Origin of the sequence: Marinococcus halophilus, assembly GCF_002265875.1 — a bacterium.
GTDB classification, from domain to species: Bacteria; Bacillota; Bacilli; order Bacillales; family Marinococcaceae; genus Marinococcus; species Marinococcus halophilus.
Genome location: NZ_NPFA01000007.1, coordinates 110,734 through 165,822, shown reverse-complemented (window position 1 = coordinate 165,822; position 55,089 = coordinate 110,734). Strand labels below are relative to the sequence as shown.

Annotated in this window: 62 protein-coding genes and 2 riboswitches (1 of these 64 only partly in view); of the genes, 22 read left to right on the top strand and 40 right to left on the bottom strand. The window is 50.1% G+C overall.

Features of this window, described 5'->3' with window-relative positions; translation table 11 throughout:
- Positions 1-17: 17 nt before the first annotated feature.
- Together CHL76_RS09245 and CHL76_RS09240 are read right to left on the bottom strand one after the other, a co-directional pair.
- Positions 18-341, bottom strand: a complete 324-nt coding sequence (locus CHL76_RS09245; protein WP_079476433.1) for a hypothetical protein — start codon at positions 339-341, stop codon at positions 18-20.
- A 63-nt stretch (positions 342-404) separates the two neighbouring features.
- Complete coding sequence (locus CHL76_RS09240; protein ID WP_079476432.1) at positions 405-851, bottom strand: hypothetical protein; 447 nt, start codon at positions 849-851, stop codon at positions 405-407.
- 183 nt (positions 852-1,034) lie between these two features.
- Here CHL76_RS09240 and CHL76_RS09235 point away from each other — a divergent pair, with 183 nt between their 5' ends.
- Complete coding sequence (locus CHL76_RS09235; RefSeq protein ID WP_079476431.1) at positions 1,035-1,928, top strand: universal stress protein; 894 nt, start codon at positions 1,035-1,037, stop codon at positions 1,926-1,928.
- Positions 1,929-2,192: 264 nt separating this feature from the next.
- A complete protein-coding gene (locus CHL76_RS17190; protein ID WP_079476430.1) occupies positions 2,193-3,218 on the top strand; it encodes a thermonuclease family protein in 1,026 nt (341 codons plus the stop codon).
- A gap of 69 nt (positions 3,219-3,287) precedes the next feature.
- Here the strand turns inward: CHL76_RS17190 and CHL76_RS09225 are convergent, their stop codons facing one another.
- The 3 genes from CHL76_RS09225 to CHL76_RS09215 all read right to left on the bottom strand — a co-directional run bounded on the left by CHL76_RS09225 (position 3,288) and on the right by CHL76_RS09215 (position 4,585).
- A complete protein-coding gene (locus CHL76_RS09225; RefSeq protein ID WP_079476429.1) occupies positions 3,288-3,932 on the bottom strand; it encodes a C40 family peptidase in 645 nt (214 codons plus the stop codon).
- 147 nt (positions 3,933-4,079) lie between these two features.
- The gene (locus CHL76_RS09220; protein ID WP_079476428.1) at positions 4,080-4,286 is read right to left on the bottom strand and encodes a hypothetical protein; all 207 of its coding nucleotides are present in this window, start codon (positions 4,284-4,286) and stop codon (positions 4,080-4,082) included.
- Between the two features lie 92 nt (positions 4,287-4,378).
- A complete protein-coding gene (locus tag CHL76_RS09215) occupies positions 4,379-4,585 on the bottom strand; it encodes a hypothetical protein (RefSeq protein WP_079476427.1) in 207 nt (68 codons plus the stop codon).
- 287 nt (positions 4,586-4,872) lie between these two features.
- Between CHL76_RS09215 and CHL76_RS09210 the strand changes: the two genes are divergently transcribed.
- Together CHL76_RS09210 and CHL76_RS09205 are read left to right on the top strand one after the other, a co-directional pair.
- Entirely contained in the window at positions 4,873-5,184 is a 312-nt protein-coding gene (locus tag CHL76_RS09210; RefSeq protein ID WP_079476426.1) for a hypothetical protein, read from the top strand.
- A 38-nt stretch (positions 5,185-5,222) separates the two neighbouring features.
- Entirely contained in the window at positions 5,223-6,143 is a 921-nt protein-coding gene (locus CHL76_RS09205) for a hypothetical protein (RefSeq protein WP_094908409.1), read from the top strand.
- Between the two features lie 386 nt (positions 6,144-6,529).
- On the opposite strand, the gene CHL76_RS09200 is transcribed toward CHL76_RS09205, so the two are convergent.
- The 4 genes from CHL76_RS09200 to CHL76_RS17050 all read right to left on the bottom strand — a co-directional run bounded on the left by CHL76_RS09200 (position 6,530) and on the right by CHL76_RS17050 (position 7,719).
- Positions 6,530-6,946 (bottom strand): hypothetical protein, encoded by a 417-nt coding sequence (locus tag CHL76_RS09200; RefSeq protein ID WP_094908408.1) that lies wholly within the window; start codon positions 6,944-6,946, stop codon positions 6,530-6,532.
- A 64-nt stretch (positions 6,947-7,010) separates the two neighbouring features.
- Positions 7,011-7,199 (bottom strand): hypothetical protein, encoded by a 189-nt coding sequence (locus CHL76_RS09195; RefSeq protein WP_094908407.1) that lies wholly within the window; start codon positions 7,197-7,199, stop codon positions 7,011-7,013.
- A 142-nt stretch (positions 7,200-7,341) separates the two neighbouring features.
- On the bottom strand, positions 7,342-7,533 hold the full coding sequence (locus CHL76_RS17055; protein WP_147041503.1) for a hypothetical protein: 192 nt from the start codon (positions 7,531-7,533) through the stop codon (positions 7,342-7,344).
- Between the two features lie 48 nt (positions 7,534-7,581).
- Positions 7,582-7,719, bottom strand: a complete 138-nt coding sequence (locus CHL76_RS17050; protein WP_158219138.1) for a hypothetical protein — start codon at positions 7,717-7,719, stop codon at positions 7,582-7,584.
- 393 nt (positions 7,720-8,112) lie between these two features.
- On the opposite strand from CHL76_RS17050, the gene CHL76_RS09190 reads away from it, so the two are divergent.
- Together CHL76_RS09190 and CHL76_RS09185 are read left to right on the top strand one after the other, a co-directional pair.
- Positions 8,113-8,664: a hypothetical protein gene (locus CHL76_RS09190; RefSeq protein WP_094908406.1), complete on the top strand. Its 552-nt coding sequence runs from the start codon at positions 8,113-8,115 to the stop codon at positions 8,662-8,664.
- Between the two features lie 119 nt (positions 8,665-8,783).
- The gene (locus CHL76_RS09185; protein WP_158219137.1) at positions 8,784-9,353 is read left to right on the top strand and encodes a DUF4352 domain-containing protein; all 570 of its coding nucleotides are present in this window, start codon (positions 8,784-8,786) and stop codon (positions 9,351-9,353) included.
- 126 nt (positions 9,354-9,479) lie between these two features.
- On the opposite strand, the gene CHL76_RS17045 is transcribed toward CHL76_RS09185, so the two are convergent.
- The 10 genes from CHL76_RS17045 to hflX all read right to left on the bottom strand — a co-directional run bounded on the left by CHL76_RS17045 (position 9,480) and on the right by hflX (position 17,195).
- Entirely contained in the window at positions 9,480-9,629 is a 150-nt protein-coding gene (locus CHL76_RS17045; RefSeq protein WP_158219136.1) for a hypothetical protein, read from the bottom strand.
- A 1-nt stretch (position 9,630) separates the two neighbouring features.
- Complete coding sequence (locus CHL76_RS09180; protein ID WP_233133308.1) at positions 9,631-10,503, bottom strand: DnaA ATPase domain-containing protein; 873 nt, start codon at positions 10,501-10,503, stop codon at positions 9,631-9,633.
- Positions 10,391-11,236 carry a DnaD domain-containing protein gene (locus CHL76_RS09175; protein WP_094908403.1) on the bottom strand — a complete coding sequence of 282 codons (846 nt, stop codon included), beginning with the start codon at positions 11,234-11,236 and terminating at the stop codon, positions 10,391-10,393. Before CHL76_RS09175 ends, CHL76_RS09180 begins: the two co-directional genes overlap by 113 nt.
- Before the next feature lie 167 nt (positions 11,237-11,403).
- On the bottom strand, positions 11,404-11,643 hold the full coding sequence (locus tag CHL76_RS09170; RefSeq protein ID WP_094908402.1) for a hypothetical protein: 240 nt from the start codon (positions 11,641-11,643) through the stop codon (positions 11,404-11,406).
- A gap of 55 nt (positions 11,644-11,698) precedes the next feature.
- Positions 11,699-11,836, bottom strand: coding sequence for a hypothetical protein (locus tag CHL76_RS17040; RefSeq protein WP_158219135.1), 138 nt, complete (start codon positions 11,834-11,836; stop codon positions 11,699-11,701).
- 206 nt (positions 11,837-12,042) lie between these two features.
- Positions 12,043-12,216 (bottom strand): hypothetical protein, encoded by a 174-nt coding sequence (locus tag CHL76_RS17035; RefSeq protein WP_158219134.1) that lies wholly within the window; start codon positions 12,214-12,216, stop codon positions 12,043-12,045.
- A gap of 444 nt (positions 12,217-12,660) precedes the next feature.
- Positions 12,661-14,007, bottom strand: a complete 1,347-nt coding sequence (gene glnA / locus CHL76_RS09165; protein ID WP_094908401.1) for a type I glutamate--ammonia ligase — start codon at positions 14,005-14,007, stop codon at positions 12,661-12,663.
- Positions 14,008-14,093: 86 nt separating this feature from the next.
- Positions 14,094-14,489 carry a MerR family transcriptional regulator gene (locus CHL76_RS09160; protein ID WP_094908400.1) on the bottom strand — a complete coding sequence of 132 codons (396 nt, stop codon included), beginning with the start codon at positions 14,487-14,489 and terminating at the stop codon, positions 14,094-14,096.
- Positions 14,490-14,676: 187 nt separating this feature from the next.
- A complete protein-coding gene (locus CHL76_RS09155) occupies positions 14,677-15,894 on the bottom strand; it encodes a methionine gamma-lyase family protein (protein WP_233133305.1) in 1,218 nt (405 codons plus the stop codon).
- Positions 15,895-15,905: 11 nt separating this feature from the next.
- Entirely contained in the window at positions 15,906-17,195 is a 1,290-nt protein-coding gene (gene hflX / locus CHL76_RS09150; RefSeq protein WP_094908398.1) for a GTPase HflX, read from the bottom strand.
- A 109-nt stretch (positions 17,196-17,304) separates the two neighbouring features.
- On the opposite strand from hflX, the gene CHL76_RS09145 reads away from it, so the two are divergent.
- The 8 genes from CHL76_RS09145 to CHL76_RS09110 all read left to right on the top strand — a co-directional run bounded on the left by CHL76_RS09145 (position 17,305) and on the right by CHL76_RS09110 (position 25,074).
- Positions 17,305-18,264, top strand: coding sequence for a tyrosine-type recombinase/integrase (locus tag CHL76_RS09145; protein WP_158219133.1), 960 nt, complete (start codon positions 17,305-17,307; stop codon positions 18,262-18,264).
- Positions 18,265-18,942: 678 nt separating this feature from the next.
- A complete protein-coding gene (locus CHL76_RS09140) occupies positions 18,943-19,266 on the top strand; it encodes a hypothetical protein (protein WP_094908396.1) in 324 nt (107 codons plus the stop codon).
- Positions 19,267-19,345: 79 nt separating this feature from the next.
- Complete coding sequence (locus CHL76_RS09135; RefSeq protein ID WP_094908395.1) at positions 19,346-19,582, top strand: hypothetical protein; 237 nt, start codon at positions 19,346-19,348, stop codon at positions 19,580-19,582.
- Positions 19,582-20,487 carry a universal stress protein gene (locus tag CHL76_RS09130; protein WP_094908394.1) on the top strand — a complete coding sequence of 302 codons (906 nt, stop codon included), beginning with the start codon at positions 19,582-19,584 and terminating at the stop codon, positions 20,485-20,487. The genes CHL76_RS09135 and CHL76_RS09130 overlap by 1 nt, the downstream gene beginning before the upstream one ends.
- A 198-nt stretch (positions 20,488-20,685) precedes the next feature.
- On the top strand, positions 20,686-21,912 hold the full coding sequence (locus CHL76_RS09125) for a GTP-binding protein (RefSeq protein ID WP_094908393.1): 1,227 nt from the start codon (positions 20,686-20,688) through the stop codon (positions 21,910-21,912).
- The gene (locus CHL76_RS09120; protein ID WP_079476405.1) at positions 21,893-23,077 is read left to right on the top strand and encodes an NAD(P)/FAD-dependent oxidoreductase; all 1,185 of its coding nucleotides are present in this window, start codon (positions 21,893-21,895) and stop codon (positions 23,075-23,077) included. The genes CHL76_RS09125 and CHL76_RS09120 overlap by 20 nt, the downstream gene beginning before the upstream one ends.
- 77 nt (positions 23,078-23,154) lie before the next feature.
- Positions 23,155-23,982: a metal-binding protein ZinT gene (locus tag CHL76_RS09115; protein ID WP_079476404.1), complete on the top strand. Its 828-nt coding sequence runs from the start codon at positions 23,155-23,157 to the stop codon at positions 23,980-23,982.
- A gap of 45 nt (positions 23,983-24,027) precedes the next feature.
- A complete protein-coding gene (locus CHL76_RS09110; RefSeq protein WP_094908392.1) occupies positions 24,028-25,074 on the top strand; it encodes a metal ABC transporter solute-binding protein, Zn/Mn family in 1,047 nt (348 codons plus the stop codon).
- 56 nt (positions 25,075-25,130) lie between these two features.
- On the opposite strand, the gene CHL76_RS09105 is transcribed toward CHL76_RS09110, so the two are convergent.
- Positions 25,131-27,686, bottom strand: a complete 2,556-nt coding sequence (locus CHL76_RS09105) for a heavy metal translocating P-type ATPase (protein WP_233133304.1) — start codon at positions 27,684-27,686, stop codon at positions 25,131-25,133.
- On the bottom strand, positions 27,676-28,047 hold the full coding sequence (locus CHL76_RS09100) for an ArsR/SmtB family transcription factor (protein ID WP_079476402.1): 372 nt from the start codon (positions 28,045-28,047) through the stop codon (positions 27,676-27,678). Before CHL76_RS09100 ends, CHL76_RS09105 begins: the two co-directional genes overlap by 11 nt.
- A 250-nt stretch (positions 28,048-28,297) precedes the next feature.
- Between CHL76_RS09100 and CHL76_RS09095 the strand changes: the two genes are divergently transcribed.
- Entirely contained in the window at positions 28,298-29,638 is a 1,341-nt protein-coding gene (locus CHL76_RS09095; RefSeq protein ID WP_094908391.1) for an alkaline phosphatase, read from the top strand.
- Positions 29,639-29,755: 117 nt separating this feature from the next.
- On the opposite strand, the gene CHL76_RS09090 is transcribed toward CHL76_RS09095, so the two are convergent.
- The 9 genes from CHL76_RS09090 to CHL76_RS09050 form a co-directional block, all read right to left on the bottom strand.
- On the bottom strand, positions 29,756-30,043 hold the full coding sequence (locus CHL76_RS09090; protein ID WP_079476400.1) for a hypothetical protein: 288 nt from the start codon (positions 30,041-30,043) through the stop codon (positions 29,756-29,758).
- 473 nt (positions 30,044-30,516) lie between these two features.
- On the bottom strand, positions 30,517-30,735 hold the full coding sequence (locus CHL76_RS16835; RefSeq protein WP_143745440.1) for a hypothetical protein: 219 nt from the start codon (positions 30,733-30,735) through the stop codon (positions 30,517-30,519).
- A gap of 196 nt (positions 30,736-30,931) precedes the next feature.
- The gene (locus tag CHL76_RS09080) at positions 30,932-31,966 is read right to left on the bottom strand and encodes a zinc-binding dehydrogenase (RefSeq protein WP_079476398.1); all 1,035 of its coding nucleotides are present in this window, start codon (positions 31,964-31,966) and stop codon (positions 30,932-30,934) included.
- Between the two features lie 196 nt (positions 31,967-32,162).
- On the bottom strand, positions 32,163-33,893 hold the full coding sequence (locus CHL76_RS09075; RefSeq protein WP_079476397.1) for a sigma-54-dependent Fis family transcriptional regulator: 1,731 nt from the start codon (positions 33,891-33,893) through the stop codon (positions 32,163-32,165).
- A gap of 68 nt (positions 33,894-33,961) precedes the next feature.
- Positions 33,962-34,957: a 4-hydroxythreonine-4-phosphate dehydrogenase PdxA gene (pdxA, locus tag CHL76_RS09070; protein ID WP_094908389.1), complete on the bottom strand. Its 996-nt coding sequence runs from the start codon at positions 34,955-34,957 to the stop codon at positions 33,962-33,964.
- Positions 34,954-36,243 (bottom strand): four-carbon acid sugar kinase family protein, encoded by a 1,290-nt coding sequence (locus tag CHL76_RS09065; protein WP_094908388.1) that lies wholly within the window; start codon positions 36,241-36,243, stop codon positions 34,954-34,956. Before CHL76_RS09065 ends, pdxA begins: the two co-directional genes overlap by 4 nt.
- Positions 36,244-36,314: 71 nt before the next feature.
- On the bottom strand, positions 36,315-37,289 hold the full coding sequence (locus tag CHL76_RS09060) for a 2-keto-3-deoxygluconate permease (RefSeq protein WP_079476394.1): 975 nt from the start codon (positions 37,287-37,289) through the stop codon (positions 36,315-36,317).
- A gap of 256 nt (positions 37,290-37,545) precedes the next feature.
- A complete protein-coding gene (locus CHL76_RS09055) occupies positions 37,546-38,691 on the bottom strand; it encodes a glycerate kinase family protein (protein WP_158219132.1) in 1,146 nt (381 codons plus the stop codon).
- 29 nt (positions 38,692-38,720) lie between these two features.
- A complete protein-coding gene (locus tag CHL76_RS09050; RefSeq protein ID WP_094908386.1) occupies positions 38,721-40,367 on the bottom strand; it encodes an SLC13 family permease in 1,647 nt (548 codons plus the stop codon).
- Positions 40,368-40,531: 164 nt separating this feature from the next.
- Here CHL76_RS09050 and CHL76_RS09045 point away from each other — a divergent pair, with 164 nt between their 5' ends.
- Both CHL76_RS09045 and CHL76_RS09040 read left to right on the top strand, forming a co-directional pair.
- Positions 40,532-41,629: a tartrate dehydrogenase gene (locus CHL76_RS09045; protein WP_079476391.1), complete on the top strand. Its 1,098-nt coding sequence runs from the start codon at positions 40,532-40,534 to the stop codon at positions 41,627-41,629.
- A gap of 109 nt (positions 41,630-41,738) precedes the next feature.
- Complete coding sequence (locus CHL76_RS09040) at positions 41,739-42,455, top strand: GntR family transcriptional regulator (protein ID WP_094908385.1); 717 nt, start codon at positions 41,739-41,741, stop codon at positions 42,453-42,455.
- Between the two features lie 51 nt (positions 42,456-42,506).
- Here CHL76_RS09040 and CHL76_RS17525 read toward each other — a convergent pair whose 3' ends face one another.
- From CHL76_RS17525 to CHL76_RS09025, 4 genes are all read right to left on the bottom strand, one after another.
- Entirely contained in the window at positions 42,507-42,719 is a 213-nt protein-coding gene (locus tag CHL76_RS17525; RefSeq protein WP_443093763.1) for a hypothetical protein, read from the bottom strand.
- Position 42,720: 1 nt separating this feature from the next.
- Positions 42,721-43,104: a hypothetical protein gene (locus CHL76_RS09035; RefSeq protein ID WP_094908384.1), complete on the bottom strand. Its 384-nt coding sequence runs from the start codon at positions 43,102-43,104 to the stop codon at positions 42,721-42,723.
- Positions 43,105-43,135: 31 nt separating this feature from the next.
- A complete protein-coding gene (locus CHL76_RS09030; RefSeq protein ID WP_094908383.1) occupies positions 43,136-43,885 on the bottom strand; it encodes a helix-turn-helix domain-containing protein in 750 nt (249 codons plus the stop codon).
- A gap of 196 nt (positions 43,886-44,081) precedes the next feature.
- Positions 44,082-45,152, bottom strand: coding sequence for an aldo/keto reductase (locus tag CHL76_RS09025; protein ID WP_094908382.1), 1,071 nt, complete (start codon positions 45,150-45,152; stop codon positions 44,082-44,084).
- A 409-nt stretch (positions 45,153-45,561) separates the two neighbouring features.
- Here CHL76_RS09025 and CHL76_RS09020 point away from each other — a divergent pair, with 409 nt between their 5' ends.
- The gene (locus CHL76_RS09020) at positions 45,562-45,825 is read left to right on the top strand and encodes a hypothetical protein (RefSeq protein WP_094908381.1); all 264 of its coding nucleotides are present in this window, start codon (positions 45,562-45,564) and stop codon (positions 45,823-45,825) included.
- Between the two features lie 69 nt (positions 45,826-45,894).
- A complete protein-coding gene (locus CHL76_RS09015) occupies positions 45,895-46,254 on the top strand; it encodes a hypothetical protein (RefSeq protein ID WP_094908380.1) in 360 nt (119 codons plus the stop codon).
- 75 nt (positions 46,255-46,329) lie between these two features.
- Here the strand turns inward: CHL76_RS09015 and CHL76_RS09010 are convergent, their stop codons facing one another.
- Together CHL76_RS09010 and CHL76_RS09005 are read right to left on the bottom strand one after the other, a co-directional pair.
- Positions 46,330-47,967: a catalase gene (locus tag CHL76_RS09010; protein ID WP_094908379.1), complete on the bottom strand. Its 1,638-nt coding sequence runs from the start codon at positions 47,965-47,967 to the stop codon at positions 46,330-46,332.
- 204 nt (positions 47,968-48,171) lie between these two features.
- On the bottom strand, positions 48,172-49,905 hold the full coding sequence (locus CHL76_RS09005) for a SulP family inorganic anion transporter (protein ID WP_094908378.1): 1,734 nt from the start codon (positions 49,903-49,905) through the stop codon (positions 48,172-48,174).
- Positions 49,906-50,167: 262 nt separating this feature from the next.
- A riboswitch (glycine riboswitch) is annotated at positions 50,168-50,275 on the top strand.
- Between the two features lie 3 nt (positions 50,276-50,278).
- Positions 50,279-50,356: riboswitch (glycine riboswitch) on the top strand.
- 78 nt (positions 50,357-50,434) lie between these two features.
- Here CHL76_RS09005 and CHL76_RS09000 point away from each other — a divergent pair.
- Positions 50,435-50,932: a serine dehydratase beta chain gene (locus tag CHL76_RS09000; RefSeq protein ID WP_079476385.1), complete on the top strand. Its 498-nt coding sequence runs from the start codon at positions 50,435-50,437 to the stop codon at positions 50,930-50,932.
- Entirely contained in the window at positions 50,929-51,813 is an 885-nt protein-coding gene (sdaAA, locus tag CHL76_RS08995; RefSeq protein ID WP_079476384.1) for an L-serine ammonia-lyase, iron-sulfur-dependent, subunit alpha, read from the top strand. Before CHL76_RS09000 ends, sdaAA begins: the two co-directional genes overlap by 4 nt.
- A gap of 582 nt (positions 51,814-52,395) precedes the next feature.
- Here sdaAA and CHL76_RS08985 read toward each other — a convergent pair.
- Positions 52,396-52,878 (bottom strand): universal stress protein, encoded by a 483-nt coding sequence (locus CHL76_RS08985; protein WP_079476382.1) that lies wholly within the window; start codon positions 52,876-52,878, stop codon positions 52,396-52,398.
- 262 nt (positions 52,879-53,140) lie between these two features.
- On the opposite strand from CHL76_RS08985, the gene CHL76_RS17030 reads away from it, so the two are divergent.
- A complete protein-coding gene (locus tag CHL76_RS17030) occupies positions 53,141-53,278 on the top strand; it encodes a hypothetical protein (protein WP_158219131.1) in 138 nt (45 codons plus the stop codon).
- Positions 53,279-53,328: 50 nt separating this feature from the next.
- On the opposite strand, the gene CHL76_RS08980 is transcribed toward CHL76_RS17030, so the two are convergent.
- The 3 genes from CHL76_RS08980 to CHL76_RS08970 form a co-directional block, all read right to left on the bottom strand.
- On the bottom strand, positions 53,329-53,904 hold the full coding sequence (locus CHL76_RS08980; protein WP_079476381.1) for a nitroreductase family protein: 576 nt from the start codon (positions 53,902-53,904) through the stop codon (positions 53,329-53,331).
- Positions 53,905-53,945: 41 nt separating this feature from the next.
- Positions 53,946-54,812, bottom strand: a complete 867-nt coding sequence (locus CHL76_RS08975; protein ID WP_079476380.1) for a pirin family protein — start codon at positions 54,810-54,812, stop codon at positions 53,946-53,948.
- A gap of 133 nt (positions 54,813-54,945) precedes the next feature.
- A protein-coding gene (locus tag CHL76_RS08970) for a MarR family winged helix-turn-helix transcriptional regulator (RefSeq protein ID WP_079476379.1) crosses the window boundary here: on the bottom strand, positions 54,946-55,089 show its final stretch. It continues 294 nt past the right edge of the window; the window shows 144 of its 438 coding nt (coding positions 295-438); its start codon lies beyond the right edge, outside the window; it ends in the stop codon at positions 54,946-54,948.

The following is a 55,089-nucleotide window of genomic DNA, read 5'->3' as shown; positions in this document are numbered from 1 at the left end:
TATTATGTTTTCAGCCTTCAGGATAACGGCAGCTCCGCTTCCGAAAAATAATACGTCACCATGCCGCCCCGGTACGTCCGTTGCACCGTCTCAAAAGGCGCCACCCGCTCAATCCCGACAATTTTAAACGTCCGGTTCCCTACCGTGACAGCGTCCGCAAGCTCCAGGTCGATATTTAAAAGGCCCACCCGGGCATGCTTTCGAACATGTTCTTTCGTACCAATGTAGAGCACTTCCTCCCGGCGGCCAGGCTCGCTGAAAATGTACACAAACCGTATATACTCCTCTTCCCCTGCTGCTGTTGTACTTTCCCCGACATTTTCGTAGTGGTGCTTTTGCATGTGCAACCAGTCCTCCTTTATGTTCCCTCATTCCGCAAACGCTCTCATATTTACCACCAGTGTCTACATGACCCGGAAAATCCGCATCCCCGTCCGCCTCGGCTTCGCGTTCCCGGACGGGAGCGCTGCCTTCGTCGTTAAAGAGTAGTATTTCCGGAAGACGTGCAGCGTCCACTCCTCGAGGGTAAACACCGTCTTCCTGTCTTCGGGGAGCCTGCTGATGAAAGACAGCCCGTAAAAGTACCGCTTCATCTGCGCCGATGCCTGCAGCGACGGGGTATCAAGTGCGATAAAGACGGCGTGGTTCAACGTCCCGGGAAGCGCATGCTCTGTCATTAACGAGTATTCCTGCCACTCATACGTATGAAAGTAGTACACGTAAAAGGGCAGCAGGCAGGCGATTTCCGAATTGCCCTCCGCTTCTTTCGTTAATTCCGGCAGCGTACGCGGCACATCTCCACATTCATTCACCATTTCCTTCCGGGTAATATGCTTTAATCCATCCGTCATACCGAAACTCCTTTGTGCTTTATTTTCACAGCCGCTTCAGGCTGTAATAGTTTTTACTTATAACTGCTTATGAAACCAGTATAAATTGAAAAGTCCCGGTTGGATGTGAGGATCCTCACACGCAGGAAAGAAAAAATGAGCTAAACTATAGGTATACTAAAAAGCCAGAAGGGATTGATTGCAATGACGCTGCATTATGAACGCATCCTCGTGGCCCTCGACGGATCGGAGGAATCGGAATACGCCCTTCAAAAAGGGGTTGAAACCGCCCTCACCTGCGACAGCGCGCTCGCGTTCTGCTACATCATCGATTACCACAATATCCGCGAGCTCCGCCGGGGGTCGCCGGATCTGTTAAGCGCGTCGGAACGTATCGGCACCGATATTTTAAACCGGGCCAAACAAAGCGCTGAAGACCAGGGCGTGAAAAACGTGCTGACGTTTATGAAGGAAGGCCCTCCCAAAGCATTGATTTCCGGCGAAATTGCCCACGAATTCGGAGCTGACCTGATCCTGTCCGGGGGCTCCGGAGCCGGCACGTTTGAAAAGAGGATTTTTGGAAGCGTTGCCGCGAGCATCGTCCGCCATGCCTCCTGCGACGTCTGGATTGTTAAAAACGAAAAGCCGCCGGCGCCGTACCGCTCCGTGCTGATTGCCGTAGACGGCTCCGAGGTGTCTACCAGCGCCCTCTATGCCGGCCTCGACATTGCGAAACGGGAGAAAAGCCGGGTTCAGGTCGTATATGTGCTGAATACGCCGTTTATCTCCTCGGCCGAATACCATACTGAAGATATTATCCAAATGTACCAAGAACGCGGAAAGGACCTGCTTGAGGAATACCGCAGCCTGAGCGTCGGAGCCGGCATTTCCGCCATTGACTTCTCCGTCGAATACGGCGCACCGAAGGTAGTCATTCCAACCGAGGCCGCCAACAAATTCGAAGCGGACCTGATCGTCGCCGGTTCCTCCGGAATGGGACGCGCTGAACGCCTCTTTCTTGGCAGCGTTTCGGAGAGTCTCGTGCGGCGGGCTGCCTGTGACGTGCTGATTGTGCGAAACGACTATCTGCCGAAATAGTATTGGTTCTAGCCCCTGCGCTGCAAAGACGCAGAGGGCTTTTTCACTGTCATTTTATGACATAGGAATTTTCACGCGTGTATTTTTTTTGCAGTTATATTCTGTTGCGCACAGACAACTAAATACACTGTCAGGTTAGTTATTTTCTTTTACTCTGCTTTCTTGTACACTATTACTAATACTAACAACCGCTACTTTTTTCATACATTACGTCCATCTATTTCCTGTTTATATGCTAACCAATTATGCAGCGGGGTGATTCTATTGAAAAAACCATTAACGCTTTTATCCTCCACCCTGGCGCTCACGCTCTTTCTCACAGCATGCAGTGAAGAGCCCGGCCAGGAAAGCGGCAACGAGGCCGCAGAAGAACAAGCGAGCGAGCAACCGGCGGAGAATGAACATACTACAGACCCAAAAGAACAGGCAGAAGAAAATAACGGAAATGCTGATGGACAGGAATCCTCCGGCCGTAAAAATGACGACACGACAGAAGACAATCAGCAACAGGAAGACGCTTCGAACGAGGAAGATGCCAGCAGCACTGAAGAAGCCACCACCGAAAGTACATCGTCCGACAGCAGTGCTGCAACAAAGGAAGACAGCGAAAGTACCGAAGAAGAAGCATCGGCAGACACATCTTCCGCCTCTGATGTTGAAGACACCAACGCGACAGTAACCAACGTCGTCGATGGAGATACAATCGATGTAGAATACGAAGGCGGCGAGGAACGCATCCGCCTCATTCTCGTCGACACTCCGGAAACCAAACACCCGCAGATGGGCGTGCAGCCGTTCGGACCGGAGGCTGCGGAATTTACGACTAGTGAGCTGGACGGCAAAGACGTGCGGCTCGAGCTCGGCGTCGAGGAGCGCGACTATTACGGCCGGCTGCTTGCCTACGTGTTTGTGGACGGGGAAAACTTCAACCAGCAGCTGATTGAGGAAGGACTCGCCCGGGTAGCCGTCTACCCACCAAACACGGAGTACCTCGACGAATTTGAAGCTGCGGAGGCGGACGCACGGTCGGCCGGCATCGGCATCTGGTCGATCGATGATTATGTAACCGACGACGGCTACGAGGAGCAGGACGGTGACGAAGAAACTTCCGAAGATCCCAGTGACTCGGAAGACTCCGGCTCTTCCGGCAGCGAAGAATCCTCTGAAGACGTGTATTATGACAACTGCGGTGCGGCCCGCAATGCAGGGGCCGCCCCGGTCCGCGAAGGTGACCCGGGCTACGGCAGCCATCTCGACCGTGACGGAGACGGCGTCGGCTGCGAAACGTAAATAAAACGAAAAAAGCAGGCCCCGGCAGCGCATGCCGGGCCTGCTTTCTATTGCTGCTGCCGTATTAACTTACCCCTGCGGCAGCACCTCCACGTAGTTTTCATGCGTCGTAATATACGTACCGGAGATGAGCTCAAACAGATCCGAGCGTTCCTTCATTGGCACGCGGCGTTCGATCGTAAACACCTCGCCCTCCGTGACTTTTCCCGCTACGGCACCGCTGTCCCAGGACGGTTCGCTGCGGTAATTCACCTGGCTGGCGACCACCCGCAGCAGGTCTCCTTTTCCGCCTACATTGGTGAGCGGGGCTGCGGTACTGTCGACGACACGCCGTGCCCCGACGTAACGGGACTGCCAGTAGTCGCGTGTCGAATCGGCAAACGCCACGCCGGTGGACCCCTGCGCCCCTAAAAACGTCTGTCCGTCCACGTAAAAGCCGACATGGGTCACTTCATTATGGTTCAGATCCTCTGAGCGGGTGTCCTTCCAGAACAAGAGATCGCCGGTCCGCAGATCCTCCTCCGCAATAGGCGTCCCTGTTTCCGACTGGCTGGCTGCGGTCCGAGGAATAATTTCCCCGGTTACATACTCGATCACGTAGCGGACAAAGCCGCTGCAGTCAAACGTATCCGTGCCGTCGCCGCCGAATTCATACGGCGTGCCGAGATGATCCTCCCCGTACGTAATCAGCTGATGCCCCAATGCTTGTGCCAATGCTCATCATCCTTTCCTGAAGCGAATAGGTGCCGGCTTTTTGCCGCCCTGTACAGTAAAGGAACCCGGGCCTCCTTTTTTACAACCATCCACCGAAAATTTTTTAATCGATGAAAAAAGCACCCGCCCGCAGGCAGATGCTCGCTGTTAAATAAAGTTGACGCTGACGCTGGTTACTTTTTTGCACTCCACTTCGGTGTTGAACCATTCGCTGAAGGCCTCGGACATTTTCAGGTCCTGCTTTTTGCCTTTTTTCAGCTTTTCAATAATTTCATCCACGCTCGGGGTCTCGTTGGACTTCGGCACAATCAGCCGGTCCCCGTCTTCGATGAAAAAGATAATAGATGTATACATAACGATCCCTCCCAAATTTATAACACCGCCACCTATTTTACATTTAATCCGGGGAAACGACCACCGGGGAGAATAAAATTACGCCGGCGCGGTCATATTTGTCCCGCCCGGTGACGGTCCCAGCTGCACACGAACAGCTCCTCCGCATCCCACAGGTCGCTTTCATGATGCCACCCCGACCGGACCGGGGTGAATTTCGCGTAGTACCACTGCGGCCCTTTATGGCGGTTTTGAAGTATCACTTCGCCCCACTGCTGCCTCGCCTCGCTGAATACGCGCGTTCCCGGTTCATAATACATCGCCATCGCCCCTTTACGCTTTATTTTTCCACTGCATGCCCAAAAGGCAGCTTCCGGACACCTTTGACAACCCCCTCCTCGAATTCCCTGTGGTACAATAGGCTTAACAAATCACGGGAGGCAGGACACGATGGCTTCGATAATTGCTGCTTTCATTGTCATTTACATCGGCTGGGTGACTTATGCCAGACAGAAAAAGGAAAAGCAGGACTGACCCCGGAGCTTTGCCGTTTCACGTTGAACATGAACGAAGATACCGTCCCAACAGGTCCAGGAGGGGATGCTCGATGGGAGTCTTTCTGATTAGTGTCGATTTAATCAACAATACGAAAACCAGCAATTATGACAACCTGTTTGATTTGATTACCCAATTGGCCAATCACGATAAAGCAAGACTGGTTACCCGGAACGTCATCGTGTTTGAAAGCCTTCGGGAGGCTGCGGAAATCCGTCAGGCGGTGGATGCGTTATTAAAAGGGTTAAAAATCAGCAACGAAATTTCCAGGTATCATTTCATTATAAGTAAAATCGATGAGCTGGAATTCAAATCGAAGGAAGCATATTTTCTAAAAAAGATAAAACAGGACAATCACCTGTAATTGCAGAGGGGTATGCCGAGTATCCAGGGGGGAATTTCATGCAGAAAAAACATAAATGGCGCCGGCTGCCCGGGTTCCGGTCCGGTGCAAGATGGAAGGCTGTTACGGCTTTCATGGTTTACCTGGGTCTTTTGATTGGTATCGCCGCAGCGTTATTTGCGGGCACCCCAATAAATGACCCCGGCGAGGAGGAAGCTGCCCCTGCAGAAACAGAAGCGGCCAAAGATAATACGGCGCTAAAAAGCTGCAGCGACTTCGAGGACGATCAGCAGCTGTATGCCTACTGGACGGAGCACAAGTTCAGCTCTGAGAATGACCCGGGCGGCCTTGATTCGAATCATGATGGCGTGCCGTGCGCCGTTTTATCCGAAAAGATGGAGGATGAGTTCACGGCATACGAAAAAGAACAAACCGGGGGAGCCTCCGAACTGGACATTCCTTCCTATACGCTGCACAAGGGCGAAAATACTAATTACAATGACACTGTTTATGTAAATTATTATGTGATTCCGGACGCAGCGCCCCCTTCCATTGATGAAACTGTTATCGACACCATCAGTGACGAAGTGATCATGGACATAAAGAAAAAAGAAGAGTTCCATCTGCTGACGATCAACTTTGTCGACGCCAAAGAAGCGATCGATTACGGCGGGTATGTTTACGGGAAAACAGATTACTTTCCTCACGGAGACATTGAGGCGGTCGAAAACGATGAGCCCGGAGACTACAGCAACCACGAAATCGACACAGTGTATGGCTCCATTAATAACGAAGGACTGCCGAAGCAGGAGGAAAACTACCCGACAGACAAAGAACTGGACATGTATTTTTACTGGGCCGGGCCGGCGTACGGGCAAAGTACTGATTCGGGCAACAGCCCGGTGGAAGCCACCGCAGACAAATTCAACGTTTCCAAAGAAACGGTCGAGCAGGCTGTTCAAAAAGCCAGCAATCGTTAACAGCGCCGTCTGCAGCAGACAGAAACTTCTTTTAATATTTTTTATATTATTTCTATCCAAGGACTCATTAATGAATACTGTTCATCCGATAAAGTGCTTGTGGGATGAATATTTCATCCCGCTCCTGAGCCTGGCCCCGTATTCCCCGCGGGGCCCTTTTTTATAACAGGATAGGCTCAATTTGTAAAAAAGGACTATTGCCTCGTGATTTTATGATGAAAGCGCTTTATTATAGAGCATGTACCACTTTTCTCATATCCTCTTCTTGGTGGAAGATGATAGTACATGGCGAAAGCATATCCCCTCAGCTAGCTCTGTGTGCGCACAGAGCCTTTTTTAATTCTACACAAAAAGGCAGCCCGAACAGGACTGCCGGCTTGTACTCACTATTCCAATAGATAGCTTTGAAAGGTATACGCCAGGATTTTGTCCAGATCATTCTGTTCCAGCTCTTTGCCGCCCGGGGCATCAATCCTCCACGTGCTTCCTTCTGTATTCGATAAATACAATGCTTCAAACGGCTTTTCCCCGCCTGCAATTTCCGTGTTATGCCGATTGGTCTGGAAAACGGCTTTTGCAGTGCATTCGCCGGTGGGACTTCTGTCAAATTCCACCCGAAGATTCGTCGGCTCCTCCGCAGTATTGGTGTGATCCTCGCCGCCATATTTATATATGACAGCCGCTCCGTCAGCCGCCTTTGTTTTATTCACAGACACATTATGATCATTTTCGAGCGTATCACTGGAACGGTTCAGTCCTTGTTCGAGCTCCTCTATCTTTGCATTTATTTCTTCCTCGTTCATTTAAATCCCTCCTGCTGCTAGTAGTGGCCACTATAGCCTTTAACCGCCAGGGGGAAACCTCCTTTTAAATGACAAAAATATCCCGATACTCAATAACACCTTGAGGATTGTTATCAATTTTTTTGGCTTTTACGAAACCCTCGGTAATTAATTCGTCGAATGCTGCTTCCTCATTTTTTTCATACAGGCTGAAAGAAACTCCCGGCCCCATCGATTTAACCTTCAGATATAGATCTTTTTTCGTGTTTTCCATCGAACGTCTCCTCTTATTGCGATTTGCGTGCGGATTTTTTCATTGAACTACTCCAATATATATTAGCTTTTCCCCTGATTTTTGTATGGTCTAACTCGATTTTAATGAAAGGCAATCATTTACTGAGCTATCATTTATTCTTTCACCATCGATGCTCACTTCTTAATATGCCGCTTCGCCTTTCTAAAATCACTCTGGCCGGCTTCCAATTAGACATAAAAACCCGCTGCTCGGTTTCGCAGCGGGCATTTCCCGTCTTCTCCCAAATCACGTTGATGATGGGTAATTCGCCCAGGCGGGTGATGATATATTCTTTTTGCCAGTACGTTTTCATGCTTTGAAATTTGACGATAGATACTATTCTAATTTTTTATCATTGCATTTATTTTATAAAGTTCGGCTGCTCCAGTTGCTGCTGCAGCTCCTCCACGCGTTCGGTATATTCATCGTGCGGAACTTCGCCTTTTTCGTACTCTTCCTCCAGCGCCAGTTTCTCTGTAATCAAATGTGCTTTATTCATTTTTATCATCCCTTATTTTATTATGTATTCTTCTGTTCCTTTTTCTAAAGCAAAAACAAACCTCCCCGGCTAATTTAGGTACTAAAGTAGTACAAACGTGCGGGCGTTAGCATATTGTCTCGTAGTGAGTTTTATTAACTTTTCACCGCACATGCTGCATTTCCCGCAGCCATTAAAACATTGCTTGCAAATAATGACCCTCATAGTTTAAAAGAGGCAGTGAATGATGCCTAACTATGTGAAATTACAAGTCCTAATAGATTTCTCAGAGCTTTTTTGCCCTGCAAGAGCGCCTGCCCTAAATAAAGGAATCTATACAAAAAGCATAAAAATATAAATAGTAGTATTATAAAAAATGTATGTTTTATATTTAGGACAACCTGGAGGAATTCGATGCAAAAGAAAATGATGCTGCTCGTAATGGGTGTTTCAATGGGTATTTTTTCCGCGGGCTGTAGTTTGGGAGAGAATGCTTCCCCGGAGGAGGAGAACAACGAGCAGGAAACCTCTGAAGAACCATACAGTAATAATACAGAGGAAAGCTCTGCCCCGGAGGAATCAGTGGCCCAGCCTCCTGAAGAAAGCGATTTCGACGAGAATTTAAAGAACGCAGCTGAGCCGTATTACGAGGGGATGCAAGAAAACACCCCTATCGTGGTAGAGGGAAAGATCACTCATGAATATTCGCCCGGCGAGAATTTTAACCCTTACGACGAACGCGTTTATAGAATGTATGCACCTTCAGGGGAGAAAAATACTTTTTTAGTCACAGCCCCAGAGGACAGCTACCTGAAGGTGGGGTTAACCATAGCGGTGTACGGCGGCTTCGATGGTTTTGCTCCTAATACGGAAGTCCCGCTGGTTTTGGGAGACGTTGCGGAGGATAGTGATATTGAGGTTGAAAACGAGCCGGCGCAGGACAGCCAGCTTGAAACGTCAGAATAAAGAATATTGAGTAAAAAGTATTATAACGTGTGAAAAAAGTATGAAAAAATAATTGCCAATTGATAGTGCCAATGGTAAAATTAACCTCGTTTCATTACATATGTAGGAGGTTCAATTTTATGGGAAAAATGTTTAAAGGCTGTTTGACAGGCATCGGCGCCCTCGTCTTGGTGGTCATTATTATTATGATCATTGTGATGGCTACTGGCGGAGACGGAGAGGAATCGTCTGGCGACAGCAGTAACAATGAAGGTTCTTCAGAAGAAAGTAACGCGTCGGAAGACGGAGATTCTGAGGAAGAAACGTATGGCACCGGTGAGGAAGTTCAGGTTGGAGAAGTGACTTATGTCATTAATGGCATGGAAACTGCATCATCTGCAGGTATCGAAGGCTTAGAAGAAGAAGCTAGTGGCATTTATATTGTTCTCGACGTTGAAGTAACAAACAATGGAAATGAAGCTATTACCATGGGGTCTTCATACATTAAGTTACTTAATGGTGATAACACATATGAGGCTGATGACTTTAACTCAGAACTTTTTGTTGAAGAAATTAACCCGGATTCTACTGCTACTGGTGATGTTGTCTTTGATGTGAATGAAGATGTAGCGGAGGCCGAAGGTTTGCAGGCGCAGGTCCAAGAAGGAGCATTTGGAAGCAACTCTGCCAAGGTTAACTTAAACGAATAAAAATTGCGTTGTTTTATAGACGCAAAATAACCCGACTTATGAGTGCTGAAGAAAAGCCGCTTATAATTCGGGTTTTTATTTTCAAAAATAAATTTCTATGTATACCAAATTTCTATGGTCATGATTTCATCCTTCCGCCACCAACTTCTGCCTTTTAAATTTCCGTTCCGCTTCTTTAAAGCGCTCCAAGTTCCTTTGCACTCGCTCCATTCGCAGCTGTTCTTCCGCTTCGTTCAATCTTCTTCCCTGCATTACTACCCCGCACGCTGGCACCATTTTAATACACTCCTTTGAGTCGGTAGTTTAAGTCGTTTTTCGGCCCGGTGATCGTCACCAGGAAGGATTTACACATCTGCACGATTCGGGACGCGAGCGCGTCATCCACCTCCACGAGCTCTTCCATGATCAGCTCGGTGGAAACGAGAATCGGCAGGTGATTTAGATACCGGTGATTAATCACGGCGTACATCTGCTCAATCTGCCAGGCCGTCGCCCGCGGCACCCGCTCGTGCCCGTCTTTCGTCCACTGCTTCACCGGCTTGAACAAATCATCGATAAACAGCACATCCGCCTTTTTCATGCGCTCCATTTTCCGCTCCAAAAGATTAAAGTCGTCCCGCAGGTCGTTGAACCCTTCCACGTAAGGAAAATACTGGACGGAAACACCCTGCTGCTGTCCGACCTCGTCCTCGAGCTTTTTACGCTGCATCAGGTTGTTGCTGAGCGCCGTCAAAATATGCGTTTTACCACAGCCCGGAACCCCCATGATCAGCATGCTGTTCTCCCGATGCTTCCGGAGCTCCTGGTAAGTGCTGTAGTAGGCGAGCGCGGCTTCTTTCATACTCGCTACCTGCGGATCCACGTTATCGGTCTGAAACTGCCCGAAGGTGACGTTCCGGAAGCTTTCGGTAATCTCACTGAATTGAAGCAGCCGCTGCGTCCGGCGCTCGCGAATGCACGGGCAGATGACCCATTTTTCGACTCCCTCCACCTTTTCCAGCCAGCCGGTCTGGTCTTTACATACCGGACACTGGTAATCAGCTTCCCGGCCGGTACCATCCGTTACCGAGAGTGGATTGCTTTTCATTTCCGCTGATTTCTTTTCGAGACTGGCGAGTACCTCTTGCATGCCTTTGGCTGCTTCTTCCATGTCGGCGTGCCTCCTTCTGCTGTTTTTTCGTTTTTTCGTAGTTCTCTACATCATCAAGTGTGCGACATCCGAACCGCTGCCAATCATTCAGGATCTGCTCAGCGTATTTCAGGCTGCGTCCGCCCTGAAGAATGGTGATCTCTAAGGCCCGAAGCACAATCTCCGGGGAAAGCGCCTCACACCAATCATCCAGCCGCTCCCGGTGATAGGCTGTCATTATTCCGCTAAAATTCTCTTCGTAAAACGGAACAACGCTGACGAAGGCCTGTCGACTACTGTTTAATTCATTTGTGGAATTCAACTGCAAATCATCTGTTATGGAATCCGACACTTTGTCCGAATCCGGGTTAGTGACAGACTGTTCGGATGGATTTGCACATTTTGCCGTAATGGAAGCAAGCATTTTGTCGTAATCCAGCGCATAGTGCAGCGTTGGTGCCCCGTTCGCCTTTTTCAGCTTGGTGGTGACCAGCTCTTTGTTGACCAGCTTATCGATCGACCCTTTGATTTTGCGCCGGGTTAATCCAGTTTCTTCTTCCCATTCCCCGTAGCTTTTATAAAAGAAGCCGTCGGTACGCTTCGTTTTGTCAGCGTAGAACACAAGCTGATTTAAAACGAGCGCCGTATTCAGATCGCCCTCCAAATATTCGATAAAGATACGCGGCACCGTGATGATGCTGTCCTGCCCGCTCATTTTCTTCATGATGGCCCGCAGTTCCTGATGCTTGCTCACGCTTTTCACCTCTTTATAAATTTCAGAGAAAACGTTTATTTTTCGTCTTCCCCATGTTGTATATTGTCTGGAAGGTTCATTTCGGGGGATGAAAAATTATTATGTAAGGTGAACTTTTTTATAGCTGCTTCATAAAACCTTCCTGCAATTGAACATAAAAAAACCCACTACTCGGTTTCGCAGCGGGCGTCTCCTGCCTTTTTCCACATCGCGTCGATGATGGGTAATTCGCTCAGGCGGGTGATGATATATTCTTTTTGACGGTACGTTTGAATGCTGTGAAATAATTCCTCTTCGGTATCAAACGAGTAAATATCTTCTCCGTAACACGCATTGACGATTTCCTTGTACGCTCCAATGAGAATTTCATTGGTTTTTCCGCGTTTAATGTAAGCAAAGTTGCTCATTTTATCACCTTCTGCTTACACACTACCATAGTATTCTAACTTTTCATAATTACATTTATTTTACAAAGTTCGGCTTCTCCAGCTGTTGCTGCAGCTCCTCCACACGCTCGGTGTATTCATCGTGCGGAACCTCACCTTTATCGTACTCTTCCTCCAGCGCCAGTTTCTCCGTAATCAAATGTGCTTTATTCATTTTTTATCATCCCTTATTTTTTTATGTATCCTTCTCTACCTCTTTATACAGGGGAAGCAAACGTCTAAATGCGTATTTGGGATGAAAGTCATGTAAAAAACAATGGGCACACTAAGACTTATAAATTCTTTGCTAATTTTATGTTTTATGGAGAATTTCCTCAACGCATAAAAAGTTCTCCAAAGCGTTACAATTATAATAGTGACTTATATCTTTACAAAGCCTGGTAAATGAACTCCTTCTTCCATGATTGGGATCACAGCTAATGACGTTTCTTCTTTTGTGAGCACTACAGAGTTGCCGTTAAACCTCGTTACCTCATATACTTTTCCACTGTCCCTATCGCGGTACGTATCTCCTACTTGAATTTTTTCTGTCATTTTAATCCCCCCTAAGGTAATAGTCTTGCCATTCTATAAGTTTAACTTTCGTTAATTCTAGAAGATTTCCTTCTATTTTTTTACATTAATTTATAAAAAAGGATGACCATAAAAGCGTAAGGTTACCAATAAGCAGCTGCATCCCCCTTCAATCAACTGAGGCACGTTTAATTTCTCCCTCCGTCAGTTGCTGCTTCTTCTCCTGCCGTTTCTTTTTCATAAATACCTCTTAACAAAAAAGGAAGACATCAAATCACAGCGTTGTGTCGTCGTTCAATGTCCTCCAGTGGGCTGGTAGAATTTCACCTTATAGTTTTTCAATTTCTTGAGTTATATTTTGTTCAAGTTCTTTACGTCTTGTAATTAGGGACGTTTTATAAAATGAAAATATAATATAAAACACAAAAACCCTCCAACCATTGTGGCTGAAGGGTTTTCTCGATTTTAGTACGTGGACAGGAACTGTTCGCGTTCCCAAGGGTGTACCTGGCTGCGGAACATGTCCCACTCGATTTCTTTTGCTTCGGCGAAGTGCTCGATGGCGTGCGGGCCAATCGCGTTAACAAGAACTTCGTCGTTCAGCAGGTGCTGAAGCGCTTCGTTCAAGTCTGCCGGAAGGTCCTCGATGCCGAGTTCTTCGCGTTCTGCTTTTTCCATCACATAGATGTTGCGGTCTGTCGGCTCTGGAGCCTCGAGCTTCCGCTTGACGCCGTCCAGGCCGGCTGCGAGCATTGCTGCAATCGCAAGGTACGGGTTCGCTGCCGGGTCCGGGCTGCGCGTTTCGATACGCGTGCTCATGCCGCGGGAGGACGGGATACGTACGAGCGGGCTGCGGTTACGCAGGGACCACGCCACGTATACTGGTGCTTCGTAGCCTGGCACAAGACGCTTGTAGGAGTTGACGATCGGGTTCGTCAGCGCCGTGAACGCCTTCGCGTGCTCAAGAGTACCTGCTAAGAACTGCATAGCCGTTGTGCTCAGCTGGGAATCGGTCTTCTTGTCGTAGAACGCGTTCTCTTTGCCTTTGAACAGGGACATGTTGCAGTGCATGCCGGAGCCGTTTACGCCGAACAATGGCTTTGGCATAAAGGTGGCGTGCAGGCCGTGCTTCCGCGCGATCGTTTTAACAACGAGCTTAAACGTCTGGATGTTGTCGCAAGCCGTGATAGCGTCTGCGTATTTGAAGTCGATTTCATGCTGTCCCGGCGCCACTTCGTGGTGGGAAGCTTCGATTTCAAATCCCATGTCTTCAAGCTCAAGCACGATATCGCGGCGGCAGTTTTCGCCGAGGTCAGTCGGCGCAAGGTCAAAGTAACCGCCTTTGTCATTCAGGGTGGTAGTCGGCTCGCCTTTTTCATCGTTTTTGAAAAGGAAGAATTCAGGCTCCGGTCCAATATTGAAGTCGGTGAAGCCTAATTTCTCTGCTTCTTTAAGTACACGCTTCAAAATACCGCGAGGGTCGCCCTCAAATGGTGTTGGGTCCTGGCCAGGCTTGCCCGGCTCATATATGTCACAAATTAAACGTGCGACTTTGCCTTTTTCCGGCGTCCATGGGAAAACGATCCAGGTATCAAGATCCGGGAAGAGGTACATATCGGATTCTTCAATACGCACAAAGCCTTCAATGGAAGAACCGTCGAACATCATCAGGTTGTCCAGTGCTTTATCCAGCTGATCCACCGGAATTTCTACGTTTTTAATAATTCCTTGCAAGTCAGTAAACTGAAGACGGATAAACTTAACGTTTTCCTCTTCTGCAAACTTTAAAATGTCTTTTCTCGTGTTTGCCATGTTAATTGTGACTCCTCTCTAAAACTGGAATAGTGAATTATTAGATCTTTCCCCCGGCCGCAGCCGGGAAAAAGTTAATCCCGCTGTTAGTCGAAAAACCGCGACAGCTGCCCCTGAATCATGGACGGACGCGAGTATTTGCCTGCCATCATTACTTCCTTGCGGAGGTGCTTGCGCAGTTCGCGGTCGGTCATATCGTGACTTCTTGGTGCTTTTGGCTGCTTTGGTTCCTCGGAATACGTTTTTAACTCATAGATTTCCTTGATGCCTGAAAGGTTCACGCCCCGCTCCATCATCGCTTTGATTTCAAGCAGACGGTCCACGTCGCGAAAGGAAAACAACCGCTGGTTGCCTTCGGTCCGTGTCGGAAACACCAGGCCGTGTTCTTCGTAGTAGCGAATCTGCCTTGGGGTGAGTTCCGTCAGCTTCTGGACGATCCCAATCGGAAATAAAGGGGTATTCCGGCGTACATGATCATTCATGCGTTACGCCCCCTTTCATTGAAACTAAGTATATCGTACATGATGTAAGCTTTCCCGTCAAGTTCATGTAAGCTATTTTTACATCAAAATTTTCAGAACTTATTGTATCTTTACCTATTCTCGCCTATTCCCCGTCAAATGTACAGAAAAAGCAGTCCCTCTTTCGGAGGACCTGCCCGTCTGTCGCTTATTGGATCGTTTTTAACGCTTCGCTAACGGCAATTTTCACGTGCGCATACGTTAATCCGCCCTGCACGAAGGCCGTATACGGCGGGCGGATCGGCCCATCGGCGGAAAGCTCGATGCTTGAGCCCTGGATGAACGCGCCGGCGGCCATGATCACCTCATCGCTGTAGCCGGGCATCGCGCTCGGCTGCGGCGTGACGCCGGAGTCGACCGGGGAGTACTGCTGCACCGCCTGGCAGAACCGGATCATTTTGTCCCGGTCGCCAAACTGCACGGACTGGATCAAATCGGTCCGCTCCTCCACGGAGGCCGGTGAGGCCTGCAGGCCGGCGTCCTCCATCAGCGCCGCGGTCAGCACCGCTCCCTTGTGGGCTTCCGCCACGACGTGCGGCGCGAGAAACAGCCCCTGAAACATCTCCTGGAGCATGCCGAGCGTCGCACCGCCTTCGAGGCCGATACCGGGCGCGGCAAAGCTTGCCCCCGCCCTTTCAATCAGGTCGCTCCGGCCGGCAATGTAGCCCCCGGTGCGGGTAATGCCGCCGCCCGGGTTTTTAATGAGCGAGCCCGCCATCAAATCCGCGCCGATGTGGCCTGGCTCCGAGGTTTCCACAAACTCCCCGTAGCAGTTGTCCACAAACAGCACGATCTCCGGGTACGCCTGTTTCAGCTCCGCCATGTACTCCTTCATTTCCTCCAGGCCGATCGAGGGACGGTCATCGTACCCGCGCGAGCGCTGGAACGCAATCACCTGTGTGTCCGGCGTGACCGCCTCGTGCACGGCACCCATATCTACAGAGCCGCCGGCAAGCGGCACCACGTCGCAGCCGATGCCCCATTCGTTCATCGTCCCTGCTTCACTTCCGTCGAGGCCGATGACCGTCTTCAGCGTGTCGTACGGCGTGCCGGTGGCATACAAAAGCCGTCCGCCGGGACGCAGCGCCGCAAACAGCGCCGTGCTGATCGCGTGTGTTCCGGAAATAAACTGCTGGCGCACGATGGCCGCCCCGGTGCCGAACACATCGGCATACACCCGGTCGAGCACCTCGCGCCCGGTGTCGTCGTAGCCGTAGCCGGTAGAGTGCTGGAAATGAAACGCCGACACGTTGTGCTTCCGGAAAATGTCGAGCACCCGCTGCTGGTTCACAAGCTCCCGTTCCGCAATTGCTTCAAGCTGCGGCGCAATCCGGCGTTCGGCCTGCTGCAGCTGCTTTTGTTCCATCATCTCACGTGTCATCGGGCCCCGGCATCTCCTTTAGCATACTGCTTGATTTCCCGGTGGATGGCCTGGTCGCTCTGCACATAACCGGAAAGGATCCAGCTTTCATTTTCTTCATCGAGCGTTTCCTCGCGCACGATCGTTTCGTGCTTGAACCGCTGCATTACGTGCCCATCGGCGAGCGGAATTTCCACCTGGTACGGCTGAAGCTGCTCAAGCAGCAAGCTTTCCATCGATTCCCGCAAACGCTCCACGTCTTCGTTCTTCCGGGCCGAGATGGAAATCGAGGGCTTGTCCGCCGCTACGACCGGCTCGTCTTCAACGGCGTCGCGCTTGTTTACGACCGTGAGCGCCGGAATATGGCTTGCTTCAAGCTCCTTTAACAGTCCGCGTACTGTAGCCGCCTGCTCGGCCGCCCGCGGGTGCGAGCCGTCCATCACATGGATCAGCACTTCTGCTTCCTTCACTTCTTCAAGCGTCGCCTGAAACGCCGCAATCAGCGCGGTCGGCAGGTCCTGAATGAACCCGACCGTGTCGGTCACAAGCACCTCGAGGCCTGACGGCAGCTCCACCCGGCGCGTGAGCGGATCGAGTGTCGCAAACAGCGCGTTTTCCTCGAGCGTATCCGCTTCGGTGAGCGCGTTTAAAATCGTGGATTTGCCGGCGTTCGTGTAGCCGACAAGTGCAAACTGCAGCACGTTCTTTTCCTTGCGCCGTTCGCGGTATTGGTCGCGCCGGTTTTTGACCTGCTTGAGCTTTCTGCGGATATCGTCCATCCGCTTCTGGATATGGCGCCGGTCGGTTTCAAGCTTCGTTTCCCCGGGGCCGCGTGTGCCGATTCCGCCGCCGAGCCGGGACAGCGATTCGCCCTGCCCGCGGAGGCGCGGCAGCATGTAGTTCAGCTGCGCAAGCTCCACCTGCATTTTCCCTTCATTTGATGCCGCCCGGCCGGCGAAAATATCAAGTATCAGCTGGGTGCGGTCAATGATGTACAAACCGGTCTGGTTCGTAATTGTGGAAATCTGACCGGGCGAGAGCTCATCGTTAAAGATCAAAAGATCTGCCCCCTGCTCTTCGGCGGTCGCCACCGCTTCCTCGAGCTTTCCTTTCCCGACGTACGTTTTCGAATCAAGCGAACGCCTGCTCTGCGTCAGCACAGCCGTAACCGTGCCGCCCGCCGTCTCCACCAGCTGTTCAAGCTCGGTGAGGGACGCTTCAAACGTCGCCTCATCGGTATCATCCTTGTGCACCGCAATTAGTACAACCCGTTCTTTATCTACCTGTTGGTTCTCAAAATCCTGCAATAGTTTAGATCCTCCTGTTTTTCCTGTCCTCTACATACTATAATATGGGTTAAGTGCCAAACAAACAAGCCGCGATGCTTAAACGACATACGAAGCAGGAGGAATGATGATGAATTTGCAACCCGAGCTGCTTCCGGACGGCATGCAGGCCTTTCTTTCCTTCCTGCAGTCCCGGGGGCGCAAACCGAGTACGCTGAAACGCTACGAATACGACCTGGCCGACTTTCACCGGTTCATCGATGTGGTGCTCGACGGTGAAGAAGCGGCTGTCACCCCTGGCGATATTACCACCTATTTCCATATTCTCGTCGAGGAGCGCCACTACCAGCTCCGGACGCTCAAACGCATCCAGACCGTGCTCGTCCGCTACTTCCGCTTTCTGCGCGACACGCAGCGGATTGCCTCCAACCCGATGGCGGAGCTGCCGGTCGACGACAGCGTCTGGAACGTGCTACAAGAGGAGGAGCTGATTACCCCGAAGGAAATGAAGCAGCTCATGGATACGCTCGAGTCCGACTCCGGGCTGTCCGACAAGCAGCAGGCCGTGCGCCCGATGCTCGCTCCGCGAAACATTGTGATTTTAAAGCTGTTTTACGACTACGGGCTCCGCATGCACGAGCTCGCCTCCATCCGGATCGAACACCTGCATTTGACCCGCGGCGAGCTTAACATTACCGAGGGCAACCCGCGGACGCTCCAGCTGACGAAGGAGCTGCAGAAGCAGCTGTACTATTACCTCGACGTGATCCCGCAGGCCGTGCGCCCGTCCTTTGACGGCGAGCCGCTGTTTGTCGCATTTGATTTTCAGCGCCAGACGTACCGCTGGAGCTATGAAAACGACCAGCCGAAAAATTTAACCGAGGTGGCGATCCAGAAAATGATCCGCGAGGAGCGCAAGCGCGCCGGGATTGAACGGGCGATTTCCGCCACCCATTTCCGCAACAGCTACATCGTGCGAGAGCTCGAAAGCGGCGTGTCTCCGGAAGCACTGATGGACCGGCTCGGCCTGCAGTCGATGCTCACGCTCACTAAATACATCCGCTACGTGAACGAAGAAGCTGCCGGCTGAGCTGGCAGCTTCTTCTTCATTTAACGTTCCCGGTTTTGTTCCTGCTTTCTTTCTTCTTCTGCAAACGGTCTCACTTCCTCCATTGGCAGCCGATGAATTGGCTCTGTCCCGTATGAAGTGCCACTTCGCCCCGGAAAAACGGGCCTTGTTCTGGTTCGGGAAACGTATTTTATTTTAACGATAATAACGGAAACAAGCGCTCAAGCTTCATTAAAAAGCGCTCCGGCTAAGCCGGCAGGCGCTCGTTAATGTTTCATAAAAGCATCATGCCTTCCATTACTTGAAACGCCTCCTCTGCGACATCGTCCTTTTTACTGTTCATTGGCTGCTGTATTCATAAAACATGTCATCGTTTTTATACAGGCCGCAGCTTTTCTTGGTAAACCATTTCCTCTTTCACTGCTGCTTTTGCCTTTCACGCCAGGCATTTACGGGGAAATTACATATCTGCACGAAAGCTTCGCCTTGCAGTCATTATTATTTTTTGTATGCATTTAGTCGTGAGTAAATACTGAAGGACTTTGTAATGATGCAATTACCTATTTTACGTGTATACTGGTAATTGTAGAGGTACTAAGACCCTGGTATTTTTTACTTTATTAATGTATCCATAATTCATTTATTTTACTGTTTCCGCTTGCCGGCAATTTTGAATAATTACTGAAAGGAGCACGTTATATGGGCGTATCGGCACGTACCCGCCCGGTTGAACCTTTTCAGGCAGGACAATACTCTCTCGTCCGTTTCGTGTATCTTGCTGCAAATACGGAGGAGCCGAACAAGCTGTGGTTTATCGGCAGCGCCATGGAGCTTCAGGAGGAGCTTTTTCTGGAGCATTATACCGAGGTCAGCTTTGAATTAGGAGATGAAATCCGTTTCCGGCAGCGGGTGATGAACGTGGTAGCCATTGAATCTGTCCCCCTCGCTGCGCCTGCTGCCTATGGGGAAAAAGAGAGATTGATTACGTACTATGTTGCCTCAGAACACTTTCCTCTCATGTAGTCCCTTCCTAAGCTTTTTTGTACCGCCCTGCTGTGTTGTTCCTGTCATGAAGCCTGTATTCTATAAATGGAGGTGCATGATGAAACAGTTAATTAGGCGTATACACAAAGCCGCCCGCTCGTATTCTGTGGTTGATTTTGGTGTGCTGAAATTCTGCTTATTTACCATCGGTCTCTGGACAGGCATTTTGTATGCACGGCGCCTGCATGCAAAGCTTCGGTGGATACAGGCTGCCTCCCTCACTTCCTTAGCTTATGTTCTCTATACTACGTTCCGTAAATTGTGCAGCGGGGAAAAAGAAAGGAATGAATCCTAATGCCTCTTCCCTACCGCCGGATACTCGTCGCCCTCGATGGTTCACAAGAATCAAAAGCCGCCCTGGCTAAAGGCATTGAGACGGCTCTTGCCCACGGCAGCACGCTCGCCCTTTGCCATATTGTTGATTACCACAGCATCAAAGAACTCAGGAAACAGTACCCGGATTTAATGCTTCACGCCCTAAACAAGCAGGGAAGCGCGATCATCACCCAGGGAAGAGAAACAGCCGAAAGCGCCGGCATCCACCATGTCCGCATTTTCATTAAAGAGGGTCTCCCCAAAACCGTTATTGCCGGAGACATTGCAGCATCGTTTCAGCCCGATCTGATCATTGCCGGCGGCTCCGGGGCCGGCACCTCCGGGAAAAAGCGCTTCGGGAGTGTGTCTGCTGGCATTGTCCGCCGCGCTTCCTGCGACGTCTGGATTGTTAAAAACAGTGACACCACAGCCGTTTACCGCTCGCTGTTAATTGCCGTCGACGGCTCGGACGCCTCAAAAAGTGCCTTTCATGCCGGAATGAGCATGGCAGCCAGGCTCCAGAGCCGCACGCAGGTCGTTTATGTGCTGAACACCCAGTCATTATCATCGCTTGAACCCTATACAGAAGACATCATCAGCGTGTACCAGGAGCGAGCCGGCGAATTACTCCAGGAATACCGCGCATTAAACAAACTGGAAAACTATGATCTTACCTCCGTGCACTACTCGGTGGAATACGGGACGCCGAAATCGATGATCCCCGAAGTAGCAGCCGGCAAATATCAGGCGGATCTGATTGTTGCCGGGGCCTCCGGCATGGGTCGGACCGAGCGGTTTTTGCTCGGCAGCGTTTCTGAAAATACCGTCCGCCGCGCTTCCTGTGACGTGCTCATCGTGCGAAATAATTACCGTCCAGGACCGTGAGCCCTCCTCCCTAGGTTCCTACTTTAATTTTTTTAAGCCGATCCCCTTTCCGAGGGGATTTTTTGTTTTTCATGGAAATAAGCTTCATTTAAAAATTACAGACAGGCGTTGACAGACATAAAAATATTTTATAAAGTAATAAAAGTATACAAATCGTAACAATTACGATTTATGTTTATGTATGAGGAGGAGTCCAGTATGTCTTCACCGATACCGGTAACGGTGCTAAGCGGCTATTTAGGTTCCGGAAAAACGACCCTGCTGAACCATCTGCTGCACGAGCAGACGGAGTGGATAGTAGCCGTCATTGTCAACGATATGAGTGAAATCAATATCGATGCCGGCCTGATTGAGCGGGGCAGTATGCTTTCTCGCACGGAGGAAAATCTGGTGGAAATGTCCAACGGCTGCATCTGCTGCACGCTGCGGGACGACCTGCTTCAGGAAGTTCAGCGGATCGCTGGGCAGGGCGGCGTGGATTACATTTTAATCGAATCCACCGGCATCAGCGAGCCCATCCCGGTCGCCCAGACGTTTACATACGAGGATGAGGAGTCAGGGATCGACCTCAGCGGAAGCTGCCGCCTGGACACTATGGTCACCATGGTAGACGCCGCACGCTTCTGGTCGGATTACACATCAGGCGAAACGCTCTTGGAGCGCAGCCAGGGCGCGGCAGATGACGACGAGCGGGAAATTGCCGATCTCTTGATTGAGCAGATTGAGTTTTGTGATGTATTGGTAGTAAACAAAACGGACCTTTTGGAGCCGGAGCAGGTGCATCGTTTAACAAGCATGCTGAGAGCTCTTCAGCCAAACGCCGAAATCATTGAAACGGCTTTTGGCCGTGTGGCCCCTTCCAGCGTGCTCGGCACCGGGAAATTTTCGTTTGACGAAGCTCTGCAGGCGCCCGGCTGGCTGCAGGAGCTCGAGCAGGAACATGAGCCGGAAACGGAGGAATATCATATCTCTTCGTTCGTTTTTCGAAGCCGGATACCATTTCATTCTGAGCGACTTCTTGAGTACCTCGAGGCCTTCCCCAGGCAGGTAATCCGGGCGAAGGGCATCATCTGGTGCATCACCCGAAATGATACGGCGCTGTTACTTTCCCAGGCTGGCATGTCGATTCAGCTTGAGCCGGTGTCGTACTGGGTCGCCTCCCTCCCTGACGGTCAACAGCAGCGTACGCTCGAGGAGCAGCCGGAATTGAAGGCCAGCTGGGACCCGGTAACCGGCGACAAGTGCACCGAGCTGGTGATTATCGGCCAGCATCTGGACCAGCAGCAGGTGATCCGGGAACTGACGGCGTGCCTGTTGACCGAGGAGGAACAGCAGTCGGGCGAAAGCGACTTTCACGACCCTTTCCCCTGGCTCGTTTCGCCGCATCATCATGTAAATTCCGGAGATGAACATCCGCATGCTTGACTGGATCATTATCGGTGCCGGCATCCACGGATGCACGACGGCCGCCCACCTGGCATACGCCGATCCTTCGTTAACACGGGACAAACGACTGCTTCTGATTGATTCGGGCCCCGGGCCGTTGTCAGCCTGGAATACGATGACCGAACGGGTAGGCATGAAATACTTGCGTTCCCCTGGCGTCCATCACCTTCACCCTCGTGTGCGGGATTTATTCAGCTTCGCAAAACGTAATCATTACTATTCAAGTCATTTTTCCGGTTCCAGCAAGAAACCCTCGGTCTCCCTGTTCCGCCATCATTGCGCTAAGGTAATCGAAGAAATGGACCTTACGTCCTGTTTCGAACAGGCTCACGCTTTTAACATCGACCGCTGCGGTGCTTATTGGATGGTGGACACGGAGCGGGGAACGTTGTTTACGAAGCGTGTCGTCCTCGCTACGGGCACTAAGGAGCATTGCTCTCTTCCTTCATGGCTCCCAGCTGCAGATCAGGGTGGCGCCTGTCATATTCATCAAAAGCAGGAACCGGAACCTGTTCGTCCGCCAGCCACTGTCATTGGCGGCGGCATGAGCGGTGTTCAGAAGGCTCTGGATCTCAGCCGCCGCTTTCCGGGCCAAGTTACCCTCGCCCTCCGCCACCCGCTTCGCGTGTGGGAATATGATGCTGCTCCTGAGTGGATGGGCGGCAAATATCGACAGGTTTGCAGAAACACTTCGACATTTTCCGAACGCCGGCACGCCATCACCCGCGCCCGCCGGTCCGGATCGATTACGAAAAATCTTTACCGCCAGGTGCAGCGACAGCAGGGCCTTGGTCGCCTTGAAGTCAGGCAGGATCCTATCCGCCGGGTCACTTCTCGCCAGTCTCACTGGCTTCTGCACGGAAGCGCTGCGACATGGGAGGCCCGGGCCATTCTTTGTGCCACCGGCGACCAGTACCACCCAGCCCAGAATCCTCTTCTCTTCCGGCTAATCAACTCGTGCCAGCTGCCGCTTGCCCCCTGCGGCTACCCGGCACTTGCCCCGTATTCCCCTGTTTGGGCCAGGGGATTGTATGTCAGCGGACCGCTGGCCGATTTAGCGATCGGGCCCACCGCCCGAAATATTGCCGGAGCCCGCACCGCGGCTGCATGCATTCAACAGGAAGCCCAGCATGCCTGCACGTAGTACATGCATCTAGTAAGCTATTATATTTTTATTTATTAAATCGTAATGAATACGATTAACTACAAGGAGTGGTAATGATGAAGAAATTTCCAGTAAAAGGGTTAAGTGCCCTGACCGTCAGCGCGATGCTTATCACCGGCTGCGGCAATTCCACGGAGGAAAGCTCGGGGAGCGGTGACTCTTCAGAATCACAGGAACAGAGCCAGGAAAGCTCCGGAGAAGAAAACCAAAGCAATGAGCAGGAAGAAAGTAACGATCAGAACGAAAGCAGCAATGGTAATGAAGAAGAAAGCCATGACCATAGCCATGACGAAGAAAGCCATGATCACAGTCATGACCACAGCCACTCCCAGGACGCCGAATCCCAGCGCATTTACAACGGCTTTTTCTACAATGATGAAGTAGAAGACCGCCCTCTTTCCGACTGGGCCGGCGAATGGCAGTCTGTTTATCCTTATTTGGAAGACGGCACGCTCGATGAAGTATTCGCCCACAAAGCGGAAGAAGATGGTGAAATGACGCAGGAAGAATACAAAGAATATTACGAGGAAGGCTACCAGACCGACGTGGATGAAATTACTATTGAAGAGGATGGCACCGTTTCCTTCATGAAGGACGGAGAAGAAATGACCGGGCGATACGCTTCCGGCGGCCATGAGATTCTGGAATACGAAGCCGGCAACCGCGGCGTTCGATTTGTCTTCGAATTAGAAGAAGGCGACGAAGGAATGCCTGAATACATCCAGTTCAGCGATCACAGCATTGCTCCGACCGACGCCGGGCATTACCACCTTTATTGGGGGGACGATAACGGTGAGTTGCTGGAGGAAGTCGAAAACTGGCCGACCTACTACCCGTCAGATATGAATGGCGAAGAAATTACTCATGAAATGATCGCCCACTAATTATCTCTCAATCAGCAAGCTGTTTACAGAAAGGATCGAGTATAAATGAAAAAACAAACTGCACTAGGTGCTTCTATACTTGCCGGCGCTGTCCTGCTTCAGGCCTGCAGCACGGGAAACGAAAACCAGCAAAACGCTTCCGGGGATAATAACGAAGACCAGCAGGCGCAAAACGAAAAGCTGGACGTTTACACCACCCTGTTTGCCTGGGAGGACTTTGCCAGACAAATCGGCGGCGACTATGTGAATGTTGAAAACGTCGTTCCACCCGGCTCCAATGCCCATTCCTTTGACCCTACTCCCCAGACGCTGACTAACATAGCCGAGGGCGACCTGTTTGTTATGACCGGAAGCGGCATGGAAGGATTTGCGGAAGAAGCGAAGAGCACGGTCGAAGGCCAGGACGTTTCCGTGCTCGAAGTGACCAATAACATGGATATGCTGGAAGTCTCTGAAGGACATTCGCACAGCCACGGCGGAGATGACCATAGCCACGGTGAAGAAGGACACAGCCACGGCGAGGAAGGCCACAACCATGGTGAAGAAGGCCACTCGCACAGCCACGGCGGCGTAGACCCTCACGTATGGCTGGACCCAGTCCGTGCCCAGCAGGCTGCTGAGAGCATCAAGAACGAATTAGTGGAACAAATGCCGGAGCAGGAAGAAACGTTTGAAGAAAACTACCAGGCCCTGGCGTCCGATCTTGAAGACGTTGACCAGGGATTCCAGGACGTAGCTGACAATAGTGACAGCAATCAGTTTATCGTCTCCCATGCGGCTTATGGCTATTGGGAAGAGCGGTACGGCTTCGAACAAATTCCTGTCAGCGGCATCAATGCCCAAGACGAGCCTTCCGTAAAGGAAATCAACGAGATTGTTGCTACAGCAGAAGAAAATAACATTAATACCATCCTTTTGGAACAGAATATTCCTTCTCAAACAGCAGAAACGGTACAGGAGGAAATCGGCGCGGATGTCGCCTACCTGCATAACCTGTCCAGCGTCATGGAAGAAGATATTGAAAATGATGCCACCTATGTTTCTTTAATGAAAGATAATATTGAAAGCCTCGACCAGGCACTGAATAACTAAACAGCAAAAAGCCAGACGGGTCGCCCGTCTGGCTTTTACATTTATATCGCGGCGAGCTATCCCCGCAGCCGGAACAACCTCAGGCTGTTCGCCACCACGATAAGGGCGGCTCCGGTATCGCTCAGCACCGCCATCCAAAGCGTCAGCAGGTCCGGCACGATCAGCGCCAGTGCAGCCACTTTAATCAGCACCGCAAACCAGATATTCTGCTTAATAATGCGCAGCGCTTTCCGGCTGAGGCGGATCGTATACGGAAGCTTTTCAAGGTTGTCCGCCATCAGGACAATGTCTGCCGCTTCCATCGAGGTGTCAGCCCCGGCACCGCCCATGGCAATGCCGATATCGGCGGTGGCAAGCGCCGGAGCGTCATTGATGCCGTCTCCGATCATGCCGACCCGCCGGCCTTCCTGCTGCAGGGTGCGTACGGCTTTTGCCTTATCCTCCGGCAGCAGCCCGGCCATATACCGATCAATGTTTGCCTGGCCCGCAATTTTCGCGGCAGTCCCTTCATTGTCGCCGGTAAGAACGGTCAACTCGCGAATACCGTTTTTATGAAGCGACTGTACTGCTCCCGAGGACATCGGGCGGATTTTATCGGCTACGCCTACATAGCCCAGCACACTCTCCCCGTCGCCGACCAGCACAACAGTCATGCCTTCATTTTGAAGCTGTTGGATTTCTTCTTCGTATTTTTCTATCTGGACGCCCTTCTCTTTCAGCCACTCCGGCTTTCCGGCAGCATACGATTTGCCTTCAATCGTACCGGCCACCCCTTTCCCGGGCTCTGCATAAAAGTTTGTTCCTTCCCGGGAGGCCACTTTCTGTTCTCCGGCGTACGCTGTAATGGCACGCCCGATGGGATGGTTCGAATACGCCTCCAGGGTCGACGCCACCGACAGCAGCCGGTCCGCGTCGCCATCTGCCGCATACACTTTTTCCACGACCGGTTTTCCTTCCGTGAGCGTCCCAGTCTTGTCAAAGGCCAGAGCATTCAGTGTACCGGCGGCTTCAAGAAAGGCCCCGCCTTTAATCAGCACGCCCTGCTTAGCCGCATTGCCGATGGCTGAAACGATGGCGACAGGCGTTGAAATGACAAGCGCACACGGGCAGGCTACGACAAGCAGCGCCAGGCCCCGGTACACCCAGTCGGACCAGCCTCCAAAACCAATGGCCGGCGGCACCACAATCACCGCAATAGCAGCAGCAAACACGATCGGCGTATAAATCGCCGCAAACCGGTCCACAAAGCTCTGGGTCGGCGCCTGCTGCTCCTGCGCCTCTTCCACCAGATGAATGATTCTGGCAAGCGTCGTATTTTCCGGTCGTGCCGTCACTTCTACCTCCAGGCTTCCATAGTCATTCAGCGTACCGGCGTATACCGTATCTCCGGAGGCTTTATCGATCGGAAGCGACTCCCCGGTAATCGGGGACTGGTCAATCATGGAGGTGCCTGCGCGGATAGTGCCGTCCAGCGGAATTTTTTCTCCCGGCTTAATCAGCATCGTCTGTCCTATCCGGACTTCCTCTACCGGACGCCGGACCCACGTGTCTCCTGTTTTCACCCAGGCTTCCGCCGGGGCCAGATCCATCAGATGGCTGATCGATTTGCGCGTTTTCGCGACGGAATACTGCTGCAGCGCATTCCCCAGCGCAAACAGCCAGACGACCAGGGCCCCTTCAAAATATTCTCCGATGAGCGGAGCGCCGATGGCGGCGCCCATCATGAGGACATTCATATCAAGCGACCGGCTTTTGATAGCATAATAGGCACTTTTCGCCGGCTTGTAGCCTCCGACCACAATAACGGAAAGATACAAAAGAATCGAAATGAGCGCCGGAGCCGGCGTCAGTGAACTGGCAATACCGGCGAGCAGAAGCGCCCCGGAAACAATTGTGTTCGTCATTCCGCGGAGCGGGGAAGCCTCCGGCTGCCTGGAAGAAGAGTCTTCTTCTGTGACAGGAGCCGCTTCAAACCCAAGCCGCTCGACCTCACGTTTCACGGTATCCCGGGAAAGCTGGTGGTCGATGACCATTTTTCCTGTCGTAAAATGCACCTGCACATCCCGCACGCCGTCGAGCTGCGCAAAATGTTTATTCACCGTGGCCGCGCAGGAGCCGCAGTCCATGCCGTAAATATTATAGGTCTCGCCTGTATCCGCTGCCGGCACCTGCGTACTGTACCCGAGCCGCTGCACAGTGTGCTGAATCGCTGCCGGAGCCACGGTCCCATCCGTGGATACCTGCATACTGCCGGTAGTGTACTGTACTTTTGCCTCCTGGACACCTGCCAGGCGCGAAACGCCCTTCTGCAGCGTCGCTGCACAGGAGGGGCAGTCCATCCCCTCTACCTGGAAGGTATACGCATTTTCACCGGCATCAAAAGCTTCCGTTTCCTCTTCTTCTTCCGTCGTTGAGGCCGGTGTGCAGCAGCTGTCCTTCTCGGCTTCCTCGTTTGAACTGCAGCAGGACGTTTCTTCGACCGGCGTCAGCTGGATGGAAAAAGAACGCGAAGCAGACGGCCGGCTGGATTCTTCTTCGCTGCAGCAGGAGCATCCTTCCTTTTTTTCTTCTTCGGTGGTTTTTCGTTCAAGGGTCTCGTCTTTAAACGCCAACTGACGTCTCCTCCCTTCCCGGTTCCATGCCCCCGAGCAGGTGAGAGATCTGGCTGCCGGAAAGAGTATAGAAAACCAGCTTCCCTTCGCGGCGGTAGGTGACAGCACCTGCCTGCTTCAGAATCCGTAAATGATGCGACACGGTGGCGGTCGAGGTTCCCAAAATATTTGCCAGGTCACAGCCGCACAGCTCCCCTTCCACGCTGAGGGCGTAAGCTACTTTGTAACGGGTTTCGTCGGCAAGCACTTTAAACCACTGGGAGGCACTCCGCGCATCCACCTGCCCGACCTGTGTCTGGACACGGGACACCTTTTCCGGGTCGTAGCAATATATATCACACTGTTCCGTTGTTTTAGCCATTAAGATCTTCCTTTCAATTTAACAATTAAATGGTTGTTTAATTGAATCCTATACCTATTTAAGCAAACAGTCAAACAATTGTTTAATTGACAGCGCAAACTGTATTCAATTTAATTATGAAGCTTTTGGCTCCGGTTCCATTATTTCCTTTACACGATGTTTAAATGACTCTAACATTCACTTCATAAATTCTATTTATAGTAAGGGGCGTGGAGTTATCCACGGTTACAAACATATAGGGGGTCATTGAATGAAGAAGTGGAAGCGTTCAACGAAAGCGGCTGTACTACTCGGGGCCAGCAGCCTTATTGCTGGTACTGCCGCGGCGTCGGAAAACGATGATGCAGACACTGCAGCCAAGGAAAATTCGAAGCAGGCATCGGAAGAAACGGAAGCGGAAAACGTCATCCTCATGGTTCCAGACGGGTTTTCGGACAGCGTGTCGAAAAACTACAGTCTTTATAAAGACGGAGAGCCGGTATGGGAAGAACGCGACATGACGACCGGCAAAGTGGACACTTCCTCTGCCGATTCTATTATTACGGACTCTGCCGCTGCGGGGACCGCATATGCTACTGGTGAACGTACTAACAACGGCATGATCAGCACAACGCCGGATGGCGAAACAATGCCTTCCATTCTGGATAACGCCGCTGACATGGGCAAATCTACTGGACTTGTCGCAACATCGACGATCACTCACGCGACCCCGGCCGTTTTTGCTTCTAACGTAGAAGACCGGAACAATTATACAGAAATCGCGAAACAGATGGCAGAAAACGAAAATTTGGACCTGATGTACGGCGGCGGACGTGAACACTTCCTGCCGGAATCTGAAGGCGGCATCCGGGAAGACGGAGAAAACTATGTGGATAAAGCCATTGATGCCGGCTTTGAATATGTAGAAACCGAGCGTGCGATGGAAGAAGCTGAAGGCGACCGGATCATGGGATTGTTTGCGGATGACGCTATGAACACTTCCATGGAGCAGAGCCCGGTGCAGCCGTCCCTTTCCGAAATGACCTCCTCGGCCATTGACCATTTATCGCAGAACGAAGACGGCTTTTTCCTGATGGTGGAAGGCAGCCAGATTGACTGGGCCGGCCACGCCAACGACCCTGCATGGATGATGTCTGATACCGAAGCTTTCGAAAAGGCCGTGGAAGAAGCGACAGCTTACTCGGAGGAGCATGAAGATACGCTCGTCGTTGTAGCGAGTGACCACGACACGGGTGGAAGCGCCAGCGAAGCCACCGAAGAAAATCATCCTTCCGTCCTGAAAAACGTAAAGGCGACGGGAGCGGCGATGCAGGAGCAGGTGCTTCTCGGCGACGAGGAGCCTGCCGAAGTATTTGAAGAGCATACCGGCATGACGATGACGGGCGAAGAAGAAACCATGGTGGAAGAAGCAGAATCGCTTGAGCTTGGCTTTAACCACGTGTTAAGTGAACGTTCCGGCATTGACTGGACAAGCACGGATCACACCGCTGTAGACATTACCGTTTATGCAGAAGGCCCGGGAGAAGAAGCATTCTCCGGAAACTTGAAGAACACGGAAGTCTTTGACGCAATGCAGCAGGCGATGAAATAACGAAAATTACCACGAAGCGGTCTCCGGCATGGGGACCGCTTTTTGATAATAAAAAAGCAGAGGCCCCCTCATCCGGAGTCTCTGCATATAACTCAGCTCATATAAGCATGAGCGCCATTAATTATCAAAAGCCCATTTCCACTTTTTCAGCCGCAGCTTCACTCGTTCGAGGAGGGTGCCTCCTTTATGGGAAGCGGTTTGAGGCTTTTCCACCACATCGAGGAAATTCCATCCGCCCCTTCCGTTCTCTGCATAAATCCACTGGGTTTTCTTATCGTAGTAATAGCGGAAGCCGTCATTGTCTTTCAAATGAAGCGACCGCTCCCCTTCCATTATAATGTGTAAGTATCCGTCACACGTTAACATAATGTCGTCCAGCGTAATATTTTCGCATTGGTCCTGCATAAAAAAATACCCCTTTCCATAGCACAAGCTTCTCCAGTGAAACCATGCGTTTGATAGTACTCAGTGACGCCATGGCTCTTGTGCTTGTCCTGCCCCCATACTTGTATTTTTGCGGCGAATGCCTGCTTTCATTTCCCCCATCTGCCAACTCCGCTGCCTGTTCTCTAATATCTTTATATATAACCCCGGAAGACGATAAGTAAACGTAATAATGATTGCAATGTATTTGTCCGGGGCCGGGCAGGGAATTTGCCAGTACGAATCAACGCTTGGACCTGCGGGCATGAAAGTATTTTCCAGCCGGCTGTGGAACTTACTGCTCAGTATTTTTATATACTCTCACAGGTCCATATGTAATTTCAACAATGCACACTTGAAAATTATCTGCAAATGATAAAGCTTCTTTTCTTTCCTACTGCCGCAACGATTAGAGAAAGCACGGCTAGCTGCTGCGGCTGCTTTACATACAGGTTTTAGCGCTTCCCGCCGGCTCTATTTACTGTCCAGTAAACAGCCCCGAGCGACAGCAGCGGCGCAAGCGGCAGCAGCAGTCCGCCTCCGGCGACATACAGCAGCGGAGCTGCCACGCCCAGGCTTCCGGTAAACACCGCCATTCGCGCACGCTTCCTATGCCCGTACATCCATAGGCCAATGCCTGAAAGCGCTATACAAAGCAATAAAAAGGTAACCATACATACTCTCCTTTGCTGGTAAATATTACTGCAAAACGTTTGCAATTAATGCCCTTATTTTTATGGGGAACATTGGTGTATCTTTTCTTTCTGTGCTGTCGGTTTGAAACGTTATCCGGGCACACTTATCGTATTATATAAAAAGCAAAGGGAAAACACAATTTGATGTGTTTTCCCTTTGCTTTTTATATATATTTTACGGTTTGACCAGTACTTTAAGTGCTTCGCGGTCATTCATCGCCCGGTAGCCTTCCGGAACGTCGTCAATTCCCATCGTGACGTCAAACACGCGGCCCGGATTGAGGGAGCCGTCCAGAATGTCCGGCAGCAGTTCGTCCATATAGGCACGTGTCGGAGCGGGCCCTCCCGTGAGCGTAATATTGTGCCTGAAGAGACTCGCAAAGCCTACCCCTGCCTCTTCGTACTGCGGCGCGCCCACACGGCTGATCACGCCGCCGGGACGGACAACGCCCACGCTCATGTCATAGGCCGGCATCAGCCCGACACACTCCAGCACGACGTGGGTGCCTTCCCCATTCGTCAACTCGTGGACTTTGGCAATGCCTTCGTCTCCACGCTCGGAAACAACGTCGGTGGCACCGAATTCCACTCCGAGGTCGGTACGCTCCTTGTGGCGCCCCATTAATATGATTTTTCGGGCTCCGAGCTTTTTCGCCGACAGCACCGCAAGCAGTCCAACGGCTCCGTCGCCTACTACGGTGACGGTGGTGTTTTCGTTTACGCCGCCCATGACTGCGGCATGGTAGCCGGTGCCGTAAACATCCGAAATCGTCAGCAGGGACGGAAGCAGCGGCGAATCATCACCGATCTCGTCCGGAAGCTTAAACATGCTTCCCTGCGCCTGAGGTATGCGTACGTATTCGGCCTGGCAGCCGCTCATAAATCCGCCGTTCACACAGGATGTCTGCAGGCCTTCCTGGCAGTACGGGCACGTGTTGTCTCCATATGCAAATGGCACCACGACGAGATCCCCCTTCTTGAAGTCCGTCACGCCAGAGCCCATTTCTTCGATTCGGCCGATCACTTCGTGGCCCATCGGTTCGCCTCCGCCTTGTTCATCGGCATGCATATGGCGGTACGGATGCAGGTCGCTTCCACAGATACAGGCAGCGACGACTTTCAACACGCTGTCTGTCGATTCCTCGAGCTGCGGCTTCGGTACGTCTTCTACGCGGACGTCGCCCGCTTCGTACATGATATTTGCTTTCATAGCTGAGTCCCACCTTGTCATTAATATGTTTGTTCTTATCTTCACTTCTCTGCAATCCCTGGAGAAGTGATGCATTCAGTGTAACCCGTACAGTCCGCTTTAAAGCAAGGAAAAGGCTTTACGCTTTTTCCCATAAGAAAAAACACCCCCATTGGTGGAGGTGCTTGTCTATTTCTCATTATATGAATTTTATTTTTCAGCCTTTAAGCTTGCGCCATAACGTGGACCGGTTAATATCCAGCCTTTGGGCCGCCCGGGTCTGGTTCATGTTTTCTTCCTGCAGCACCAGGTTGATCACTTGCTTCTCGATGTTATCCAGTGACTGATTCAGGTCCAGCAGTTCCCTGGCGCCATATGCGGATGCTGGATTAGTTTGAACGGCTTCCCTGGAAATGTACGGGCCTTCGGAATTTTTCACTCCCATTTCAACCATTTCCTGCAGTTCGTGCAAGTTCCCAGGCCAGCGAGAGGATTTCCATTCCAGCAAAAGCCCGCTTTCCACTCCCACCACCTGTTTTCCGTATTTTGAATTGTTTCTGGCAATGAAGGTGCGTATATACTCAGGCAAATGCTCAATTCTCTCCCGTAAAGGCGGAAGCGAAAGCACGATGCTTTTCTTTTGAAACTTTTCCTGAAGCAGAGGTTGGTTGGTGTCTGCAGCAGCAAAAATAATTACCGCCACAGAATCAAAGGCAGCCTCAAAAAGCTGTTCCAGCCGTTCAGCTGAAAGTGCCTCCCAGTTTTTCATGTAAAACGTTCCGTTCCCCGATAAAATCATCGCTTCGAGCCGCTTCATCGCCATTTCATCGAAATCTTTGTCCAGTATTACTTCCCATTGATTTTCAATATAGTTATTACGATAATGATGCAGGGCAGCAGCAATGGAACGCTTCCCTGTACCATTTTCACCCTGGAGAAAGTATACGGATTCCGTAAACTTCTTCGCCCGTTCCACAATGGAACGTACCCGCTCATCAGCTGTCGAAATTTGGCCAAAGGAGACAATGTCTGACTGAAGCGGCTGAATAACTAAACCGTTTTGTTCCACCCTGTATCTGTTTTCATCACTGATTTTCAGAAAATAAAGCCTTTCTTTTCCTTCAACTAAAAATTCCCCTTCTGCAATTACACTGCGTCCATTAATGCTAAAGTTTTCCTGAAGGAAGGCGTAATTCAGCATTTTTTGATGTAAGCTCTGTAAAATATCGTTTTTATCAGCATAATTACTTGCATGTGATGTTAATTGAAACAGGTTTAAAAAAGGCTGGTTGGCAAACATTAATTCTCCTGTTTCTTTAACAAGGGCAATACTTTCCGGTAGATGCTCCAGCAGATGGTGATAGCTTGTGTTCATGGCTTCCTGGTAAAGCAGCACGCTCCCGACTTCCTTAGCCTGAACCACAGCCTGTTCCACCGACTCCGGCCCGGAGGTGATCATGATTCCCTCCAGTCCAAAACGGCGGGCGGTTGTTAAAGTTACCGTGTCTCCAATGATAACTTGAATATTCCGGCTGATGGCATTTTCTACTGCCTGCTGCACTTCTTGAGAGCTGTGAATAACCTGATAGGAAATGGATATGCCAAGCAGCTCCGCCACCTGATTCACCCCATGGCAGACATTGGGGAATCCAATCAGCTCTATAGGGTCCTTCGAGTCTTTGAACAAAAGCAGCGTGCGCAAAATATCGTAGCCGGAAACATCAATTTCCACCACGGGCAGAGAGGACCGTTCACGCAGAATTTGCGCTGTCCCTCCCCGGCTGATCAATACATGATAACCCAGCTCCTCCAGACGCCGGGCCGGCTCCACAGCCTCCTCCAGGTCTGCTGACTCTACGTTTATCCTTACTTCCTGGTGAGAAGCACTAATCCTGGTTGCTACTTCCTTTAAGCCTTCATAAGGAGCTATAATTCCTATTTTCAACATTTGCTTACTCCCTTTAATGCAATTTTCTTCATATTTTACACGAAAAAAGGCACACTATGGAGAATGAATTATTTAGGAGCAAGCTCCGCTGCAATGGTGAGCGCCTCCAGAAGACTGCGCTCATCCGCGATATTTTTTCCGGCTATGTCAAAGGCCGTGCCGTGATCGACCGACGTGCGTATGACGCCGTAATTGAGGCCAACCGTAATGTTCACCCCGGCCTCCAGGCCCAGTACCTTCACCGGCGCGTGGCCCTGATCGTGATAACACGCCACGACGACGTCAAAATCGCCGCGTCCCGCACGGAAAAATAAAGTGTCTGCTGGATACGGCCCTTCCACATGGATGTCTTCCTCCTGAGCTTTTTGAATACCCGGAAGCAGCTGTTTTTCTTCTTCGCCGTAGCCGAATAATCCGTTTTCCCCGGCATGCGGGTTAATGCCGCACACGGCAATTTTTGGCTGGGTAACACCGGCCTTGGAGAGCGTGTGGTGAGCTAGACGAATCACATTATACGTGCGTTCCGGCGTTATCGCTTCAATGGCATCCTTCAGCCCCAGATGGGTCGTTAGATGAATCACCTTTAGATTGGGAGCAGAAAGCATCATGGAATAATCCTCTGTTCCGGTCAGGTCCGCAAGAATTTCCGTGTGCCCCGGATAATTGTATCCTGCCCCCTGAAGAGCTTCTTTATTTAACGGCGCTGTACATATAGCATCAATACGCTTGGCCATGGCCAGCTGCACGGCTTTTTCCAAATATAAAAATGCATGCTTTCCTGCCTCAAAGGATAATTGCCCAAATAGAAGACCCGGGTCCAGATTTCCTACCTGGATGCAATAAATGACGGCCGGATCCGCTTTTGCTTCCGAGGGCTCCGATATCGACACCACCGTCTGGCCGGTGCCCGTTATTTTTATAACATCCTCTAAACGTCCGGTGTCACCAATTACCACGGGCGTGCAGTAGTCATAAACCGATGGGCCTGCTAAGGCTTTGACAATAATTTCCGGCCCTACGCCTGCCGCATCTCCCATCGTGATTCCAATAACTGGCTTTGTCATGTTAAAATCTCTCCTCTCAGCATTTCGATCGCATGCACGAATGTTTTTTCCGTCCCAAAAGCCCCTGCCTTCGTTATGGCGAGCGGATGGTAATATCCGTGCAGCCGTCCCAGGGGGATCCCCGGCTCAAACTCCTGGATCAGTTCAAATTCTGTACTCTCGAGCGAAAGACACACTGCTTTCGCTACGTCCCCGCCCGTCATGACGACCGCATCAAACGTATTAATATCGAACACCAGGCGAGTTAATTTGCCTAAACCTTCGGCAATTGTTTTCGTCGCTTCCACCATGGGCATATTTATCTCTTCTGCTTTATTTTTCACGTTCTCTACAGCCTCTGGCGTGGTATCCGTCGAAATAAGCATCACTGGATGGCTGTGCTCCGAGACCGCCTGGAGCACTTCTTGGATGGAAGGATTGGATTGCCACCCTGGGTTTAGAAAAATCTCCGGAGGCACCGTCCACCCGGGATAATCCGCCTCGAGGTGAGCTTTTTGTTTTTGGGTAATATCACTCCGGCTGCCAGCAACAACCAACACGGATTCGCACTCGTGCAGCCGGTCTGCTTTTCCGGCTGATGATTCGCTCCCGCTTAAACGATAAATCTCGGGTAAAAATTTCATTATCCCCGCAGATCCTGCCCAGATGAGGTCATATCCGGCAGCTGCAAGCGCACGGCTTTGATTTACCATCTGCTTCTCCGTTTCCCCGTCAAAGCTGAGATATACCACGCCCTCCGTTTTCAGGCGTTTCAGCAGTGCCGGAAGCTCCACGGAGGATAGTTCCCCTTCCGTAAGGTGATACGCTTTATTACTGCTTTGTGCCTGAAGGAGATCGATGACTGCTGAAGAAATGACGCTCTGATTCGGAAGCGTAGATATCCCGGTCTCTGTTAAAGATTTGCCGTTAACATATAAATCCCCGTTTAACACCCTTCTTCCGTTCTCGGGATATGCGGGGTTCACCAGAATAAAATCCGGGGAAAAAGCCTCATACAAGGCGTCTAATTCTGTTCCAATGTTTCCTCTCATCGTAGAGTCAATTTTTTTATACATTAATTTCGGAGGGCTTTCTGCCAATGGACGGACAGCACCTTTGACGGTCCGGTAGGCGGATGACAGAGTCATTTCCCTTGAATCTGTGTCAATAATAAGCGCTTCTTTATGCACAAACGCATTTGTATCACTTGCATTTACAGCCACCGACGGCCGGTAGCCGTACCGGGCGCACTGCACCCCGGAGTCATTGGCTCCCGTTAAGTCATCAGCCACAATACATATATCCATATTAAAATCACCTCGTCTGGCAAAAATAAGAGGACTTCATGTTTTGAAATCCCCTCATTTTACGTTAAATGTCATTGAAGATACGCTTGAAGTTTTCCTTTTTTCTCCAATCGTTTTACAAGAAAGCCTACGTAAATAGGCAGCAGGATAGCAGTAGTTACGACGCTCGCTGCCACCTGGACAGTGGCCACAGATTCCACACTGGCGAAGGCGGCATTGGCCGAAGCAATCGCTGCCGGAGTGGCAACTGAGTTTCCTGCTGAAGAGCCCTCCGATGCGCCTACAATCGGGTTCCAGTTGAACAGTTTGAATACCCAGTAGCCAGCGCTGCCGGTAAGAAATACAGTCATCAGCCCGAGCACGATCCCGCCGAGCCCGCCGGCTAAAATGTCCGCAAAGTTAATCCCCATCCCCAGCGCGAAGGCGAAAAACGGAATTAACATATTGCTTCCGGAATCCAGAAAATCTCTCATTTCTTCATCCAGGTTACCGAGCACCGCGCCAATGATAATTGGCAGTAGCACGGCGACAAAATCAACAACCGAGAACAGGCCGTCCACAAAGCCAATCGCACCAAATATCGATAAGGCAACCATGGTTAAAAAAGGACCGTCGTTAAGCGCCAGTATGGAATAGGCCGCCCGGTCATCTCCTTTTCCGTACTGGCCGACTAGCGCTACATACAATCCACCGTTACTGTTGGTCATAGCTGCGATGATAGCGAGCGGAGCCAGGCCAAGGAATAAACCGTCCGTGCCGGCAAAGGCGTAGGCGATTAAACCGAAGGCTGCCCCAACCACCCATTTCACTGTTAATAATGTGACCCCTTTACCCACAGTGGTTCCGACGTTTCTTACATTAATCTGCGCCCCTGCACAAAGTAAAAATAAAGCAATTAAAACCAGCGCCCCATCGACAAAAAGCGCCTGGGTAAAGCCTCCAATCCTCAGCATACCAGGTGCAAAGGTGTTAATCAGAGCCCCAAGCAATAATGGGACGACCATCATGCCGCCAGGGATTTTCTCCATGTTCGCTTTAATACGCATTATACAACCTCCTTTTAATATTTGCAATTTGCAACAGTAAATATAATAACGCTTACATGTTGAAATATAAAACATATTAATAAATTATTCAACTGTGAAAGCGGATTTTTTAAAAATAGTTGCAAAATTAAACGAATTATAGAATAGCTGTTCGAGGTTTTAATGGAGACAAAATAAAAAAGAAGCCGGATAATATCCAGCTTCAAGCATTTTGTTACGACTTTTTTTGCTCGTTCTCTCTTCTTTATTTTTTGCTCTAATTCATCATTTGTCCATAGAATTTAGACAAATTGCCTGCCAGATGTGCTAACAGGTTTTTCGAGTCTTTGAGAGCTTCCTGCAGGGTGGAAGGACCTTCGCTGACGCTAAAAACGGCTGTAATTCCTTCCTCATATACACTTTCAAAGCCTTCCCCAAGCTGGCCGCATATCGCAATCACTGGAATCGATGGATTTATTTTTTGCACGGCTTTCGCAACACCCACCGGCGTTTTTCCGAAAGCGCTCTGGAAGTCTATTTTTCCCTCTCCCGTAATGACTAAGGAAGCGCCCTGCACCCGTTCATAGAAATTGTTTTCTTTTAAAATAAATGAAATTCCCGACTCCAGCCGGCCTTTCAAACACCCGGCCAGTCCGGCCGCCAGACCTCCAGCTGCTCCCATATGAGGTTGTTCACCTACAGCTTTATTTGTATAGGTGCTAAGCACTTTGCCGAATGTGCTTAATGCTTTTTCCAGCGAAGCCATGACTGCTTCAGATGCTCCTTTTTGCGGACCAAACGTGTAGCTTGCTCCCCGCGGCCCGGTTAAAGGGTTATCTACATCACATAAACCGATTATTTCTTTCTTTGCCAGCCGCGGATCCAGCGAAGTCATGTCCAATGTATCGAGCTGTTTTAAAAACACTCCGCCGTACGGAAGCTCCTGGTGGTTGTTATCCAGCAGCTTCCCTCCTAACGCCTGCAGCATGCCGGCTCCACCGTCGTTCGTACCGCTTCCTCCGAGTCCAATGAGGATCCGGTCAATATCATAATCCAGGCAGGCCTTGATGAGTTCCCCTGTTCCATAGGAAGTAGCGAGGGAGGGGTTTCGTTCACCCTCAGGTATTTTATCCAGGCCTGAGGCAGAAGCTACGTCTATAACAGCGGTACTATGTTTCTTAGAAATATGCATCGAGGCGGTGATCGGCTTCATCAGCGGATCATGAGCCGGCACTTGAATTTCTTCTGTACCCAATGCGTGCTGCAGTGCTTCTGAGGTCCCCTCTCCTCCGTCTGCCATCGAAATAATATCAAATTCCACTTTTTGCGGGGAAAATTGTTCCCATCCCTGACGAAAATAATTTGCCACCTCCACTGAACTTAAGCTTTCTTTAAACGAATCCGAAGCAATGACGATTTTCATAGTTTTCCTCCATTGACGGTATTGAAATATTACATAACGCTTAAATTGCCAAAAACAATTGGCACAAAATACAAGACGATCAAGCAGGAAATAACAATACATATTAAGTTTAACCAAATCCCTGCTGATGCCATTTTACTCATCTTCACGTAACCGCTTGCAAATACAATCGCATTCGGCGGAGCCGCTACCGGGAACATGAAAGCAAAAGTCGCACCCATGCAGGCAGCAATCATTAAGACGACCGGATCTGTGCCGAGTGTCGCAGCTCCTGCTGCTACAATTGGATAAACCATGGTCGATGTCGCTGTATTGGAGGTGAACTCGGTAAGCAGGGTAATCAATCCAATGATAAACAGTAATATGATAAACAGCGGTGCGTTGGAAAAAGCAACAAGCTTTTCACCAAGCCAGCTGTCCAGGCCGCTGTTTGTAATACCAGCAGCAAGCGCGAGCCCGCCTCCAAACAACCATAAAATTCCCCATGGCAGCTTTAAAGCTGTATTCCAATCCAGGATTGTGTCTTTTTTATTTTTGGATGGGATAAGAAAAAGCAATAAAGCGCCGCATAATGCAATAATCGTGTCATTAATGCCCGGAATGAAGTTTTCCAATAGAAAGCTTCTGGTTATCCAGGCAAACGCCGTCAGTGAAAAAATCGTAAGTACAATTTTTTCTTCATACTGTGTCTTTCCCAGGTTGCGAAGTTCTTCTTTAATAATTTCTCTGCCGCCGGGAATATGATTAACTTTCATCGGAAAAGCTATTTTGATCAAATAAAACCACACTAACGGGACCAGCAGGACTACTAACGGGACGCCAAACATCATCCAGGTGGCGAAAGCAATTTGCACGTCGTATAAATTATTTAACGTGGCCGCTAAAATCGTGTTGGCCGGTGCTCCAATTAATGTTCCAAATCCTCCGATCGTAGCTGCATATGCTGTACCAAGCATCAAAGCCGTACCAAAAGGAAACACACCGGGCGAAGTGTCAATGTCTGTGTTCTTTAAAGAATCTGACACATGTTTGGCTACCGCAATACTAATCGGCACCATCATCATCGTAGTCGCGGTATTGGATATCCACATCGATAAAAAACCGGTAGCTATCATAAAGCCGAGAATAATCGTATTGGGATTGGTTCCAACAAAAGCAATAACACTTAGGGCGATACGTTTATGCAGGTTCCATTTCTCCATCGTTAAAGCGATCATGAAGCTTCCCGCAAACAAGAAAATGAGCGGATCGCCGTAGGAAGCTGTAACTCCTTCCATTTCCATAATACCGAGTATTGGAAACAAGACGATCGGCAGCAAGGAAGTTACCGGAATCGGCAGTGCTTCCGTTACCCACCACGTGGCAATCCAGGCGATCATTCCAAGCATGGAGACCGCTTCTGCCGACATGGTTTCCGGCTGAACAACGAACTGTATCAATAAGAAAAGCAACGGGCCTAAAAATAACCCGATCAATTGTACTTTGGAATACAGCCGGGGTTGATTGGGCGGGTTTGGCTCTTCCTGTTCCAGCTCCTGGCGTTCGGCTTCCCGGACATTATCTGCATGCTTTGGATCGGGCTGCGAAAACGTTAAGATTTTGACGCTGTTTTTTAATTGACTTTTAACTTGGTCATTCCAATGCCAAAGGTGGTTCCAGGTTTTTGTGAAATTCATTTCTTTCCCTCCCTGTTATTGATAACGCTTTCATTAACCAAATCTTATATTAGCGTATACGTTAAGTCAATTATTTTTCTTATTTTCTCTAATTTTATTTTTTTATTGACTTTTACGTATACGTTGTAGATAATGAAGTCAAATACAAAAAAGGTGGGAAAAAAATGGACAATCAAAAAACTCATCAACTAGCGATTATTCCAGGAGACGGTATAGGAAAAGAAGTGGTACAGGAAGGGATCCGGGTATTGGATTTTATCAGCAAACATTCTCCAAACAATTTCAATTTTGAAACCGATTACTTTCCATGGGGCTGCGAGTACTATCTCGAGCATGGCCGTATGATGGATGAGGATGGGCTTGAGAGGTTGAAAAATTATGATGCTATTTATTTCGGGGCTGTGGGCTTCCCGGGCGTACCAGACCATGTTAGCTTATGGGGACTCCGTATTGCGATATGCCAGGGCTTTGACCAGTGGGCAAACATTCGTCCTGTTGAATTTCTCCCTGGAGTGCCGAGCAAGCTAAACCATCCGGACACAGATACGCTGAACTGGGTGCTCGTTCGCGAAAACTCCGAAGGCGAATACTCCGGTATCGGTGGCAGAAACTTTACCGGCCGGGGGCCTGGCAAGGAAGTGGCTGTACAGTCTTCTCTTTTTACCGAAGAAGGCTGCGAACGTGTTATTCGTTACGCTTTCGACTTAGCGAGAACCAGAAAGCGGAAAAAAGTAACGAGCGTTACAAAGAGTAACGCCCAACAATATGGCATGGTGCTGTGGGATGAAGTATTTGCGAGAGTCAGTAAGGAATATCCGGACGTCGAGACGGATCAGTGGCTGGTAGATGCCATGGCTGCCAACTTTGTTCTCCATCCAGAGGACCTCGAAGTAGTAGTTGCCTCCAATCTGCTAGCAGATATTCTTTCTGATTTAGGAAGTGCTCTTGCCGGAAGTCTTGGCATCGCTGCTAGTGCGAACCTGGATCCGGAGCGCAGATATCCAAGCATGTTTGAATCCGTCCACGGATCCGCACCGGACATTGCCGGTAAAGGCATCGCAAACCCTATCGGTGCGATCGGAAGCGCATCACTTATGCTTGAACAGCTCGGCTATGCCGAAGAAGCCCAGCTCGTCAATCAATCTATCCGGGATGCAACGGCCGCCGGTTATTTAACAGCTGACATCGGAGGAAATACCTCCACCAAAGAAATGACTGACGCTATCCTGGAAGCCCTCGCGAAGGTTTACGTCAAAGCGTAATAAAGCGCAAATAAAAGAATAAAAGTATAACACCTCCTTTTTAACCAAAAAGGAGGTGTTATACTTTTATATGAACGGATAGAAACTTATATACAGGGAGAGGCTTTCGATGAACACTAACGATTATTCCCCTTCAATTCTTTATGATGAAACCCTGCACCAGCATTTAACACAGCTTTCTTCTTCCGTAGAAGAAAAACGCCTGCCCCAAAAAGCGTATCAAATTATCCGGCAGGCGATTCGGAACCTTTACCTTCCCCCGGAAAAAATGGTTCTGGAAAGGGAGATGGCGGAGGTTTTAGATATGAGCCGCACCCCGGTACGGGAAGCCCTGATACGTCTGCAGACCGAAGGCTTAGTGCGGGTCGTTCCCCGTAAGGGCTTCGCAGTTACCCCTATTGAACGTAAGAACTTAATGGAAATCTACGAAATTGCCGAGAGCCTGGACGGCCTGGCTGCCGAGTTGGCTGTCCGAAATACAAACGAGGGGACCCTTTCCCAGCTCGAAGCTTTAATTTCGGAACAGAAAACCGCTCTGGAAAGCAAAAACCTGAAAAACTGGGCTATTCTGGACGATGATTTTCATTCACGAATCATTCAAGCGGCCGGAAACGAGCGGCTGAACGATTTAATCGAATTTCACGCCGACCATTTATTCCGGGCCCGTTTATATACCGTAAATAAACGCCCGCTCCCCACCAATTCGATTTTAGAGCATGAAGCAATTGTGGCCTGCCTAAAAACAAACGACGGCAAAGCGGCCAGAACCATTATGGAGTCCCACCGGCGCCGAGCCAGCCGGGATATTTTAAACGTTATTGACTGACTTCAAAGAGAAAATTTTTATTATTTACACAAATAAGCCGCCTCTATTCGCTTAGAGACGGCTCCTCGTTATTTCTTTATATAAATGACTGATACCGCTGGAAGCTTCTTTTCGTAAAACAACAGCCAATGCTCCTGACGAAGATCGAACTTTTTTCACAGCGTCTCTCTGTTCTAAACTGCTGACTCTATCACTTATTTCTTTAGCATGTACTGGAAATGGCAGCGTTTGGCTTACTTGTCGGACCAGCGCAGATATCTTCATTTCACAGCCATTTGCCACCAGACATGTTATTACCGCCTGGTTCAAATCCTGAGTGCGCATAGATTCTTTCTTTTCCCTTCTCCTGCCTAATACTGCTATTAATTGGTGAACAGGCCCATCGCTCAAAGGCTTCCGAAGCTGCTCCCACATAAAGCACTTCTTTGACGGGCCCATTCATCAATTCTTCACTCACTTCCCAAAAATAAACGGCCTCTGGTTCCTGAAGAATACGAATATAGGGGTCTACCAGGTGGCGCTCTGTACAGGAAATGGAAAGATATACTCTGTCTTTTCGCAAAAGTGCTTCTCCAAGATCCCAATGCAGTGCTTTTGACAAACTGCGTAATGCTTTTTGAATTTTATAATGCTGCAAGGAGACCACCATTGTCTCTCTCCCTTTCTGTCTGCGTTATTTGTTACCTTTGAGCGGTGAACGTACGGTACTGTCTGGGTGTGCATCCGTAGACGCTTTTGAAGCATACCCCAAAATAACTGGCGCTCGAAAACCGCAGCCGTTCAGCGATGGCTTTTACCGGACTCGTTGTAGTCTGCAGGAGATATGCCGCCTCCTGTATTCGTTTCTGGGTCACGTAGTTTGGGATGGACATGCCAAGCTCTTCGTTCACCAGCCGGGAGATATGGCTTTTGGAGACCTCCAGCTGGCCTACGAGGATGTTCGTATTTAACGCCTGGTAGAGCTGCTGCTCCACAAGCGTAATAAATCTGGAAATGATCGGATTATTATAGGCTTGTATGTCTTCATTCCAGGTGGTATCAAGCATCCCGTCGACCAATACATTGATTCCTTCAAAAAATTCCTCTTCCAGGTTCCACTCTTCCATAACATTAATCAGGGCTACTGAGGCGGCAAGCGCTTTTTTATCAAACGAAAAGGTTTGAGTATAGCGGTCCAGAAATCCGCCTATTAAAAAGAAATAATACTGCTTCAGCACCTGCAGCCGCTTCTCATCTTCCGGCTCGAGCGAAATAATCCGGTATATTGTCGCGAGCTCTTTTTTAGCTTCTTTTTTCCGGCTGCGGAAAATACAGTCGAAAAAACGGTTTTGTGCCTTATAAAGCTCCACCAGCTCCTCGTTTTCTGCCTGGTTCATTTTCTCTATTTCCTGTTCGTATTGCGAACGGAATCGTTCATAATTCTTAGTCATCACGGACGTTCCTTTATTTTATATTGATCTGCCCTTTTTAATGTACTATAGCCCACATGCATAATCTATCAATTACGTTTTAGAAACTATCAATAATTCATCTTTTCTATTAATAATAGCGGATTATAATATACACTGGGATAATAAAAATGCACCAGCAATGAGATCTTCCATTGCCAGTGCATTATATTAAAATTTACTCATCCATTCCCATCGATTTCTTGTATCCTTCCAAATACGGCATTTCAGACGGGCTTCCCATTTCAAAGCCGGTCATCGTCCGGTGCCACAGTGGATAAATAGGTGCTGGGCGCGCAACGGATTCAATCCGGTCATGCTCCTCCTGCGTCAAGTACATATCTGCCGACGCCAAGTTTTCACGCAGCTGTTCTTCGTTGCGGGCGGCGATGACGATCGGGCCGACGTTCGGGCGGTCTTTGACCCACGCATAGGCGATCTGCGGAACGGTTGCGTTCCGGCCGTCAGCTACTTCTTCGAGGGCATCGATCACTTGATACAGCCGTTCTTCATCCTGAATCCACGGCTCCGGCCAGCCTTCGCCCTGACGGGTATTTGCCGGTGCTTTTTTGTTCCGGCCGATTTTACCGTTCAGCAGTCCTTCGCCAAGCGGGCTCCAGATCATTGAGCTTACGCCAAGCTCCCTTCCTGCCGGCAGCAATTCGTATTCTGCTTCGCGGGCTTCCGGCGTATAGTAGATCTGCTGGGTAACCGGCGGGATGTAGCCCGGACGCTCAGCCACGGAGAATATTCTTGCAAGCGCCCAGCCGCTGTAGTTGGAAACGCCCCAATACCGGATTTTCCCGGATTTCACGAGGTTTGTCATCGTTTCCACGGTTTCTTCCACCGGCGTGCGTCCGTCCCATAGGTGCACAAAATACACGTCCAGATGGTCCGTGCCGAGCCGCTCCAGCGTCCGGTCAATCGACGCTTCAATGTTGCTGCGGGACGCGCCGCGGGCATTCGGATCATTGTCAAAATGAAAGCCGGTTTTGGACGTTAAGAGAACTTCATCCCGGCGCCCTTTAATCGCAGAGCCCAACACGCGTTCCGCATCGCCCTTCGAGTACAGGTTTGCGGTATCAAACATGTTCATGCCTGCTTCCAGCGAGATATCCACAATCCGGCGGGCATCGTTTTCATCAATATTTCCCGTCGGCTCAAATCCTTTCGTTCCGCTGAACGGAATGGTCCCGAGTATATACTTTGGCACGCGCAGTCCGGAGTTTCCTAAATAAATGTATTCCATCGTTAAAGCCTCCTGTATTTCATGAAGTGTTTGTGCCTCGTCAGCTGGTTCCTGCAGTATCGAATACGTTGTTCTTATACCTTGAATGATTTTCCGGCAAACATCTGTAAGCGAATACTTCTAAATGTAATATATTTACAATAACTGCAGCTGCATTTAAACATGTACAGCCTGGAAATTATTTTCCGAAATTTTAAGCAGATTAGTTCTTTTGGCATGAATATATAATCAATTAAAGGGTAATATTTACAATGGGTCCAGATTTCTCTGGACTCCAAATAGTGATTCAGTGTTCACCCAGCGTCATATACAACTGGTTTAGGAAAAAGAATTAATGCTTTTTTCGGGCCATTTCTATCCTTTGGATAGGAGTGGCTTTTTTTAATGCATAATAAAGGAGCCAACGTTTATGCACACATCTACTTTTGGTTATATTTTTAACGGCAATGAACTGCTCGTCGGTACTGCCGGGAGCTTAGCACCGTACATCCAGGAAGCATGCCCTCAAATGTACAACAATATCGACAAACTATTTCACTCCCTTCACCCATTTGCGATGGACGGCACACCGCTCCGGTTTCTTTCTGATGCAGCCGTGTTGAAAGCCCCGTGGGCGGCGTATGATTTATGCAATAATCACTGCTTTCTTGATGAGAGCTCCTTTTTCTCCTAAAGAAGTTTTACAGTTCCCCCGATAGCAATGAAGAGTAAATACCATTAAATTTACGAAAGGGTGCTTTCCATGTTTCGACTCGATCTGGCTGCTGTACACGAAGAACCTCCATCTGATGACCATACAGGCAGTTTTTCCGGCAGTGTCTTCCAGAATCAGCGCTGCATTGGCTCGTATCAGTTTGTTCTTCACTGCCGCAACCGTTTAGCCGAAGTCAGTATCACCTTCCAGGAGGATGTAAAAAAACCTGATGATTTCTTTCGCATTGATCTGCACCGAAACCTCGATATTGAAGCGTTTCAGAAAGATCCAAAAACCCTGCTGCGGTTGATTAAGATCAGAGTGCTGAGCCCGGAGTGGCGCCTGCCGGGCACCTCGCGCCAGGGCTTCCAATATGCTTTCGAACATGTAAATACTTTTCATAAATAATCGTAAACAATTAAAAAGCTGAAGCCGGAGAATGATCTCCAGCTTCAGCTTTTATTGTTTCAGGCTGTCTTCGAATTAATAAGGATCCGATGGAATCCCATGCTCTTCAGCCTGTTGGACGCCTTCTTCCGTTTTCGTGGCGCCTGCAGGCCCGCCGTGCGTGGAATCCTGGTCTGCGCCGTCTGTGGAGGTGCTGTTTTTCAGCCCTTCTTCAACACGGCGGCCGTATTCCTCATCACACTTCTTAAAGTGGGCAATCATTTCTTCCTGAATTTCCGTTTTACATGGAATCAGGTTGTCCACGAGGTTTTTGATTAATTCATCTTTTTCCCATTCCTTGAACTTGCGGAACGTTTCTCCCGCTTGTTGGTAAGGATTCTGGCGGTCGATGGCTTCTTTTTTCACTTCTCCTTCGGTATAAGGAGTGTGAGGCTTGCCGCTCATCTGTGCTTCCTTCAGGTTATTCATTGTGGAAGGCTCGTAGTTCACGTGTGGATTCTGGCCTTCGTCGTTATCGACTTTATACGACATCTGTCCGCCGCGCTGGTTGGTTGCGACCTTTTTCTTCGCCTGGTTGATCGGCAGCTGCAGATAGTTGGCGCCGACGCGGTACCGCTGCGTATCGGAGTACGAGAACGTACGGCCCTGCAGCATTTTATCATCGGAGAAATCCATGCCGTCGACAAGAACGCCGGTACCAAAGGCGACCTGTTCCACTTCGTTGAAGTAGTCCTCCGGATTGCGGTCAAGCACAAGCTTGCCGACAGGAATCCATGGGAATTGATCCTTCGGCCACAGCTTCGTATCATCAAGCGGGTCAAAGTCGAGCTCCGGATGATCGTCGTCGCTCATCACCTGGACGCGAAGCTCCCATTCCGGATAGTTGCCTTCTTCAATGGCTTCGTACAGATCCTGGGTGGCGTGGTTGAAGTTTTTGCTTTGGATGCTGTCCGCTTCTTCCTGGGTCAGGTTGCGGATGCCCTGGATCGGTTCAAAGTGGTACTTCACGAGCACCGCTTCACCGTCTTCGTTCACCCATTTGTACGTATTTACCCCGGAGCCCTGCATCTGCCGGTAGTTAGCCGGAATGCCCCACGGGGAGAATAAAAACGTCAGCATGTGCATAGCTTCCGGCGTCTGCGACATAAAGTCGAAGATCCGTTCGCTGTCCTGCACGTTCGTGACCGGATCCGGCTTCAACGCGTGAATAACGTCCGGAAATTTGATGGCGTCCCGGATGAAAAACACCTTCAGGTTATTGCCGACGAGGTCCCAGTTGCCGTCTTCCGTGTAAAATTTCACGGCAAATCCGCGCGGGTCCCGTAGCGTTTCCGGGGAGGTCCCGCCGTGAATCACGGTGGAAAAACGAACAAATGCCGGTGTCCGCTTGCCTTCCTCCTGGAAGATTTTTGCGCGTGTGTATTTGGAAATCGGCTCATCGCCAAAGGAACCGTACGCTTCAAAGTAGCCGTGCGCACCTGCCCCACGGGCGTGAACTACCCGTTCCGGTACACGTTCACGGTCAAAGTGGCTGATTTTTTCCAGGAACTCGTAGTTTTCAAGCGTCGTCGGTCCGCGATTGCCGACGGTTTTCGAGTTCTGGTTGTCCCGGACAGGGTGGCCCTGTCTCGTCGTCAGCGTACCGTCTTCATTCCTATATTGCTTATCGTCGTTTTTTTCTTCGTCGTGTTCGTTATTGCGGTCTTTACTCAATGCTGTTACCTCCTTTAGGAAATCTATTCACTTTTACCCGGGTAGTTTATGGTTTAAACAGTTATTCCGAATTTTTTAAATTCGTAGTATATAGCTATGCACCCTGGCACAGCAGTTTTTCAAAGGCAGTTCCCTTATCCTGGTGAAGCACAAATCAGGCTGGCGGGGACTTCCCTGCCAGCCTCATCCATAACTATACACATGTTAAATCATATAATCCCAGGAATCCTGCTTCGGCTCCTCGGGAGGCTTAAACGGTACGTTTCTTTCGTGCTCCAGAAAGCCCTCGAGGGTCTGGTATTTAATCGTTTCCGGGTATTTTTCCTGCCAGCCGGCCCGCAGCAGCAGATCCCGGACCGGACCCTTCAGCTCCACAAACCATACCTGCACGCCTGGGTCCCTCCGGAACATTTCAATAATCTGTTCCAGAGCGCCGATGCCCGTAGTATCAATGTCGTTCACCCCGGACATGTCAATCGCGGCCTTCAGTCCTCCGCCTTCCGTTTTGCGGCGGTCCTGAATCGTTTTTTCCACCATTTTCACGAAATAGCCGACATTCGAAAAATGAATGCGCGTATCCGCCCGCACGAGCACCGTGCCCGGCACCCGCTTTGCGTGCGGAAACCGCTGCAGATCCAGATAGCTGTGGGTGTCCTCCTCGTAGCCGATTTCGACAATATTCGGGCGGGAAATATGGCGCAAAAGCAGCAGGATGGAAAAGCCAATCCCGATTAACAACCCCCACTGAATGCCGACGAGAAGCGTCGCAGCAAATGTCACGATCCACACCCAGCCGTCCTCCGGCTTTACGCGAAAGGCGTCCTTTAACGACCGGATATTAATCAGGCCGCTGACCGAAACGAGAATAATCGCTGCAAGCACCGCATACGGCAGATAGTAAAATAAAGACGTGAAAAAGAGAAGCGTCACCAGCACACCGGCTGCGGTAATAATCATCGCCGCCTGGGAGGCCGCTCCCGACCGGTAGCTGACCGCACTTCTTGAAAAGCTGCCGGTCACCGCATAGGAGGAAAAAAACGGCCCGGCTATATTGGCATACCCGATCGCCCGGATTTCTTTATTCAGGTTAATACCGGAATCATTTTTATCACTCAGCGTTTTCGTAATCGCAAGCGTCTCCATCATCGCGATCAGCGCAATGGTGAGCGCGGTCGGGACCAGCACCTGTATGTCCGCCAGGTTAAAGCCCGGAATGGTAAAAGCCGGGAGTCCCTGCGGCACCCTTCCGACGACGCTTACTCCCTGGTTATCGAGCCGGAAAAGCGCCACCGCCGCAATACTCAGCACGACGACGATGAGGGAAACCGGTAAATTCCGTTTTGCTTTCCGGCCCCCGATCAGCACTAGAAGACTGGCTATTCCTACAAGCAGGGTCGGGATATGTATCTGCGGCAGATGCACGATCACATCCCGCAGCAGCGGAATAATCTGTGTCTGGCTGCCTACGCTGATGCCCATAAACTGGCCAAGCTGGCTCATGCCGATTGCAATCGCCACTGCCGACGTGAACCCGCTGATCACATTCGGGGAAATAAACTTTACAAACGCAGCGGCATTCAACAAGCCAAGAGAGACCTGCATCACTCCGACCATTACCGTCAGCAGCAGCACAAGCCCCACGTATTCCGGCGTCGACGGATCTGCATACAGGGATACGCCGGAAAACACAAGAATGGATGCCATCGCTACCGGGCCGATGGCCAGATGCTTTGACGTGCCAAACAGCGCATAAAGAATGAGTGGAAGCAGAGAGGCATACAGCCCCATGACCGGCGGCAGGCCGGCAAGCACGGCATAGGCCATCCCCTGCGGGACAATCATAACAAAGATGGTAAATCCCGCAGCCATATCCTTTTTCAGCGACTGATTATTATAATCCTGCGGCATAATTAATATATCTTTTATTTTCCCAGGCATAAATCCTTTCCTTCTTTCTCCGTGAACTCACAAACAGTACGGCGATTAAATCTCTCTTCTAAAATCATGAACCATAACGGCCTAAAAGAAAAGCCCGCACTATATTTTTTTGACTCACGGCTTAAATACAGCTGTACGCCTGCTTTAGTCCTTTCTACACCGATTCTCTCCAGTATATTGCTAAGATCCGGCTGTCAAAAATAGGTTTACTTTTCCAGCAGGGATGTTTAAACTGAAATTAACACAAATATTGGTTTCGCAGATGAATGTATTGGGAGAGCCTGTAAACGTATTTTACAGCACCGAAGGAGCAATCCTCTCCATCAGCCGGAAAGGAAAAACTCTCAGGTACCAGGACCAGTACAGGATGCACCTCTGGAGAAGGTATACGTACCTGCCGAAGAAGAAAATTCTTTTTTAAGAATGAAATCTTTCAGGCTCACAGACAGAGAAACGGCGCCCCAGGCCGCTTCTCTGTCTTTTTTTCTTTTTTGTAATCGCTTTCAATCTTGAATATGGAGGAATTGCTATGGAGTTTGACAGCTGCTTTGACATTATCGGCCCGGTGATGGTCGGTCCTTCGAGCTCCCATACTGCCGGGGTGGTATCGATTGGAAAATTCGTGCATGACTGGCTGGGAGACGTCACTGACGTGACAATCACATTCTACGGCTCTCTCGCCTCCACCTATCAGGGCCACGGCTCGGATAAAGCTGTCCTCGGCGGCCTGCTCGGATTGTCCGCACACGATACCAATGTCCGGAATGCCTACGCCCTGGCAAAGGACAGCAATCTTCGTTACGACTTCCGGTTCTGCACGAACATCCCCAGCGGCTGCCACCCCAATACTGTTTATTTACAGGCCGCTTCCGCCACAGAGACGGTCCATGTCACCGGCGCATCCATTGGCGGCGGTGTAGCCTATATTTATGAAATTAACGGATATCATACCAGCATTAATTTGGGCACAGGCTCGGAGATTTTATCCATCGCCGCCCGGATCAAAAAGGAGGCTACATCTAGATGAAAGACACGATTGAAAGTATTGTGCAGGAATGTATGGCTCAGGACATTAGTATCGGCGAGTGGATGCTCCGCCGTGAAGTGGATCGCTCCGGTTCGTCCCGCGGGCAAATTTTCGGGCGCATGCAGGAACGGCTGCAGGTAATGAAGCAGGCCGTCCGGGAGGGGCTGGGTGACCTCGCGGAAACGGAAAGCAGGCTCTCAGGAGGCGATGCCTACCGCATGCATCAGTATAACCAGCATACCGCCCCACTATCAGGACCAGTTATCAGCACGGCGATGGAAGCCGCAATGGCAACGTCGGAAAGCAATGCCAAAATGGGCCTTATTGTAGCAACTCCTACGGCAGGCTCTGCAGGCATTCTGCCTGGAGTGATGGTCTCTCTTCAGGACAACCGCGGCATGGACGATGAGAAACTGACAATGGGACTGTTCGCAGCGAGCGCCATCGGCTACGTTTTTGCGAACCATGCCTTCATTTCCGGAGCGGCCGGCGGCTGCCAGGCGGAAATCGGGTCAGCGACGGCTATGGCGGCGGGAACGATTACAGAACTGCAGCAGGGGTCACCGGAGCAGGTTTCCCACGCGACGACCATGGCAATGAAGTCACTGCTCGGCCTCGTGTGCGACCCGGTTGCCGGGCTTGTCGAGGTGCCGTGCGTAAAAAGAAACGTGATCGGCACCTCCATAGCCTTTTCAGCAGCTGATATGGCATTAGCCGGCATTACCAGCCGCATTCCCTGTGACGAAGTGATCCAGACGATGCATACCATCGGCAGGGACATGCCCGGCAGCCTGAAAGAAACCGCCGAGGGAGGACTCGCCCAGACCAAAACAGGCAGAGAAGCCGCCGAACGGCTGTATCAGCGTCCCTGTACTTTTTAATCCCTAAAACGATATCATTTAACCAAATGAGGTGCAGCTATGAACGAACGCCGCTTTTTTCAAATCTGGTTCGGTACTCTCACTCTCATCAGCATTATATTTATGTATTGGGCCATCGCTTTCTCCGCCTTCGTATTAGGAGTTCTCTGTTTCTATAATCCAAAGTTCCGCAGCAGGTGACGCCTCCAGTTGTTAAAAATGAAATTATTGTACTTTTCCGCCGTTTGTGAGCATTCTGCTTTTTGTTTCCCTGCCGCCGTGCTATTCTTGCTATACGTCTTTTCGAAGGAGGTCATTTCCATCGACCATTTTGCATATGTACTTCAACGCCCCAAAAATCAGGTATACATAGGCACGGCTGCTGATATCCGTTCACGCTTTGGCAGCCAGGAACCCGTTTATTTTTGTTCGGAGGACGAACTGCTTAATAGTTTAAACTCCTTCCGCAATGAGGAACTCATTATTACCACCGTTAGTGACCTTCCGATATTTAACAAAAATGGGACGAGAAAAACCATTATAATTTATAAATGCACGTAAAACGCTCCGGCTGATTTTCAAAATCTCCGGAGCGTTTTTGGATTATTGGAGCGGAGTTGCATGAGCCCGCTGAATGGAGGCAATCGCCCGGTCGACCACGTGCACATCGCACGGGGCATGCTTTTGCACTGCTTTCGTGACAGTGTTCCCCTGCATGACCTGCTCGAGCGCATTCCCACCGGACTGGCCGACGACGATAAGATCTGGTTCAATCCTTTCACACAGCTGGTTCACCAGTCGCTTTTTGGGCACGCCATTGTCCAGCACGGATTTAACTTTGGATACACCTTTTTCTTTGGCGTTTTTTCGATACGCTTCGAGCTGGTACTCGGCCTCTGCGTACAGTCGTTTGATCCCAATCGGATCCATCCAGCCAAGCGACGAATATTCATTATAATGAAACACATAGGCCAGGGTTAAATCGGCTTCATGTTTGACAGCAACGCGGCAGGCTTCATCAAAGGCATCAACACTCGGATTATTGAGCACATCAAGGGCAGCCAGGATATGAGTATAATTTTTCATTCCATTTCACCTTCTTATATTTTATAATAAAAGCCAAAAAGCACGCAGGTTTCCCTGACCGGTACTTTTTGGCTTATGTTGCAGGCTTATGGATTCCTGACATTTCCGCCGCATCGGCTTGTATTTCTTACCGTATTCCCAGGCGGATTTGATGTTCAAACTACAAAAGTTTTCTTTTCACCATTTTCACACGTAATTTGAGGTTTGAAACAAACGGGAACCGGATAGAGCTACCCATGAAACCTTGTTGCAGGAGGAACGTATGAATAAACATCACCTTTTAAACCAGCTTAATGCGTTAAAACAGCAGTGGATCCAAAAGGAAATTTCTCTGCGGGAGTATGTGCAGCAGCGTTTGAACCTGCGCCAGCAGCTGAATAAAAAACATGATGAAAAATAACAAAGCCAGGGAGCGGTATTATTCCGCTCCCTGGCTTCTTGTATGAACCATTATTTTTCCGTAATCCAGGTGGTCACCTGTTCTACTGGCCTCCGTCTGCCTTCTTTCATGTCCCGCAGCGGATAGCCGAGGTAGATCAGCCCGAGCACCTTTGCCTGTTCACCGAGCCCGAACAGGGCATTCATTTTCGGGTGATAGCAGTGGGCTCCCGTGCGCCAGAACGCCCCCAGGCCAAGCGCATGAGCGGCAAGCAGCATGTTTTGTATTGACGCATAGACTGCTCCGTACTCTTCGAGTGTCTCTACCCGCTCTTCCCTTGAAGGCTCGGCCGCCACGGCGATCACCACCGGCGCCCGCAGCGCCTTGTCTTTTTGCTTCTCAAGATTCTGCTGTTTCTCTTCCCTTTCTGCCGGCGTCATCCCTTCCGCGGCAATGGCAGCCATCGTTTCTCCCAGCTGCCTGCGGCCGTCTCCGGTCATGACGAAATACCGCCACGGCTCTGTTTTATGATGCGACGGAGCCCAGGTCCCGGCTTCCAGTACTTTCGTGATAACTTCCTCAGGCACCACGGTTTCTGTAACGAGCCCATTGCTGCGACGTGAATGAATGGCTGTCAGCACGTCCATCCTGCTTCATCTCCTTCGTTTTAAATGCTGCTTACGCCAGTTTATTCTGCCGGCGGTCCGAATTTTCCCTGATGGAAGTCCCGGTACGCCTGCTTGATTTCGTCCATGCTGCTCATCACAAACGGACCGTAGGGCACAATTTCCTCCCCGATCGGCTCGCCGGAATACACGAGCAGTCTCGTGCGTCGTTTGTTTGATTTAATCCGTAGCGTAGACAGGGCTTGCGGGTCCCCGTCTTCCTCGAAAGTGAGCGTCGCCACATCGTGCTTATTGACGGTTCCGTCTGCAACGTCAGCACTGCCGGAGAGCGTATATATAAAGGCATTGTGATTTTCCGGCAGGTGATGCACGTATTCAGCGCCCTCCGATAAATTAATTTCGGTTAACGTGATGGGCACAAGGGAGTCCAGCGGCCCATCTTCACCAGCAATGCTTCCAGAAAAGATTTTTAAATACCCGCCATCAATTTGTACGGTCGGAGCTTCTTCCCCGTATACGTTCTGGTAAATGGTTTCCGTGTTTCGTTTGTCTTTGGGAAGGTTCAGCCACAGCTGCAGCGTATGGGCAATGTCATTTTCCACCCCGTCTTCGGCATGCCTCGCGGCCCACCCGGCATTCATATACTGCACATCACCGGGCTCGAGAATATCGCGGCCGCCGCCGTTATCAATATGCTCGAGCCGTCCATCCACCACGTAAGTGACCGTCTGAAATCCCCGGTGCGGATGATCGGGAAAAGTACCCTTCTTAAACCAATCTTCGGCCATTAAAATGAACGGATCAAATTCTTTCCACCGGTCCACCGGCAGCACCCATCCCTTTTGGATGGAGGGAAAACCGAATTCTTCGTACTGCACCGTCCACTTATCACGAATCCGGCGTTGAAACAGGTCCTGGTTACGTTCCATCAACAGCACTCCTTTTTGAATTTAGTATGCATAGCAACTATTTCCTGAAAAAAATATATTTACTTCATCTGTCCTGCTTCTTTAGTACAACATATATCTTTTTGTCCTGCAAAGAATCTACTCAGCGGTCTTTCTATTCCTCCCGCAGACTTTCGGAAACGTTTTTATTTATTTTAGCAAGCGTCTGTTCAAGCGCTGTCAGCTCGTTTCGGCTGATGCCCTTTGTTACCGCAGCGTTGAACCGCTCCGCTGCCGGACGCACCTTTTCCTGCAGCTC

What these genes read in the sequence shown, in the direction of transcription:
- CHL76_RS08985 (WP_079476382.1), bottom strand. Translation starts at nt 52,878, where the DNA reads ATGAAAAATTATACTCATATCCTGGCTGCCCTTGATGTGCTCAATAAT.
- CHL76_RS09045 (WP_079476391.1), top strand. Translation starts at nt 40,532, where the DNA reads ATGGACAATCAAAAAACTCATCAACTAGCGATTATTCCAGGAGACGGT.
- CHL76_RS09235 (WP_079476431.1), top strand. Translation starts at nt 1,035, where the DNA reads ATGACGCTGCATTATGAACGCATCCTCGTGGCCCTCGACGGATCGGAG.
- CHL76_RS09135 (WP_094908395.1), top strand. Translation starts at nt 19,346, where the DNA reads ATGAAACAGTTAATTAGGCGTATACACAAAGCCGCCCGCTCGTATTCT.
- CHL76_RS09110 (WP_094908392.1), top strand. Translation starts at nt 24,028, where the DNA reads ATGAAAAAACAAACTGCACTAGGTGCTTCTATACTTGCCGGCGCTGTC.
- CHL76_RS09020 (WP_094908381.1), top strand. Translation starts at nt 45,562, where the DNA reads ATGCACACATCTACTTTTGGTTATATTTTTAACGGCAATGAACTGCTC.
- CHL76_RS17525 (WP_443093763.1), bottom strand. Translation starts at nt 42,719, where the DNA reads ATGAAGATATCTGCGCTGGTCCGACAAGTAAGCCAAACGCTGCCATTT.
- CHL76_RS09095 (WP_094908391.1), top strand. Translation starts at nt 28,298, where the DNA reads ATGAAGAAGTGGAAGCGTTCAACGAAAGCGGCTGTACTACTCGGGGCC.
- CHL76_RS09215 (WP_079476427.1), bottom strand. Translation starts at nt 4,585, where the DNA reads ATGTATTATGAACCGGGAACGCGCGTATTCAGCGAGGCGAGGCAGCAG.
- CHL76_RS17045 (WP_158219136.1), bottom strand. Translation starts at nt 9,629, where the DNA reads ATGGTGCCAGCGTGCGGGGTAGTAATGCAGGGAAGAAGATTGAACGAA.
- CHL76_RS17035 (WP_158219134.1), bottom strand. Translation starts at nt 12,216, where the DNA reads ATGACAGAAAAAATTCAAGTAGGAGATACGTACCGCGATAGGGACAGT.
- CHL76_RS09200 (WP_094908408.1), bottom strand. Translation starts at nt 6,946, where the DNA reads ATGAACGAGGAAGAAATAAATGCAAAGATAGAGGAGCTCGAACAAGGA.
- CHL76_RS17050 (WP_158219138.1), bottom strand. Translation starts at nt 7,719, where the DNA reads ATGAATAAAGCACATTTGATTACAGAGAAACTGGCGCTGGAGGAAGAG.
- CHL76_RS09220 (WP_079476428.1), bottom strand. Translation starts at nt 4,286, where the DNA reads ATGTATACATCTATTATCTTTTTCATCGAAGACGGGGACCGGCTGATT.
- CHL76_RS09160 (WP_094908400.1), bottom strand. Translation starts at nt 14,489, where the DNA reads ATGAATGATCATGTACGCCGGAATACCCCTTTATTTCCGATTGGGATC.
- CHL76_RS16835 (WP_143745440.1), bottom strand. Translation starts at nt 30,735, where the DNA reads ATGGTTACCTTTTTATTGCTTTGTATAGCGCTTTCAGGCATTGGCCTA.
- CHL76_RS09075 (WP_079476397.1), bottom strand. Translation starts at nt 33,893, where the DNA reads ATGTTGAAAATAGGAATTATAGCTCCTTATGAAGGCTTAAAGGAAGTA.
- CHL76_RS09145 (WP_158219133.1), top strand. Translation starts at nt 17,305, where the DNA reads ATGAATTTGCAACCCGAGCTGCTTCCGGACGGCATGCAGGCCTTTCTT.
- CHL76_RS09195 (WP_094908407.1), bottom strand. Translation starts at nt 7,199, where the DNA reads ATGGAAAACACGAAAAAAGATCTATATCTGAAGGTTAAATCGATGGGG.
- CHL76_RS08975 (WP_079476380.1), bottom strand. Translation starts at nt 54,812, where the DNA reads ATGGAACGTAACCAGGACCTGTTTCAACGCCGGATTCGTGATAAGTGG.
- CHL76_RS09030 (WP_094908383.1), bottom strand. Translation starts at nt 43,885, where the DNA reads ATGACTAAGAATTATGAACGATTCCGTTCGCAATACGAACAGGAAATA.
- CHL76_RS09180 (WP_233133308.1), bottom strand. Translation starts at nt 10,503, where the DNA reads ATGGAAGAAGCAGCCAAAGGCATGCAAGAGGTACTCGCCAGTCTCGAA.
- CHL76_RS09050 (WP_094908386.1), bottom strand. Translation starts at nt 40,367, where the DNA reads ATGAATTTCACAAAAACCTGGAACCACCTTTGGCATTGGAATGACCAA.
- CHL76_RS09040 (WP_094908385.1), top strand. Translation starts at nt 41,739, where the DNA reads ATGAACACTAACGATTATTCCCCTTCAATTCTTTATGATGAAACCCTG.
- CHL76_RS09005 (WP_094908378.1), bottom strand. Translation starts at nt 49,905, where the DNA reads ATGCCTGGGAAAATAAAAGATATATTAATTATGCCGCAGGATTATAAT.
- CHL76_RS09120 (WP_079476405.1), top strand. Translation starts at nt 21,893, where the DNA reads ATGAACATCCGCATGCTTGACTGGATCATTATCGGTGCCGGCATCCAC.
- glnA (WP_094908401.1), bottom strand. Translation starts at nt 14,007, where the DNA reads ATGGCAAACACGAGAAAAGACATTTTAAAGTTTGCAGAAGAGGAAAAC.
- CHL76_RS09115 (WP_079476404.1), top strand. Translation starts at nt 23,155, where the DNA reads ATGAAGAAATTTCCAGTAAAAGGGTTAAGTGCCCTGACCGTCAGCGCG.
- CHL76_RS09170 (WP_094908402.1), bottom strand. Translation starts at nt 11,643, where the DNA reads ATGAGCAACTTTGCTTACATTAAACGCGGAAAAACCAATGAAATTCTC.
- CHL76_RS09210 (WP_079476426.1), top strand. Translation starts at nt 4,873, where the DNA reads ATGGGAGTCTTTCTGATTAGTGTCGATTTAATCAACAATACGAAAACC.
- CHL76_RS09100 (WP_079476402.1), bottom strand. Translation starts at nt 28,047, where the DNA reads ATGGCTAAAACAACGGAACAGTGTGATATATATTGCTACGACCCGGAA.
- CHL76_RS09240 (WP_079476432.1), bottom strand. Translation starts at nt 851, where the DNA reads ATGACGGATGGATTAAAGCATATTACCCGGAAGGAAATGGTGAATGAA.
- CHL76_RS09125 (WP_094908393.1), top strand. Translation starts at nt 20,686, where the DNA reads ATGTCTTCACCGATACCGGTAACGGTGCTAAGCGGCTATTTAGGTTCC.
- CHL76_RS09055 (WP_158219132.1), bottom strand. Translation starts at nt 38,691, where the DNA reads ATGAAAATCGTCATTGCTTCGGATTCGTTTAAAGAAAGCTTAAGTTCA.
- CHL76_RS09015 (WP_094908380.1), top strand. Translation starts at nt 45,895, where the DNA reads ATGTTTCGACTCGATCTGGCTGCTGTACACGAAGAACCTCCATCTGAT.
- CHL76_RS09065 (WP_094908388.1), bottom strand. Translation starts at nt 36,243, where the DNA reads ATGGATATATGTATTGTGGCTGATGACTTAACGGGAGCCAATGACTCC.
- CHL76_RS09000 (WP_079476385.1), top strand. Translation starts at nt 50,435, where the DNA reads ATGGAGTTTGACAGCTGCTTTGACATTATCGGCCCGGTGATGGTCGGT.
- CHL76_RS09190 (WP_094908406.1), top strand. Translation starts at nt 8,113, where the DNA reads ATGCAAAAGAAAATGATGCTGCTCGTAATGGGTGTTTCAATGGGTATT.
- sdaAA (WP_079476384.1), top strand. Translation starts at nt 50,929, where the DNA reads ATGAAAGACACGATTGAAAGTATTGTGCAGGAATGTATGGCTCAGGAC.
- CHL76_RS09060 (WP_079476394.1), bottom strand. Translation starts at nt 37,289, where the DNA reads ATGCGTATTAAAGCGAACATGGAGAAAATCCCTGGCGGCATGATGGTC.
- CHL76_RS09035 (WP_094908384.1), bottom strand. Translation starts at nt 43,104, where the DNA reads ATGGTGGTCTCCTTGCAGCATTATAAAATTCAAAAAGCATTACGCAGT.
- CHL76_RS09130 (WP_094908394.1), top strand. Translation starts at nt 19,582, where the DNA reads ATGCCTCTTCCCTACCGCCGGATACTCGTCGCCCTCGATGGTTCACAA.
- CHL76_RS09080 (WP_079476398.1), bottom strand. Translation starts at nt 31,966, where the DNA reads ATGAAAGCAAATATCATGTACGAAGCGGGCGACGTCCGCGTAGAAGAC.
- CHL76_RS09025 (WP_094908382.1), bottom strand. Translation starts at nt 45,152, where the DNA reads ATGGAATACATTTATTTAGGAAACTCCGGACTGCGCGTGCCAAAGTAT.
- CHL76_RS09245 (WP_079476433.1), bottom strand. Translation starts at nt 341, where the DNA reads ATGCAAAAGCACCACTACGAAAATGTCGGGGAAAGTACAACAGCAGCA.
- CHL76_RS09155 (WP_233133305.1), bottom strand. Translation starts at nt 15,894, where the DNA reads ATGGAACAAAAGCAGCTGCAGCAGGCCGAACGCCGGATTGCGCCGCAG.
- pdxA (WP_094908389.1), bottom strand. Translation starts at nt 34,957, where the DNA reads ATGACAAAGCCAGTTATTGGAATCACGATGGGAGATGCGGCAGGCGTA.
- CHL76_RS17040 (WP_158219135.1), bottom strand. Translation starts at nt 11,836, where the DNA reads ATGAATAAAGCACATTTGATTACGGAGAAACTGGCGCTGGAGGAAGAG.
- CHL76_RS09205 (WP_094908409.1), top strand. Translation starts at nt 5,223, where the DNA reads ATGCAGAAAAAACATAAATGGCGCCGGCTGCCCGGGTTCCGGTCCGGT.
- CHL76_RS17055 (WP_147041503.1), bottom strand. Translation starts at nt 7,533, where the DNA reads ATGAAAACGTACTGGCAAAAAGAATATATCATCACCCGCCTGGGCGAA.
- CHL76_RS17030 (WP_158219131.1), top strand. Translation starts at nt 53,141, where the DNA reads ATGAATAAACATCACCTTTTAAACCAGCTTAATGCGTTAAAACAGCAG.
- CHL76_RS09185 (WP_158219137.1), top strand. Translation starts at nt 8,784, where the DNA reads ATGGGAAAAATGTTTAAAGGCTGTTTGACAGGCATCGGCGCCCTCGTC.
- CHL76_RS08980 (WP_079476381.1), bottom strand. Translation starts at nt 53,904, where the DNA reads ATGGACGTGCTGACAGCCATTCATTCACGTCGCAGCAATGGGCTCGTT.
- CHL76_RS09140 (WP_094908396.1), top strand. Translation starts at nt 18,943, where the DNA reads ATGGGCGTATCGGCACGTACCCGCCCGGTTGAACCTTTTCAGGCAGGA.
- CHL76_RS09090 (WP_079476400.1), bottom strand. Translation starts at nt 30,043, where the DNA reads ATGCAGGACCAATGCGAAAATATTACGCTGGACGACATTATGTTAACG.